49 protein-coding genes and 1 pseudogene (1 of these 50 running past the window's edge) are annotated in these 57,299 nt (G+C 73.6%); 20 read left to right on the forward strand and 30 right to left on the reverse strand.

The window, feature by feature from the left end; all coding sequences use genetic code 11:
* Nucleotides 1-234: 234 nt before the first annotated feature.
* Nucleotides 235-1,242, forward strand: a complete 1,008-nt coding sequence (locus ACH4F6_RS05280) for a LacI family DNA-binding transcriptional regulator (protein ID WP_397958524.1) — start codon at nt 235-237, stop codon at nt 1,240-1,242.
* Between the two features lie 137 nt (nt 1,243-1,379).
* Here ACH4F6_RS05280 and ACH4F6_RS05285 read toward each other — a convergent pair whose 3' ends face one another.
* The 9 genes from ACH4F6_RS05285 to ACH4F6_RS05325 form a co-directional block, all read right to left on the reverse strand.
* A complete protein-coding gene (locus ACH4F6_RS05285) occupies nt 1,380-2,213 on the reverse strand; it encodes a hypothetical protein (RefSeq protein WP_397958525.1) in 834 nt (277 codons plus the stop codon).
* Nucleotides 2,214-2,678: 465 nt separating this feature from the next.
* On the reverse strand, nt 2,679-3,491 hold the full coding sequence (locus ACH4F6_RS05290; protein ID WP_397958526.1) for a carbohydrate ABC transporter permease: 813 nt from the start codon (nt 3,489-3,491) through the stop codon (nt 2,679-2,681).
* Nucleotides 3,488-4,384, reverse strand: a complete 897-nt coding sequence (locus ACH4F6_RS05295) for a carbohydrate ABC transporter permease (RefSeq protein WP_397958527.1) — start codon at nt 4,382-4,384, stop codon at nt 3,488-3,490. The genes ACH4F6_RS05290 and ACH4F6_RS05295 overlap by 4 nt, the downstream gene beginning before the upstream one ends.
* Nucleotides 4,359-5,660, reverse strand: coding sequence for an ABC transporter substrate-binding protein (locus tag ACH4F6_RS05300; protein ID WP_397958528.1), 1,302 nt, complete (start codon nt 5,658-5,660; stop codon nt 4,359-4,361). Before ACH4F6_RS05300 ends, ACH4F6_RS05295 begins: the two co-directional genes overlap by 26 nt.
* Nucleotides 5,661-5,722: 62 nt before the next feature.
* Nucleotides 5,723-6,814: an LLM class flavin-dependent oxidoreductase gene (locus tag ACH4F6_RS05305; protein ID WP_397958529.1), complete on the reverse strand. Its 1,092-nt coding sequence runs from the start codon at nt 6,812-6,814 to the stop codon at nt 5,723-5,725.
* Nucleotides 6,815-7,121: 307 nt separating this feature from the next.
* Nucleotides 7,122-7,196, reverse strand: coding sequence for a putative leader peptide (locus ACH4F6_RS05310; protein WP_350328511.1), 75 nt, complete (start codon nt 7,194-7,196; stop codon nt 7,122-7,124).
* A 292-nt stretch (nt 7,197-7,488) separates the two neighbouring features.
* Entirely contained in the window at nt 7,489-8,076 is a 588-nt protein-coding gene (locus tag ACH4F6_RS05315) for a hypothetical protein (RefSeq protein ID WP_397958530.1), read from the reverse strand.
* 3 nt (nt 8,077-8,079) lie between these two features.
* Nucleotides 8,080-9,858 (reverse strand): cytochrome c oxidase subunit I, encoded by a 1,779-nt coding sequence (gene ctaD / locus ACH4F6_RS05320; RefSeq protein WP_397958531.1) that lies wholly within the window; start codon nt 9,856-9,858, stop codon nt 8,080-8,082.
* A 302-nt stretch (nt 9,859-10,160) separates the two neighbouring features.
* Nucleotides 10,161-10,442 (reverse strand): GlsB/YeaQ/YmgE family stress response membrane protein, encoded by a 282-nt coding sequence (locus ACH4F6_RS05325; protein ID WP_397958532.1) that lies wholly within the window; start codon nt 10,440-10,442, stop codon nt 10,161-10,163.
* Between the two features lie 572 nt (nt 10,443-11,014).
* Between ACH4F6_RS05325 and ACH4F6_RS05330 the strand changes: the two genes are divergently transcribed.
* Both ACH4F6_RS05330 and ACH4F6_RS05335 read left to right on the forward strand, forming a co-directional pair.
* Nucleotides 11,015-11,986 carry an ABC transporter ATP-binding protein gene (locus ACH4F6_RS05330; protein ID WP_397958533.1) on the forward strand — a complete coding sequence of 324 codons (972 nt, stop codon included), beginning with the start codon at nt 11,015-11,017 and terminating at the stop codon, nt 11,984-11,986.
* The gene (locus tag ACH4F6_RS05335; protein WP_397958534.1) at nt 11,983-12,834 is read left to right on the forward strand and encodes an ABC transporter permease; all 852 of its coding nucleotides are present in this window, start codon (nt 11,983-11,985) and stop codon (nt 12,832-12,834) included. The genes ACH4F6_RS05330 and ACH4F6_RS05335 overlap by 4 nt, the downstream gene beginning before the upstream one ends.
* A gap of 505 nt (nt 12,835-13,339) precedes the next feature.
* Here ACH4F6_RS05335 and ACH4F6_RS05340 read toward each other — a convergent pair.
* Genes ACH4F6_RS05340 through ACH4F6_RS05360 form a run of 5 tightly spaced genes read right to left on the reverse strand, consistent with a single transcriptional unit; the run spans nt 13,340 to nt 20,736 of the window.
* Nucleotides 13,340-16,240 carry a hypothetical protein gene (locus ACH4F6_RS05340; protein WP_397958535.1) on the reverse strand — a complete coding sequence of 967 codons (2,901 nt, stop codon included), beginning with the start codon at nt 16,238-16,240 and terminating at the stop codon, nt 13,340-13,342.
* Nucleotides 16,237-17,361, reverse strand: a complete 1,125-nt coding sequence (locus ACH4F6_RS05345) for an AAA family ATPase (protein ID WP_397958536.1) — start codon at nt 17,359-17,361, stop codon at nt 16,237-16,239. Before ACH4F6_RS05345 ends, ACH4F6_RS05340 begins: the two co-directional genes overlap by 4 nt.
* Nucleotides 17,362-17,414: 53 nt before the next feature.
* Nucleotides 17,415-18,827, reverse strand: a complete 1,413-nt coding sequence (locus ACH4F6_RS05350) for a VWA domain-containing protein (protein WP_397958537.1) — start codon at nt 18,825-18,827, stop codon at nt 17,415-17,417.
* The gene (locus ACH4F6_RS05355; RefSeq protein ID WP_397958538.1) at nt 18,824-20,248 is read right to left on the reverse strand and encodes a hypothetical protein; all 1,425 of its coding nucleotides are present in this window, start codon (nt 20,246-20,248) and stop codon (nt 18,824-18,826) included. The genes ACH4F6_RS05350 and ACH4F6_RS05355 overlap by 4 nt, the downstream gene beginning before the upstream one ends.
* Nucleotides 20,218-20,736 carry a hypothetical protein gene (locus ACH4F6_RS05360; RefSeq protein WP_397958539.1) on the reverse strand — a complete coding sequence of 173 codons (519 nt, stop codon included), beginning with the start codon at nt 20,734-20,736 and terminating at the stop codon, nt 20,218-20,220. The genes ACH4F6_RS05355 and ACH4F6_RS05360 overlap by 31 nt, the downstream gene beginning before the upstream one ends.
* 212 nt (nt 20,737-20,948) lie before the next feature.
* On the opposite strand from ACH4F6_RS05360, the gene ACH4F6_RS05365 reads away from it, so the two are divergent.
* The 3 genes from ACH4F6_RS05365 (at nt 20,949) to ACH4F6_RS05375 (ending at nt 22,181) form a co-directional block, all read left to right on the forward strand.
* Nucleotides 20,949-21,458 carry a hypothetical protein gene (locus tag ACH4F6_RS05365; protein ID WP_397958807.1) on the forward strand — a complete coding sequence of 170 codons (510 nt, stop codon included), beginning with the start codon at nt 20,949-20,951 and terminating at the stop codon, nt 21,456-21,458.
* A 275-nt stretch (nt 21,459-21,733) separates the two neighbouring features.
* A complete protein-coding gene (locus ACH4F6_RS05370; protein ID WP_397958540.1) occupies nt 21,734-21,916 on the forward strand; it encodes a hypothetical protein in 183 nt (60 codons plus the stop codon).
* A gap of 79 nt (nt 21,917-21,995) precedes the next feature.
* Entirely contained in the window at nt 21,996-22,181 is a 186-nt protein-coding gene (locus ACH4F6_RS05375; RefSeq protein ID WP_397958541.1) for a hypothetical protein, read from the forward strand.
* 183 nt (nt 22,182-22,364) lie between these two features.
* Here ACH4F6_RS05375 and ACH4F6_RS05380 read toward each other — a convergent pair whose 3' ends face one another.
* Nucleotides 22,365-25,142 carry a glycosyl hydrolase gene (locus tag ACH4F6_RS05380; RefSeq protein WP_397958542.1) on the reverse strand — a complete coding sequence of 926 codons (2,778 nt, stop codon included), beginning with the start codon at nt 25,140-25,142 and terminating at the stop codon, nt 22,365-22,367.
* A gap of 598 nt (nt 25,143-25,740) precedes the next feature.
* Between ACH4F6_RS05380 and ACH4F6_RS05385 the strand changes: the two genes are divergently transcribed.
* From ACH4F6_RS05385 to ACH4F6_RS05400, 4 genes are all read left to right on the forward strand, one after another.
* Nucleotides 25,741-26,646 (forward strand): hypothetical protein, encoded by a 906-nt coding sequence (locus ACH4F6_RS05385; protein ID WP_397958543.1) that lies wholly within the window; start codon nt 25,741-25,743, stop codon nt 26,644-26,646.
* Nucleotides 26,647-26,772: 126 nt separating this feature from the next.
* Complete coding sequence (locus ACH4F6_RS05390) at nt 26,773-27,222, forward strand: peptidase inhibitor family I36 protein (RefSeq protein WP_397958544.1); 450 nt, start codon at nt 26,773-26,775, stop codon at nt 27,220-27,222.
* A gap of 184 nt (nt 27,223-27,406) precedes the next feature.
* Nucleotides 27,407-31,306: a helix-turn-helix domain-containing protein gene (locus ACH4F6_RS05395; protein WP_397958545.1), complete on the forward strand. Its 3,900-nt coding sequence runs from the start codon at nt 27,407-27,409 to the stop codon at nt 31,304-31,306.
* Nucleotides 31,307-31,459: 153 nt separating this feature from the next.
* The gene (locus ACH4F6_RS05400) at nt 31,460-32,347 is read left to right on the forward strand and encodes an NlpC/P60 family protein (protein WP_397958546.1); all 888 of its coding nucleotides are present in this window, start codon (nt 31,460-31,462) and stop codon (nt 32,345-32,347) included.
* A 49-nt stretch (nt 32,348-32,396) separates the two neighbouring features.
* On the opposite strand, the gene ACH4F6_RS05405 is transcribed toward ACH4F6_RS05400, so the two are convergent.
* From ACH4F6_RS05405 to ACH4F6_RS05440, 8 genes are all read right to left on the reverse strand, one after another.
* Nucleotides 32,397-33,125 carry an amino acid ABC transporter ATP-binding protein gene (locus tag ACH4F6_RS05405; protein WP_397958791.1) on the reverse strand — a complete coding sequence of 243 codons (729 nt, stop codon included), beginning with the start codon at nt 33,123-33,125 and terminating at the stop codon, nt 32,397-32,399.
* Between the two features lie 23 nt (nt 33,126-33,148).
* Nucleotides 33,149-34,087 carry an amino acid ABC transporter permease gene (locus ACH4F6_RS05410; protein WP_397958547.1) on the reverse strand — a complete coding sequence of 313 codons (939 nt, stop codon included), beginning with the start codon at nt 34,085-34,087 and terminating at the stop codon, nt 33,149-33,151.
* Nucleotides 34,084-34,968: an ABC transporter substrate-binding protein gene (locus tag ACH4F6_RS05415; protein ID WP_397958548.1), complete on the reverse strand. Its 885-nt coding sequence runs from the start codon at nt 34,966-34,968 to the stop codon at nt 34,084-34,086. The genes ACH4F6_RS05410 and ACH4F6_RS05415 overlap by 4 nt, the downstream gene beginning before the upstream one ends.
* A gap of 148 nt (nt 34,969-35,116) precedes the next feature.
* On the reverse strand, nt 35,117-35,947 hold the full coding sequence (locus ACH4F6_RS05420; RefSeq protein ID WP_397958549.1) for an SAM-dependent methyltransferase: 831 nt from the start codon (nt 35,945-35,947) through the stop codon (nt 35,117-35,119).
* 437 nt (nt 35,948-36,384) lie between these two features.
* Nucleotides 36,385-36,954: an isochorismatase family cysteine hydrolase gene (locus tag ACH4F6_RS05425; protein WP_397958792.1), complete on the reverse strand. Its 570-nt coding sequence runs from the start codon at nt 36,952-36,954 to the stop codon at nt 36,385-36,387.
* 314 nt (nt 36,955-37,268) lie between these two features.
* The gene (locus ACH4F6_RS05430; protein ID WP_397958550.1) at nt 37,269-38,183 is read right to left on the reverse strand and encodes a YceI family protein; all 915 of its coding nucleotides are present in this window, start codon (nt 38,181-38,183) and stop codon (nt 37,269-37,271) included.
* Between the two features lie 299 nt (nt 38,184-38,482).
* Nucleotides 38,483-38,878 carry a hypothetical protein gene (locus ACH4F6_RS05435; RefSeq protein WP_397958551.1) on the reverse strand — a complete coding sequence of 132 codons (396 nt, stop codon included), beginning with the start codon at nt 38,876-38,878 and terminating at the stop codon, nt 38,483-38,485.
* 382 nt (nt 38,879-39,260) lie between these two features.
* Nucleotides 39,261-40,040: a CDP-alcohol phosphatidyltransferase family protein gene (locus ACH4F6_RS05440; protein WP_397958552.1), complete on the reverse strand. Its 780-nt coding sequence runs from the start codon at nt 40,038-40,040 to the stop codon at nt 39,261-39,263.
* Between the two features lie 107 nt (nt 40,041-40,147).
* Between ACH4F6_RS05440 and ACH4F6_RS05445 the strand changes: the two genes are divergently transcribed.
* The 5 genes and pseudogenes from ACH4F6_RS05445 to ACH4F6_RS05465 all read left to right on the forward strand — a co-directional run.
* Nucleotides 40,148-41,128, forward strand: coding sequence for a zinc-binding alcohol dehydrogenase (locus ACH4F6_RS05445; RefSeq protein WP_397958553.1), 981 nt, complete (start codon nt 40,148-40,150; stop codon nt 41,126-41,128).
* A 116-nt stretch (nt 41,129-41,244) separates the two neighbouring features.
* The gene (locus ACH4F6_RS05450) at nt 41,245-41,643 is read left to right on the forward strand and encodes a 6-pyruvoyl trahydropterin synthase family protein (protein ID WP_397958554.1); all 399 of its coding nucleotides are present in this window, start codon (nt 41,245-41,247) and stop codon (nt 41,641-41,643) included.
* Nucleotides 41,640-42,833, forward strand: a complete 1,194-nt coding sequence (locus ACH4F6_RS05455; RefSeq protein ID WP_397958555.1) for a glycosyltransferase family 4 protein — start codon at nt 41,640-41,642, stop codon at nt 42,831-42,833. Before ACH4F6_RS05450 ends, ACH4F6_RS05455 begins: the two co-directional genes overlap by 4 nt.
* Nucleotides 42,830-43,879, forward strand: coding sequence for a hypothetical protein (locus ACH4F6_RS05460; protein WP_397958556.1), 1,050 nt, complete (start codon nt 42,830-42,832; stop codon nt 43,877-43,879). Before ACH4F6_RS05455 ends, ACH4F6_RS05460 begins: the two co-directional genes overlap by 4 nt.
* 668 nt (nt 43,880-44,547) lie before the next feature.
* A pseudogene (locus tag ACH4F6_RS05465) lies at nt 44,548-45,291 on the forward strand (YbhN family protein); the annotation flags it as partial.
* A 185-nt stretch (nt 45,292-45,476) separates the two neighbouring features.
* Here ACH4F6_RS05465 and ACH4F6_RS05470 read toward each other — a convergent pair.
* Entirely contained in the window at nt 45,477-46,322 is an 846-nt protein-coding gene (locus tag ACH4F6_RS05470; protein WP_397958557.1) for a creatininase family protein, read from the reverse strand.
* 38 nt (nt 46,323-46,360) lie between these two features.
* Here ACH4F6_RS05470 and ribA point away from each other — a divergent pair, with 38 nt between their 5' ends.
* Nucleotides 46,361-47,020, forward strand: coding sequence for a GTP cyclohydrolase II (gene ribA, locus ACH4F6_RS05475; RefSeq protein WP_397958558.1), 660 nt, complete (start codon nt 46,361-46,363; stop codon nt 47,018-47,020).
* 82 nt (nt 47,021-47,102) lie between these two features.
* On the opposite strand, the gene ACH4F6_RS05480 is transcribed toward ribA, so the two are convergent.
* Genes ACH4F6_RS05480 through ACH4F6_RS05490 form a run of 3 tightly spaced genes read right to left on the reverse strand, consistent with a single transcriptional unit; the run spans nt 47,103 to nt 50,584 of the window.
* Nucleotides 47,103-48,332 carry a serine hydrolase domain-containing protein gene (locus ACH4F6_RS05480; RefSeq protein ID WP_397958559.1) on the reverse strand — a complete coding sequence of 410 codons (1,230 nt, stop codon included), beginning with the start codon at nt 48,330-48,332 and terminating at the stop codon, nt 47,103-47,105.
* Between the two features lie 57 nt (nt 48,333-48,389).
* Nucleotides 48,390-49,997 (reverse strand): MFS transporter, encoded by a 1,608-nt coding sequence (locus ACH4F6_RS05485; RefSeq protein ID WP_397958560.1) that lies wholly within the window; start codon nt 49,995-49,997, stop codon nt 48,390-48,392.
* On the reverse strand, nt 49,994-50,584 hold the full coding sequence (locus tag ACH4F6_RS05490) for a TetR/AcrR family transcriptional regulator (protein WP_397958561.1): 591 nt from the start codon (nt 50,582-50,584) through the stop codon (nt 49,994-49,996). The genes ACH4F6_RS05485 and ACH4F6_RS05490 overlap by 4 nt, the downstream gene beginning before the upstream one ends.
* 113 nt (nt 50,585-50,697) lie before the next feature.
* Here ACH4F6_RS05490 and ACH4F6_RS05495 point away from each other — a divergent pair, with 113 nt between their 5' ends.
* On the forward strand, nt 50,698-51,147 hold the full coding sequence (locus tag ACH4F6_RS05495; RefSeq protein WP_397958562.1) for a TIGR03618 family F420-dependent PPOX class oxidoreductase: 450 nt from the start codon (nt 50,698-50,700) through the stop codon (nt 51,145-51,147).
* Between the two features lie 165 nt (nt 51,148-51,312).
* Entirely contained in the window at nt 51,313-51,723 is a 411-nt protein-coding gene (locus ACH4F6_RS05500; protein WP_397958563.1) for a VOC family protein, read from the forward strand.
* 121 nt (nt 51,724-51,844) lie between these two features.
* Here ACH4F6_RS05500 and ACH4F6_RS05505 read toward each other — a convergent pair whose 3' ends face one another.
* Together ACH4F6_RS05505 and ACH4F6_RS05510 are read right to left on the reverse strand one after the other, a co-directional pair.
* A complete protein-coding gene (locus tag ACH4F6_RS05505) occupies nt 51,845-53,200 on the reverse strand; it encodes an MFS transporter (RefSeq protein WP_397958564.1) in 1,356 nt (451 codons plus the stop codon).
* Between the two features lie 198 nt (nt 53,201-53,398).
* Entirely contained in the window at nt 53,399-54,064 is a 666-nt protein-coding gene (locus ACH4F6_RS05510) for a TetR/AcrR family transcriptional regulator (RefSeq protein ID WP_397958565.1), read from the reverse strand.
* 142 nt (nt 54,065-54,206) lie between these two features.
* Between ACH4F6_RS05510 and ACH4F6_RS05515 the strand changes: the two genes are divergently transcribed.
* A complete protein-coding gene (locus ACH4F6_RS05515) occupies nt 54,207-55,091 on the forward strand; it encodes a shikimate dehydrogenase (protein WP_397958566.1) in 885 nt (294 codons plus the stop codon).
* Nucleotides 55,092-55,335: 244 nt separating this feature from the next.
* Nucleotides 55,336-57,177, forward strand: coding sequence for a bifunctional sugar phosphate isomerase/epimerase/4-hydroxyphenylpyruvate dioxygenase family protein (locus ACH4F6_RS05520; RefSeq protein ID WP_397958567.1), 1,842 nt, complete (start codon nt 55,336-55,338; stop codon nt 57,175-57,177).
* Between the two features lie 117 nt (nt 57,178-57,294).
* On the opposite strand, the gene gnd is transcribed toward ACH4F6_RS05520, so the two are convergent.
* Nucleotides 57,295-57,299, reverse strand: partial view of a phosphogluconate dehydrogenase (NAD(+)-dependent, decarboxylating) gene (gene gnd, locus ACH4F6_RS05525; RefSeq protein WP_397958568.1) — the 3' end only. 877 nt of this gene lie beyond the right edge of the window; only the last 5 of its 882 coding nucleotides appear in the window; the start codon falls outside the window, past its right edge; the stop codon is at nt 57,295-57,297.

Here is a 57,299-nt window from a genome sequence, read left to right on the forward strand (position 1 = left end):
CGGGGGGGGGCCGGGGCCCCCCGGGGGGGGGGGGGGGCCCCGGGGGGGGGGGGGCCCCCCCCCCCCCCCCGGGGGGGGGCCCCCCCGCCGGCGCCGTGCGGGCGGAGTCACCCGGCGCCGCCGGACCGGGCCGGCCGCGCCCGGCCGCGCCCGGGCGTGAACAGCTCGTGACAGCCCCGCGCGCGGCCCCGCGCAGGGCTGTCCGCCCGACGGCCCCGCCTCTAACCTGACGCGATGCGCGCGGTGACAGGACTCAGGGAGGTCGCGGAGCGGGCCGGGGTGTCCATGCGGACCGTCTCCAACGTGGTCCGGGGCACCGGGCGTTTCTCGGAGGCGACGCGGGAGCGGGTGCAGCGCGCGGTCGAGGAGCTGGGCTACCGGCCCAACACCGCCGCCCGGCGGCTGCGCACCGGCCGCAGCGGGGTGCTGCTGCTGGCGGTGCCCGAACTCACCATGCCCTACTGGGCGGAACTGACCGGGCATCTGCTGCGGGAGGCGGCCGTCCACGGCTGCACGCTGCTCGTGGAGGTGACCGGCGGCCGTCCCGAGGCGGAGCTGGACCTCGTGCTCGGCCGCACGGACCCGCTCGTCGACGGGGTCATCCTCAGCCCGCTCGCGCTCGACGACCGCGCCGCCGCCCGGGCCCCGGACCCCACGCCGCTGGTGCTGCTCGGCGAACGCGTCCACGACCTGCCCTGCCCGCACGTCACCGTCGACAACACCGGCGCGGCCCGCGAGGCGACCGCTCATCTGCTGGCCCGCGGGCGGCGCCGGATCGCGGTGGTCGGCCGGCAGACCGCGCCGCACGCGGCCACGTCGGCCACCCGGCTGGCCGGTCACCGCCAGGCCCTCGAGGCGGCGGGCCTCGCCTACGACGAGACGCTCGCCCCGCCCGTCGCCGCCTACCACCGGGCCGACGGCGTCACCGCCGCCCACGCGCTGCTCGACCTGCCCGAACCGCCCGACGCGGTGTTCTGCTTCGCCGACACGCTGGCGGAGGGCGTGCTGCACGCGGCACGCGCACGCGGTCTCTCGGTCCCCGGCGACCTCGCGGTCGTCGGGTTCGACGACATCGAGGCGGCCCGCTACACGGCGCCGCCGCTGACCACCGTCGCCCCGGACAAACGGGAGCTGGCCCGCCTCGCGGTGACCGCCCTGCTGCGGACCGTCGACGGCGCCCGCCCGACCCAGCCGCGCGTGCTGCCGGCGGGGCACCGGCTGGTGGTGCGGGAGAGCGGCTGACGCCGTCCCGCCGAGAGGGCCGCCCACCGCCCCGTCGTGGGGACCGTCCGCCGATCCGCCGTGACGCAAAGGCACTGCGCGCGGTCGTGCGGAAGCACGGCGTCGGCTACGGCGTCCCGCGTTCCGCGGCGTCACGGTCACTCGGTGGCGGCCATCATCATCACGAAGACGAGTCCCGCCGTGACGGCCCACAACACCAAGGTCCCGATGGTGGCCGCCACACGGGTGAAGGGGGGATGGACGCCGACCGGATGACCGGGGCGGTCCGGGTGGTAGCTGATCTCGATCTCGTTCGCGGACGCGTTTCGGGAGTAGCTGTGGGTCTGCCCGCTCGGGTCCGTGTACTCGTACTTCCCCGACGTGCCGTACGGACTGGTGCGCACGGCCATCACCGTGATGCCGCGCCGGGGGAGAAGCCACATCCGGAGGATCTGCTCGGTCGTGGCGGCACTCGCGAAGTTGAGGAACACGATCACCAGTCCCATCGGGATCGCGAGGATGAGCATGCCCGCTTCTCCGCGCAGGACGAACAGCACGCTGGTCACGATGAGCGTCGCGAGACCGGGCCCGAGACCGACCAGGGCCCGGACCATGTCCTTCGCCTTCTCGCCGGCGCTGAAGGAGAGGCCGGGGTCATGCGGAGTGCGCAGGGAGCGGGTCGTCACGAGCGAGGCGCCGTCGAAGGAGGGGTCCGGCTCCGGCAGGGCGGCCAGGGCCGTGCCCACCGTCCTCGCGAACAGGGCTGCCGCGGCCTCGCTGACGCCGTCGATCCGGTGCGTGACGGGTGTGCCGCCGGCCGGGACCCGCAGTTCGACAGTGACGGCCCGGCGGTCCGGTACGACGTCGCGCACGGCCTGCAGGGGGATGCGTGTCTCCTCGTCCCCGTGGCGCAGCGTCAGTGCGTCGTCCTCGTGGCGGAGGGCGGCGTCGCCGCTGCCGCGCAGGACAGGGGTGGACGGTGTGGTCGACATGGACGTGATCGTAAGGGGGGGACCACTGGCCTGACACCGGGCCTCGTCCGACCGGCCGGGCCGTGAGGCCCCCTCACAGGGGGCGCCCCACAGCCGTCCCGCCACGGCGGCACCGGTCCTCGTCGGCAGGCGCCCCTGTTCCCGCTTCTCGCCGACACCGGTGGCGCCGTCCCCGCATCACCGTTCCCGGAACACCACAACGGCTGGTGCTGGTTCTCGCCCACGCGGCCGTCCCCGGTTTCGTGCCGTCGGCGCACTCGTGCGTCACCAAGACGGCCTGCACGGTGCGACCGGCGGTGACACCGCCCGCCCCGGCAGGTCGGAAGGATCTTTACCGAACACTCCTGTCGGGACGAAACGCTCTTTGGCGGTTGCGGCGCCCCGTCACGGCGAGCGGCGCCCCGTCACGGTGAGCGGCGCCCCGTCACGGCGAGCGGCGCCCCGCCACGGCGAGCGGCGCCCGCCCTACCCCCGTACCGCCCCCGTCGTCAGGCCCGCCACGAAGTGGCGCTGCAGCAGGACGTAGACGACGACCACGGGGGCCGAGGCGATGACGACGCCCGCGAACAGCAGGGGGTACTGCGTGAGGAACTCGCCCTGGAAGTCGAGCAGCGCCAGCGGCAGGGTCCGGTGCTCCTGGGAGCGGACGAACAGCAGGGGGTAGAGCAGGTCGTTCCAGTCCATCACGAACAGGAAGATGCCGGTGGTGGCGAGGGCCGGCCGGGTCAGCGGCAGCGCGATCGAGCGGAACGCCCGCAGCGGAGAGGCCCCGTCCAGCTCGGCGGCCTCGTACAGCTCCTCGGGAATGGTGCGCAGGAAGCCGCCCAGGATGAACACGGCCGTCGGCAGCGTCGTCACCGCGTCGACGAGGACCAGGCCGAGCAGGCTGTCGGTCAGCCCGAGACGGTCGAAGAGCACGTACTGCGGGACGATCGCCGCCTGCGCGGGCACCGCCAGCCCGGCGACCAGGACGCCGAAGACGGCCCAGCCCACCCGGCCGGGAATCCGGGCGCAGAAGAACGCGGCCAGGCTCGCCACCACCAGCGTCAGCGTCACCGCGCCCGCCGTGACGACGGCGCTGTTGACGAACGCGGCGCCGAGACCGCCCTCCTGAACCGCCCGCCGGTAGTTGTCCAGGGTCGGCGACGACGGCGGCGCCAGCGGCGCGTCGAACAGCTGCGGCAGCGTCTTGAACGTGCCGAACAGCACCACCAGCAGCGGCAGTACGACGACGGCGGCGCCCGCCAGCAGCGCGACCGGGCGTACGGTCCTGGTCATCGGGTCGCCCCTCCCGTCGCCCGCCGCTGCACCCAGGTGAGCAGCGCGATGAGCGCCATGAACACCACCGACTGGGCGGCCGCGTAGCCGAACTGGTTGTTGGAGAACGTCGTGTAGATGCGGGTGGACAGGATGTCGAGGGCGGGGCCCGGCGGATTGCCCGACAGGCCGAGGACGAGGTCGAACGCCTTGAACGACTGGACGGTGGTGTACGCGACGACGATCGCGGTGGCCGGGGCGACGAGCGGCCACGTCACGTACCGGAACCGGGCGAGGCGGCCGGCGCCGTCCAGCTCCGCCGCCTCGTACAGCTCCTTCGGTATCGCCTGGAGCCCGGCGATGAAGACGACCATCATCTGGCCCGCGTGGAACCACACCTGGGTCAGCGCCAGCCAGAACACGGCCGTGTCCGGGTTGCCGAGGTACACCGACTGGAAGGAGTCCAGTCCGACCGCGCGCAGCGCCGAGTTGAGCAGGCCGCCGTCGGGGTCGTAGACGAACCGCCACACGAACGCGACCGACACCGACGACAGGACCGTCGGCAGGAAGAACACGGCCCGCAGCAGCGTCGAGGCGCGGGTGGTGCGCACCAGCCACAGGGCCAGCAGCAGTGCCAGGGCGGTCTGCGCGACGACGACGGTGAGGGTGAGCTCGAGGTTGTTCTCCGCCGCGTTGCGGAACATGTCGTCGCCGGTGGCGAGTTCGGTGAAGTTGCGCAGGCCGACGTCGTGGTAGCCGGCGCTGTAGCCGTCCCAGTCGGTCAGCGCGTACTGCACGCCCTGGACGACCGGGTAGGCGAAGAAGAACAGGTAGAGGGCGAGGGCGGGCACCGGGAACAGCCACAGTGCCCGCGCCGTGCGCCGCCGCCTACGACCGCTTCTGGTCGATGACACGCTGCGCCTCCTCGGCGGCCTGCGCCGGCTTCTTGCCGCCGACGACCGCCACGGTCGCGTTCTCGACGGCCGTGCGGATGTCGAGGTTCAGGAACTGGAAGCGCGGCGCGAGCAGCGTCTTCCGGGTCAGCCAGGGGGCGACCGCCTTCAGGTCGGCGTTGGTGTACTCGACGCCCTCGACGGTGACGTGCTGGCCGGTGCCGTTGGCGTAGGCGCCGGCGTTCTCGGGGTCGCTGAGGAACTCCAGGAAGGCGTAGGCGGCGGGCTGCACCGTGGAGGCGCTGTTGACGCCGAGGACGAAGGTGGTGTTGAAGACGCCCTCGTACTTCGCCTTCTCGGCGGTGGTGGTGATGGGGGCGACGAGGTCGAAGGGGAACTTCGCGCCGAGCGCGCGCACGCCCGCCATCTGGAAGGAACCGGTGGCCAGCAGACCGGCCTTGCCCCCGGCGAACAGCTGGGTGACGGCGTCGGTGCTGGAGCCGGTGGCCCGCTCCTGGAGGTAGGGCCGCAGGGCGGCGTACTGCTCCAGCGTGCCGAGGAACCAGTCGTCGGTGACCTTCAGGGCGCCGGACTCGATCCGGGCGAGCGCGTCGTCGCTCGGCGCGTTGTTCATCACCATCACGTTCAGCAGCTGGCCGGCGTTGGCGGAGTCGCCGCCCGGCCAGGCGAGCGGGGTGTAGCCCTTGGCCTTCAGGTCGTCCAGGAGCTGCAGGAAGCCGTCCCAGTCCTTGGGCGCGGCGGTGTGGCCGGCCTTGTCGAGGGCGTCGGTGTTGGCGAGCGGCATGTTGAAGACGAGCTGGTAGGGCAGGCCGTACTGCGTGCCGTCCTGCGCGCCGGGGCCTATGAGGTTCTGCTGGTACTTGCCGACGACGCCGGTGCCGGTCAGCGGCGCGTACACCCCCGCCTTGACGATCTGCTGGAACTGGGCCCCGCGGAACGCGGTGAACACGTCGCCCGTCTTGGAGCCCTGGATGCGGCGCAGGGCGGTGGACTGGTAGTCGGCGGACGGGGCGATGTCCTGCTCGACGCCCGCGTCCGGGTGCTTCTTCACGAACGCCTTGATCAGGTCGGCGAGCACCGCCTTGTCCTCGGCCCGCCAGTGCGCGAAGGAGACGGTTCCCTTCACGGCCCCGGAGGTGGCGAGGCCGGAGGGGGAGGCGCCGCTCGAGGCGTCGGAGGAGCCGCCGCCGGGCCCGGCGCAGGCGGCGAGGCCCAGGCCGAGTCCCGCGGCGCCGAACAGACGCAGGGCGGACCTTCTGTCGAGGGAACGGGTCATGATGAAGTCCTTGTTCACGTGAGGGTGTCGGTTACGCGTGGGTGAAAGTGCGTCAGGTCGTCTCAGACAGCAGCGAGTCGGCGGGTGAGCAGCGGCCGGACGCACTCGCCGAACCGGATCGCCTCCTCCAGGTGCGGCTGCCCGGAGAGGACGAAGTGCTCGATGCCGAGGGCGGCGTACTCCTCGATCCGCTCGGCGACCTGCTCGTGGCTGCCGACGAGCGCGGTGCCCGCGCCGGGGCGGACCAGCCCGAAGCCGGCCCACAGGTTGGGGTGGATCTCCAGCCGGTCGGTGCGTCCGCCGCTCAGCGCGGCCATCGCCCGCTGCCCCGCCGACTCCGAGCGGCTGAAGCGCTCGTGGGCGGCCCGGATCGCCACCGGGTCGAGGGCGCCGAGGATGCGGTCGGCCTCCGCCCACGCCTCGGCCGCGGTGTCCCGGCTGATGACGTGCAGCCGGATGCCGTAGGACAGCTCGCGGCCCTGCGCGGCGGCCAGTTCGCGCACCCGGCCGATCTTCCGCGCGACGGCCGCCGGAGGCTCGCCCCAGGTGAGGTAGGTGTCGGCGTACCGGGCGGCGACCGGCAGGGCGGCCTCGGAGGAGCCGCCGAAGAAGACCGGCGGCCGGACCGGCGACGGCCTGCGCAGCCGCCCGCCCGCGACCCGGTAGTGGTCGCCCTCGAAGTCGTACGCCTCCCCGCTCCAGGCGGTGTGCAGCAGGTACAGGAACTCGCCGGTGCGGGCGTAGCGCTCGTCGTGGGCGAGGAAGTCGCCGTAGGAGCGCTGCTCGTCGGCGTCGGAGCCGGTGACGACGTTGAGCAGCAGGCGTCCGCCGGACAGCCGCTGGTAGGTGGCGGTCATCTGGGCGGCGAGCGGGGGCGCGATGACGCCCGGCCGGAAGGCGACCAGGAACTTCAGCCGGCTGGTCTGCGGGATCAGCGCGGCCGTGGTCAGCCAGGAGTCCTCGCAGTCGCTGCCGGTCGGGGTCAGCACCGCCTCGAACCCGGCGGACTCGGCGGCCCGCGCCACCTGGGCGAGGTAGTCCAGGGTGGGCGGGCGGGTGGTGGCGCGGGACTGGAGGGAGTCGCGGGCGGTCACGCCCACCACGTCACGGTCGTCGCCCGTGGTGGGCAGGAACCAGTGCAGGCGCACGGTCATGGGGTCTCCAAGGTGGTGCGGAATCCCGGCGGTCGGGGGGCCGGGGCGGGGCGGAGGAGCGAGCGGACCGAGAAGCCCCGGAGGTCAGGGGCGGCCGGAGGCCGGCCCCGGACGACGGGGTGGGGATGCAACGTTGAACCACGCCGGACGCAGCGGGAGTGCCTGAGGTGAGGAAGGCGGACCCTGGACGGGCGTGGAGGCCCTGCCGGGCGTGCGGCGCCTTGCCGGGCGAGGGGACTCCGCCGGGCGTGGGCGCCTTGCCGACGCGGGGCCCGCCGGGCGAGGGAGTCCCGCCGGGCGTGCGGAATCAGCTACAGAGCGCCGTGGCCACCCTGAGCAGGTCGATGTGCGCGCGCTTGACGAGCTCGACGCCGGATTCCATGGGGCGGGACTATACACACCGCACGTGACGGCCGAGACGCCGGTCTCACGGAGCGGACAACGGCGCCGCTGAGGGCGCGTGTTGGGGGCCGGCGGAGGGCGGGGCCGGCCAGTGACGACTGCTCACCGGCGGGGTGACGCCGAGCGGCGACAGGACCCGCCGGAAGCCCCGGGACCCGCCGGAAGCCCCGGGACCGGCCGGAAGGACGGTCCCGGCCCTTCCCGGCCGCTCCCGGTGTCCGGCGCCACGCAACTCGCCTGCCCGCGCCAGATGTTCAGCCGGCGCGAGCTGTTCAGCCCGTGCGCCGCTGATACCGGTGCTGGTGCCGTTCGCCGCAGGCCGCCGTCGCGGGGCGACGGGTCACCCGGGCGTACACCCCCGCGGCGGTGAGGAACACGCCCACGACGACGCCCGGAGCGGCGGCCGTCACCCAGAACGGGTCGCTCGCGCGGCCGGCGACGGCGTACGAAGCCGCGAGGACCACGGCGGCGAGCACTCCCGCACCCGCCACGGCGGCGACGACACGGCGGGCGGGACCAGGACGGCCGGCCGGGCGCGGCACGTGCCCCAGAAGCGCCCAACCGCGTGCCGTCTCCCGCACCTCCCGCCGGCGCTTCACGGCGGCGCCCAGGCGCAGGGCGGCCGTGACGACCGCGCCCACGGCGGCCGCCACGCCGGGCGCCCGCCATCCCTCGGCCACGAGCAGCAGCCCGGCGAGGGAGCCCACCCAGGCCCAGCCGGTCACGCAGGCCGCCGCCGCGACGCGCCGTGACGCGGGCCGGTCGGCGCCGGCCCGCAGGTCGGCGAGGGCGGGCAGGTACCAGACGCACCCGGCGGCGGTGAGGGCCGCGGCTCCCAGCGCGGCGACGGCGTGCGACACGGCCTACCGCACCGCTTCCCGGCCGGCGGGCCCGACGGCTCCCGCGGTCCCGCCGGCCTCGGACACGGCGGCGATCTCCGGGTGGTGCAGGTCGAACGCGGGGGACTCGCTGCGGATCCGGGGGAGCGAGAGGAAGTTGTGCCGCGGCGGCGGGCAGGAGGTGGCCCACTCCAGCGAACGGCCGTACCCCCACGGGTCGTCGACGCCGACCGGCTCGCCGTACCGGGCCGTCTTCCACACGTTGTAGAAGAACGGCAGGATCGACAGGCCGAGCACGAACGACCCGATCGTGGACAGGGTGTTCAGCGCGGTGAAGCCGTCGGCCGCCAGGTAGTCGGCGTACCGGCGCGGCATGCCCTCGGCTCCCAGCCAGTGCTGCACCAGGAACGTCAGGTGGAAGCCGACGGTCAGCGTCCAGAAGGTGATCTTCCCGAGCCTCTCGTCGAGCATCTTGCCGGTGAACTTCGGCCACCAGAAGTGGAACCCGGCGAACATCGCGTACACGACCGTGCCGAACACCGTGTAGTGGAAGTGCGCCACCACGAAGTACGAGTCCGACAGATGGAAGTCCATCGGCGGCGAGGCCAGGATGACGCCGGTCAGACCACCGAAGAGGAAGGTGACGAGGAAGCCGGTCGTCCACAGCATCGGGGTCTCGAAGGACAGGCTGCCCTTCCACATCGTGCCGATCCAGTTGAAGAACTTCACCCCGGTCGGCACCGCGATCAGGAAGGTCATGAAGGAGAAGAACGGCAGCAGCACACCGCCGGTGACGTACATGTGGTGCGCCCACACGGTCACCGACAGACCGGCGATGGCGATCGTCGCACCGATCAGACCCGCGTAACCGAACATCGGCTTGCGCGCGAACACGGGGATCACCTCGGAGACGATCCCGAAGAACGGCAACGCCAGGATGTACACCTCGGGATGACCGAAGAACCAGAACAGGTGCTGCCACAGCAGCGCCCCGCCGTTGGCCGGGTCGAAGACGTGGCTGCCGAACTTGCGGTCCATTTCCAGGGCGAACAGCGCCGCCGCCAGCACGGGGAAGACGATCAGGACGAGGAGCGCGGTCAGCAGCACGTTCCAGGTGAAGATCGGCATGCGGAACATGGTCATGCCGGGCGCGCGCATGCAGATGATCGTGGTGATGAAGTTGACGGCGCCCAGGATGCTGCCGAAGCCGGACAGCGCCACACCCATGATCCACAGGTCGGCGCCGAGCCCCGGCGAATGCACGGCGTCCGACAACGGCGCGTACAGGAACCACCCGAAGTCGGCGGCCCCGCCCGGGGTGAGGAACCCGAACGCGGCGATCGCCGACCCGAACAGGAACAGCCAGTAGGCGAGCATGTTCAGCCGGGGGAACGCCACGTCGGGCGCGCCGATCTGCAGCGGCATGATCCAGTTCGCGAAGCCGGTGAACAGCGGCATCGCGAACATCAGCAGCATGATCGAGCCGTGCATCGTGAACGCCTGGTTGAACTGCTCGTTCGACATGATCTGCAGTCCCGGCCGGGCGAGTTCGGCCCGCATCAGCAGCGCCAGCACGCCGCCGACGACGAAGAAGGCGAAGGCGGTGACGAGGTAGAGCGTCCCGATCTTCTTGTGGTCCGTGGTCGTCAGCCACTCCACCCACGTCGGCCGCCCGGCCCGGGGCTCGCCCCGCCCGGCCGCCTCGCCGGCCGTGACCGCGGTCCCGCCTCCCGGCAGTCCTGCCGCCACCCGCTGTATCCGCACCTCGTCCACCGGACGGTGCCTCCCCATCTGCTCGTTCATCGACTCGTCGACTCATCGACACCACGACGAGCCCGGAAGCGCGCAGGTGGGAACACGGACCCGGCCCCTCCCGGCCGCCGCCCCAAGATCACCGCACGGGCAGGGGGTCCCCATAGGGCCGAACGGTCCCCGCTCGGCGCGGCCGGTGGGGCCCATCGGACCGGGACCTTTCCCGGTGGACGGGTGCCCGGGGTCCCTTCCGCGCCCGCCGACGGGACCGTTCGGACGCCGGTCGGCGGGCAAAGGGAACGGCTCCTCGTCCCGGGGGACGAGGAGCCGTTGCGTGTGGTGTGAGCGCCGGATCAGGCGTGGCGGTGGTGGGCGTGACGGTTGCCGGTGATCAGGCGGTAGAGGGCGAGGAGGATGACGGAGCCGATGATGGCGGCGATCCAGGTGGACAGGTCGAAGAAGCCGTCGATGGAGTCGACACCGAAGATCACCTTGCCGAGCCAGCCGCCGAGGAGGCCGCCCGCGATGCCGATGAGCATGGTGATGATGACGCCGCCGGGGTCCTTGCCCGGCATCAGCGCCTTGGCGATGAAGCCCGCGAGCAGCCCGATGAGGATCCAAGCGATGATTCCCATGACACGTCTCCTACCTCGTCGTATAAAGTTTCTGTTAGGACACCGTGTTTACTGTCGGGCCACTTCCAAACACCTCGCACGGTCATTTGTCGGCCCGGGTTTCGCATCGTCCTGTTATGCCCTTGGCTGTCCGGCAGGAGAACCACCGGCCTCCGGCCCGGCATGACTTCTGCCCCCTGCCGGCCGGATGATCCCGGACGGCTGTTCGCCGCGATGCTGCTGCCGCTCCTCGTCGGCACCGTTCCGACGGTCGCCGCGGCTCTGGGGGACCGGAAGCGGTGAAGTTCCCCCGGCCTCGTCCTTCTCTCGACGCGCGGAGTGTCCGGTGGACCGTCTGCCGGGGCGGGAACTCGAACCAGGGCTGTGACCGGGAGGGTTCGCCGGGCCGGTGGAACAGCGTGAGGAATGCGGGCCGTTCGGTAATGTGTTCGTCAAGGGAAGGCCGGAAGGGTCGCCGCCGGGCGGTGACGGCCGGCCACAGCCGTGGGCACGTCCCATGACCGGGGGACGCCGGCAGGGCCTTCGCTCCCCGATCCCGGGGGACGACTCATGAGACGGACGGGGGAACACGGGTGACGACCGATCACGTCGCGTCCGGGACGGGGACCAGCCCGCCGCCGGAGAGCGACACGGTCATCGACGTACGGGGTCTGCGGATGCGTTACCGCGACCAAGAGGTGCTGAAGGGCGTGGACTTCACGGCCCGGCGGGGCGAAGTCCTCGTGCTGCTGGGCCCGAACGGGGCGGGCAAGACGACCACGATCGAGGTCCTGGAAGGCTTCCGCATGCGATCGGCCGGTGACGTGACCGTCCTCGGCGTCGATCCGGCCCGCGGGGACGAGCGGTGGCGTGCGCGCCTGGGCATCGTGCTGCAGTCCTGGCGCGACCACGGCAAGTGGCGGGTACGGGAATTGCTGGCCCACCTCGGCTCGTACTACGCGCCGTACTCCACCGCCCTCGTCCGGAGGCCGTGGGACACCGACGAGCTCATCGCCGCGGTGGGGCTGACCGCGCAGGCGGACAAGCGGGTCGGCACCCTGTCGGGCGGCCAGCGCAGGCGTCTCGACGTGGCCGTCGGCATCGTGGGCAAGCCCGAGACGCTGTTCCTGGACGAGCCGACCGCCGGTCTGGACCCGGAGGCCAGGAACGAGTTCCACGGCCTGGTGCGCGGGCTCGCGGACGAGAGGACCACCGTTCTGCTGACCACGCACGACCTCGCCGAGGCGGAGAAGCTCGCCGACCGGATCCTCATCCTGGCCGGTGGCCGGATCGTGGCCGACGGCTCGGCCGAGGAGCTGTCCCGGCAGGTGTCGGGGGAAGCCACCGTGCGCTGGACCCGGGACGGGCGGGCCTTCGAGCAGGCGACGACCGAACCCACCCGGTTCGTCCGCCGGCTGTTCGAGGAGCACGGTGAGGCGATCGGCGGTCTCGAGGTGCGCCGGGCGAGCCTGGAGGACACCTACCTGACGATGGTGCGGGAGCTGGAGACGGAAAGCGGCCCCGGCGAGCGGGCGGCGCGCGCTTTCGGGGAGGGACCGCGATGAGTCCGGTGTGGTACGCGGCGAGGTTGGGGGTGCGGCGCGGCCGGACGGAACTCCGGCAGACCTTCACCTCGGGCCAGGACGTGTTCGGATACGTCCTCTGGACGGTCCTGCTCATGGTGCCGCTGTTCCTGGTCAGGGACGAGCGGCTGAAGGACGCGGGCATCTCGGCCGGCGCGTTCATGCTGCCGAGCATGGTGGGCATGACGCTCGCCTTCACCGGGATGATGACCACGGCGCAACTGCTCGCGACCGAGCGCGAGGACGGCACGCTGCTGCGGGCCAAGGCCGTGCCCCACGGCATGGTCGGCCACCTGGTCGGCAAGATCGTCATGGTGTCGGGCACGGCTCTCGTCTCCATGGCGCTCCCCTTCGTCGTCGGCGTGTTCCTGGTGGACGGGGTGGCCCGGCAGGGCGGCGGAGCGCTGCTGACACTGGTGTGGGTGGTGCCGCTGGGCCTCCTGGCGACCCTGCCCATGGGCGCCGTCATCGGCTCGCTCGTCGACAGCCCGCGCACCGTCGGCCTGCTGATGCTTCCGGTGATGGGGCTGATCGTGATCTCCGGCATCTACTTCCCGCTGTCGAAGCTGCCCGAATGGCTGCAGATCGTGGGGCAGGTCTTCCCCGTGTACTGGCTCGGCCTCGGCCTGCGGGCCGCACTGCTGCCGGCCGGGGCGGTCGCCGCCGAGATCGACGAATCCTGGCGGTACCTGGAGACGGTGGGCGTGCTGGGCGCCTGGGCGGTCGCCGGGCTGCTCCTCGCACCGTCCGTCCTGCGCAGGATGGCCCGCCGGGAGTCCGGGGCCACGATGGCGGAACGGCACCGGAAGGCGATGCAGCGGGTCGGTTAGCGCCGCGCCGGGATGACGGTGCGGTCGTGCACCGCGTGCGGCTTCCCCGGCCCTCGCATCCCGGAGGACCGGAAAGCGATGGCGTGGGACTGCTCCGTGAGGTGGTGAGATGGTGAGGCGGGGGCGAGGACAGGATCCGGTGCTCCGCCGCAGTCGCCGCGGTACCGCACGCGTCGGATCTCTGCCGCCCGCTGTGCGGCGCGATGCCCTCGCCCGTCGACGGCGGGCACGATAAGGGATGCGCTGGACGCTTGACATTGCCTTTCTGGCCCGGAGCCTGTTCGCCTTCCCTTGGTTCGACAAGGGCTGCGACATCGCGGAGGCGTACGCGGCAGTCATCGAGTACGGAGTGCCGGAGGGCTTGGAGCCCTTGCCCGCTTGTTACGGCTGAGGACTTGTCCAGTGGGTTGCCGACTGCCGACTGCCGACTGCCGACTGCCGACTGCCGCCGGCTCCGGTGCGGGCGCGGCCGGGGCCCGGTGGACCCGGGACCCGGCCGTGGCTGTCATCGGGCTGCGAGCAGGTGCTCCAGGGCCCTGGCCGTTTCCGGATGGCGAGCCGTGAGCGCGGCACCTCCCGACGAGGCCGGACCGGCCACCGCCGCCCAGCCGCCGTCGCAGCCCAGCAGCCCCGCCACCGCGTCGCACGTCGCCGGATGCGCGGCCAGCAACGCCGTGCCCGACGGAGCCGGGGCGTCGGGCTGCGTCCACCCGTCGTCGCAGCCGAGCAGATCCGCGACCGCGTCGCACGTCGCCGGGTGCGCCGTGAGCAGTGCAGCGCCCCGGCGGACATCGGCCACGGGCCTGGCGGCGAACGGATTCGTCTCCGGCATCCGCCACGGCGGCACCCACGCGTCCAGTTCCGCCAGCCGGCCCGGGAAGATCCGGCCGGCCTCGCGGACCATCAGCGGGGCGAGGTCCGCCGCGCCGGAGCGCAGGGTGGTGATCAACAGCGGCAGCCACGGCAGCAGCACCGTGTCCGGGAGCCGCCCGAACGCGTTCGACACCGCCTCCACGACCACGTCCGCCAGTCCCGGCACGGGCTCCAACGCGTGCACGAAACCGCTGAGGTAGCGCGGGTAGGAGGGCACCACCAGCGGGTTGTCCAGCAGTTCGTCGCACCGCGCCCGCAGTTCGGCCCGGGGCAGGGTGCCGAGCTGCACCTGCGCCGCCCACAGCAGTGCCGTCTTCGCCGGGTCGTCGGGGTGCGACTGGGCGACCGCGAGCTCCAGCTGGGTCCGGTCGCAGCCCAGTGACAGCGCCAGGCTCTCCATGGAGAACAGGAAGCCGAGCATCGCCGCGACCTGCCCCACCGTCGCGTCCTCGTCCCGGAACGCCGTCGGCAGCAGCGTGCAGTAGTGGGCGTAACCGGTCTTGACGAACGACTCGATCCACGCCGGCAGCACCGGCTCACCGGTGCGGTAGTACGCCAGCAGCGCCCGCACCCGGCGCAGCACCTCCGGCGCCCCGTCGACGCTCCGCTCGGCGGCGAGCACCTTCAGCGCGTGCGTGCCGAGCTCGTCGGCGAGCCGGCGGCCGCCCAGGTACAGGAGCGTGTCCTCGACCGCCGCCAGCACCGTCGCCGTGGTCGCCCGCGGCCCGTACGCGTCGCGCCGCAGCCGCTGCTCCAGGACCTGCTCGAGGCTGACGCCCTCGTAGCCCAGCTCGATCAACGCCCGCTGGTGCGTGCCGAGCGCCAGGTCCCACGACTCCTGGATCGACCGCTCACCCAGCCGCCGCTCACCCATGATCGGCCGGGCCGCGCCCTGCGGCAGCAGGCGCCGCAGCATCCACAGCACGTCCGAGCACGCCCGCAGTTCCGGCCGGGAGGCCATGTCCAGCAGCGCCCGGCGCACCCCGCGCTGCTCGAGCCTCAGCTCCAGCGGCGCGAGCCGGTCGTACACGTCGCGGGCGAGCGGCGGCAGCGAGTCGTACCCGACCTGCCCGATCCGGTCGCCGCCCATCATGATCTCGACGAGGCGCCGCACGTCCCGCCGTCCGGGCACGCTGTCCTTCTCGATGCAGGTGACCGCCGCGTCCTGGAAGTCGTACGGCGTCGGCTTGGCCCGGTCCCGCATACCGGCGAGCAGGATCGACGTCTCGAAGACGGCGATGGCGTCGGCGGTGGAGGCGAGGTAGCCGTTGCGCCGGGCCGCGCGCACGATGTCCACCGACCAGCCGAGCAGCTCGGCCTCGTCGAGCCCGTCGAGCACGGGCGGCCTGCGCAGGAAGCCGGACAGCTTGTCCGCGGCTGCCCCGGACGGCGGAGCCGGGACGACGGCCGCCTTCTTGCCGGCGGACTTCCGCTTGCCGGCCTGCCCCTCCAGCACGTACGGCTTCACCCGGGTCCGCTTCAGGCCCTTCGTCCACTCCGTCGCCGCGATCGACACCGAGCCCGCGGCGAGGCCGAACTGCGCCTCGATCGCCGCGTGGCTGGACGGGATCAGCCCGTACTGCCAGGTGGTGGCGGTGCGCGGGGAGATCGTGAAGGTGTCCGAGGCGCCGTGCACGCCGAACTCCTCGACGCGGCTGGCCGCGTGGAACGCCCCGCACACGTACAGGCAGTCCTCCGGGTCCGTGCCGCTCGCCGCCAGGTGCTCGCGCATCCGGGTCCACATGTACCGCTCGCGGTCCTCGTCCACCCGGAGCCGGGCCCCCTCGCCGGGGGCGAGCCGCCGGAACAGGCTGCCGATGAGGAACATGACCTGGCGGTAGGTGTCGTGGTCGCTGTCCCCGAGCGGGACCTCGACGTACTGGTGCCACCACTCCGACCAGTGCCGCACCTTGCCGTGGCGCAGCAGGTGCTCCTCCAGCTGGGCGAAACGCGGCCGCAGGTCGCCGATCCCGACGCCGACGGCCTCACCGTGCAGCGCGGCCTCCGCCTCCTGCGGAGTCCCGGTCTCCTCCTCGGCCGGATCGTCCCTCCTGTCCCACTGGAACACGTGGTCCGAGGACCGGTCGACGAGGACCAGCTCGACGCCCGGGGTGTCCAGGGCGTACGCGATCGCCTGGTACTCGGCGGACGCCTCCGTGATCGGCGCCACCACCGACAGCGGGGCCCAGTCGGCGGGGAAGCCGTCGACCTCGCCGGCGAAGGCCTGCACCGCCACCGGCAGCCGGCAGTTGCGCAGCTCGGTCAACAGCGGCGCCATGTCCTCGCACAGCTCCAGGTACACCACCTTGGGCTGCTTCTCGCGCAGCCGGCGGGCCATGGCGAGCGCCGAGGCGGGGGAGTGGTGACAGACGGGGAAGATCTCCAGCGGCTCGCGCACCGCCCGGTCGACGTCGTCGACCATGCCGAGCAGGATGCCCTCCAGGGCGTCCGGTCCGCCCGCGAACTCAGCTGCCGCTTCCTGGAGTTGCCCGCGCAGCGCGGCGAACGACGTGCTCTCCCGGGGCCCGCTCATGACAGGGTGGCGATCGCGTCGCGGCCGCCCTCGAGGAACTCGGGCCAGGAGCCGCCCTCCTCCTTGCTGCGCGGCTCGACGACACCGTGCAGGTACTTGTTGAGGATGGCCAGGTCCTCGGGCTCGCGCCGGGTGAGCGAGCCGACCAGCGAGGAGGCGAGGGCGCGGGCGGTCAGGGTGCGCTCACCGAAGAAGTTGCTGTGCAGCACGGCGTCCTCCAGCACACCGATCTGCTCGGCCGTCGACAGCGCGGACTCCAGCTTCTCGTCGTCGCTGCCGGCCGCCGCGGCGGACGCCCGCAGGTCGGCGAAGCTCTGCAGCAGCACGTCCAGCAGGGTCGGCGGCACGTCCAGGTCGATCGAGTGCCGGCGCAGCAGCTCCTCGGTGCGGAAGCGGACGATCTCCGCCTCGCTCTTCTTGTTCGTCACCACCGGGATGCGCACGAAGTTGAAGCGCCGCTTGAGCGCGGAGGAGAGGTCGTTGACGCCCCGGTCGCGGCTGTTGGCCGTGGCGATGATCGAGAAGCCGGGCCTGGCGAAGACGATGTTGTCGTCACCGCCGCCGCTCTCCAGCTCGGGGACGGAGATGTACTTCTCGGACAGGATCGAGATCAGCGCGTCCTGGACGTCACTCGTGGACCGGGTCAGCTCCTCGAAACGGCCGATGGCGCCGGCCTCCATCGCGGTCATGATCGGCGAGGGGATCATCGACTCCCGCGACTGGCCCTTGGCGATGACCATCGACACGTTCCACGAGTACTTGATGTGGTCCTCGGTGGTGCCGGCCGTGCCCTGCACCACCAGCGTGGAGTTGCGGCAGATCGCCGCGGACAGCAGCTCTGCCAGCCAGCTCTTGCCCGTGCCGGGGTCACCGATGAGCAGCAGACCGCGGTCGGAGGCGAGCGTGACGATCGACCGCTCCACGAAGCTGCGGTCGCCGAACCACTTCTGCGCCACCTCCCGGTCCAGTCCGTCGGCCCGCTCGGAACCGAGGATGAACAGCCGGACCATCTTCGGGGACAGCCGCCACGAGAACGGCTTGGGGTTGTCGTCGATCGACTCCAGCCAGTCGAGCTCCTCGGCGTACTTGATCTCGGCGGGGGCGCGCAGCAGGTCGGACATGAGGGGAAGGCCTTTCCGTACGGTGGTGATCACGGCGGGGGTGCGTCCGGTGATCAGGTGAGGAACGTCTTGAGCTCGTGCACGAGCTTCTTGATGTGGCCGGAGATCACCGGCGTGCCGAGGTCCTTGAACTTCTCCCGGAACCACGGGTTGACGCTGCCGCGCCCGGAGCTGGTCACCGAACCCACCGGGATGAACTTCGCCCCCGAACGGTGGATGGCGGCCATGCTCTCGAACAGCTCGTCCGTGCGCCATTCGTAGAAGTCGGAGATCCACACCACGACGGTGTTGCGCGGCTCGGCGATCTTCGGCTGGGCGAGCGCCATGGCGACCGTGCCGTCGGTGCCGCCGCCGAGCTTGGTCCGCAGCAGCGTCTCGAACGGGTCGTGCGCCCAGGGAGTGAGGTCCAACGCCTGCGTGTCGTACGCGATCAGGTGGACGTCCACCTTCGGTAGCCCGGCGAAGATGGACGCCAGGATGGTGCAGTTGACCATCGAGTCGACCATCGAGCCCGACTGGTCCACGACCACGATCAGCCGCTGCGGTGTCGTCCTACGGCTGGTGTGCCGGTAGTAGAGCCGGTCGACGTAGAGCCGCTCCTCCTCCGGGTCCCAGTTGGTGAGGTTCTTCCAGATGGTGCGGTCGAGGTCGAGGTTGCGGTAGACGCGCTTGGGCGGGACGGACCGGTCGAGCTCGCCGACCGTGGCCTTCTCCACCTGCGTGCGCAGCACTTCGGTGACCTCGTCGACGTAACGCCGGATCAGCGCCTTGGCGTTGGCGAGGGCGACACCGGAGAGGTTGTTCTTGTCGCGCAGCAACTGCTCGATCAGCGACATGCTCGGCGTCAGCCGGGAGGCCAGCGCGGGATCGGCCAGCACCTCACGCAGACGCATGCGCTGGACGAGACCGGCCTCGATGGAGCCCAGTTCCGGCCCGATCCCGGGGATCAGGCGGCTGAGGTCGGGCGTGGGGCCGCCAGGACCGGTGCCGGTCGGGCTGACGCCCCGTCCGGCTCCCGCGGGGCGCCCGCCGCGCAGCTCGCCGGGCCGGCAGCCCAGCGCCCGCTCCAGCCAGCCCGCGTCCGCCTGCCAGCGCGCCAGCTGCTCGGCGGTGACCGCACCGGAGCCGGACGCGAAGACGTTCAGCAGCACCTTCGACGCGAGCGCCGCGCGCCGCACCTCGGCGGCCCGGTCACGCGCCCCGTCCTCGTCCGGCTCGGGCGTCATCAGCCCGTCGAACTCGGCGGCCAGCTCCGGGTGCCGCTGTACCACGGAGTCGACGGACGCTCCCGGATCCAGCAGCGCGGCCGGCAGACCGACGTCCTCGACCACGGCCAGGCTCGCCGATTCCAGGCCGGCCTGCTCCTCGGGGTCGAAGAGCCGGGCCAGCAGGCGCCAGTACAGCACCTGCCGCCGGTTCTCGTCCGGATCGGGCGCCGGAGCGCCCGCAAGGGTCGGTCCGCTCATTTCCGCAGCAGCTTTCCGGCGCGCTCACGCAGTACCTTCACGGCGTCGGTGGCGGCCTTCTCGGCGCGCACGCCGGCCTTGTCGGTCGTCCCCCCGGCCCAGGCCCCGGCGTGGACGGCGACGCTCTTCTTGCGCACCGTCCTCTCCACGGCGAGCGGCTGGAGCAGGAACTCCCCGGCGTCCCAGCGCAGCAGCCCGACACACGCACCGGACGAGGCGACGACCTCGGGGGTGAGCGGACCGGCGACCGGAACGCGGTCGGTGTCGACGGCGAGACGCTGCCCGGCCACCTGGAACGCCACTCCGTTCCCGTCCTCCTCCACGGCGTACCCCTCCAGCAGGACGGGCACGGCGATCCGGGCCGGATGCCGGTCGAGCGGAGCGGTCGCGAAGGCGGAGGCGGCGGGCAGCGCCACCCGCGCGGTGGTGAAGACCTCGGCGGGCTCGCCCGTACGGGCCCGCGCGTCGTCCCAGATCAGATCGCCCTCACCGGTGACGGGCATCGCGTCGAGGTCCATGGCACGCCCCTCGCTCACGGCGGTCAGCAGGGACAGGTGCGGCCGGAGCAGCTGCCACAGCCCCGCCCCGACGACGGTGTCGGGCTTCGGAGCGGACACCGAGGCCCGCACCAGCCTCGGCGTGCCGCCGTCCGCCGGCTCGAACACCGCGTGCACCTGCGCCTGTACGGCGGTGGCGTGCTCCTGCAGGTCGACACCGAGGGGCAGCAGACGCCCGGTCGCCTCGGCGACCACCGGAGCGGACGCCGCGCCGGGCAGGGTCAGCAGCACGGCGCGCGACCACAGGTCGGCCCACCGGCGTACGGGAACGTCCTCCAGGGTCGCGCCGGGGCAGGAGGCGGCGAGTTCGGCGGCGAAGCCGTCGAGCAGCGCGGCCAGGCGGCGCAGCCCCGGGTCCGGCAGCATCGCGGACACGACGGGCGCGGCGCCGGAGACCAGCTCGTGGTCGATGCCCTGCCACCCGGCCCGGGCCAGATCGCACAGCCAACTCCGGGCGGCAGCATGAAGGTTGACCGCACGGTCCGACCCGTCGGCCGCAGCGGTGCCGCTCTCCCCGGCGCCCGGCCGCCCGACGGCCTCCTCGACCCGCGCGACGAGCGCGTCGTGCACGGAACCGAGCAGCGCGGTGCGCGCGGCGGCGAGCGCCACGAAGTGGTCCTCGCCGGCCGCCCCGGCCGCCGTCTTCTCGGCCGCCTCGGCGACCCGCCCGGCCAGCGGTGACCCGGCGACGGCATCGGCGAGCCCGGCCAGTCCGACGGCCTGAGCGGGCTGCGGACGGAGCAGGCCGCCCACGAGAACCCCGTCGAACCCGTCCACGGCCGCGAGGACCTCGTCGAGTCCGTCGACGGTGTCGTTCAGCAGGTCGGCGCGCATCACGCCACCGCCCTCGTCGTCGGGAACCACTGCATCTCGGGCAACGGGGCGGTGGTCGGGGCGAATTCGAGATAGGCCAGGTGCCGCAGGAACCGGCTGAACACCTGCGCAGCCGCCGAACTGTCGCCGTTCACGGGCCGCGTGGCGGTCATCGCGTGGGTGACGTCGTCCCCGTCGGGCGCCTCCCCGCCGACCTCGACCTTCAGGTACCGGGTCACCCGCTCGACGCCGTACTGCAGCACGGCCTCGAAGACGAGCGCCCGTATGTGGTTGCAGAACCATCCCCGCGCCCCGCCGCAGGGCCGGTTGTTGTTGGTGCTGCACGCGAACGCGTACGTGCCCGCCTCGACGGACGACACGTACACCCGCCCGATGTCCGACCCGCTGGACACCACACCCTGCAACCGCCCGTCGGCCAGCTCCACGAACGGCACCTTCGCGAGTTTCCGCGGCCGTGCGGACGGCACCACCCGTGCCGTGCTCGACTTCTCCCGGACCGACAACGCACCATCTCCCATGCATGCGAAAGGGGACGTCAACGCCAGAGCGGCGCAACGAGATCAAGCTATCGGCAGCCACTGACAACGCCCTCGGCGCGGGACGAGAGCGGAGACGCCGGGCAGGACGGCCGTCGTTGACGCCGTCAGCGGCCGTCTTCCACCGGTGTGCGGCCGGGGCGCTGTGTGCCGTGGTCGGTGTGCCACGGACTCCGGCCGCGCCGACGAACCCGTTGGCAACCGGTTCCGAGATCGCCCGTATCGCGGGTGTCACCCGTGCCGCCGTGTCGAACTGGAGGCGGCGGCGCGAAGACTTCCCGGCGCCGGTCGGCGGCCGCGCCGACAGCCCGCTCTTCGGCCTGGCCGAGGCCCGGGCCTGGTACGGGCGGAACCCCTACCTCTACGCCGAGGGCGATCCCGTCAACCGCATCGACCCCGATGGACTTGTGTCGACCGGCTTCTCTGGTGAGGCGTGCTCCTACCTCTGCATCGGCGGTGGCCTGTCATTCAACGACGACGGATCGATTCACCCCAGCTTGTCCGTCGGAGCGGGAACCTCGGGGGCCAGCGGAGGGGTCGAAGCGAGCGCGGGTGACGCCAACAGCGGTGCGACCGGCGAATGGGAGTGCTCCGCCGGTTACTACTGGGCATGGGTGAGCAGCCAGGGGGACACCGCAGCAGGCGCGGGTACGGGATATGTCAGCAATCCCATGTGCTCGGCCAAGGTCAAATACACCTGGTGATCCTTCTCGCCAAGAAGTCGGAATGCAGACAATCCCCGTGAAGTGGCTCGCTGCACCGGGTGGCGGACCTGATCTGCCCGCCTGGGGACAAGTGCTCTTCGTGATCGTGTTCGTGATGGTGGCGGTGTTCGTCGTGGCCAACCTCATCGGAGCGAAGAAGAAGCGTTGGTTCAGCTGCCCGCTGAGCATCCCCGGCCGAATCGGCACACGGGGCCGGGGTGCGGCCCGACAGGTCGCACCCCACCGTGTTCGGAGAGGCGCCCAGTGGCACTCCCTTGGCGGACTGCCTGCAATCGTCAGCCACCGGGGGCAAGACGCACTTCTGCCTCACCGACGCCATCGGCGGCGTGATCGGCCCGGTGGACGTGGACAACAACAAGGTCGACAGCTACGCCTGCGGAGCGGACATCCTCACCTACGGACAACGCGTGAAGAACGGCCTGTGCGGGGGACGGTGACCTTTGCGGGTCGCCGTCGGGCCGGGAGTTCCTTCTCGGTCCGACGGTTTCCTCGTGAGTGCGACGGAGGAGTCCACCGGTGGATGACGCGACAAGAGGAGTGCGGATCTTTTCTGCGGTCCTGATCGTAGGGGGGACGGGTGCGTGCGTCGCGGGAACGGTCACCGGCGATGCCGTGCCGCTCGCGCTCGGAGTGATCGCCGCGGTCAGCGGAGTGGTTCTGGCCCTGCTGGCGTTCCTGGCTCGTCGGAGGAACCGTCCCTGATGTGGTGAGGTGGACGGGGACGTCCCGGCGGGGCGCCCGTCCGTGCCGTACCGCGCCGGCGCGGTACGGCGGTGACGAGGTCCGGGCGCCTTGGGCGGGCGGGGCCCGGGCGCGGACGCCGGTGAGTTCTCCCCCGACCGCGTCGGCTCGTGCCCGGTGCACCCGCCGCCCGCCTCCGCCGGCTCAGCCGTAGGGGATCACCAGCACGGACTTGTCCGTGCCCGTCTGGAGCTTCGAGGTGCCGTTGCCGATGGCGCTCCACACCTCGAGGCGCACGGTGCCGCCCTTGAGGTCACCCGGTGTGCCGGTGGACGCCTTGATGCCGCGTGCCTGCGTGTACTCCTCCCATCCGGTGACCGGGTCGGTCGCGAAGTAGTGGTACGTCTCGGTCCGGTCGAAGCTGCCGTCACCGGTGAAGTCGTAGCTGATCCGGGCCTGCTGGCCCAGTCCGACCGCGGTGCCCGCGTCCACCTGGAGCCGGAAGGCGGTCTGCGCGCCCGGGGTGAGCGTGCCGTTCACGCCGCGGACCTCGTAGACGAGGGGCTGGTACGGGGTGCCGTCGTGGTTGGCGCCGCCGGCGGAGGCGAGGGTGTCGCTGCCCGCCGTGCCGCCGGTCGCCGTGGTCAGGGCGCCACCGCTGCGCAGCTGGAAGGTGTTGCCGGTCGACGGCTCCGGATCGGGGTCGGGGTCCGTGGACCCGGTTCCGGTGCCGGTCACGGTGGAACGGGCCGGTACGGAGAGGGTCCTGCCGTCGGAGAAGGTCACGGTGCGGGCCGTCGATCCGTGGTTGTGGGCCGCGTACGTCCGGGTCGTCCCCTTGGTGAAGACGGCGGAGGTGGGGATGTCACCGGTCACGCCGGCGTCGGGCGCGCCGAGGGCGTCGAGGGTGGTGAGCCAGTGGTAGGTGTGCGCCCTCGACTCCCCTTCCTCCGGGGTGTAGCCGGCGTTGCCCGCGTCCCACTTCGCCTTGGCCGTACCCGGGTCGGCGAGGGACTGGAACTCCCAGAGGATGTCGCGCCATTCGACGGCCGGGCCGCCGTTCTCCCGTTCCATCTCGGCGATGTTGCGCCGGATCGCCGCCTTCTCGCCGCCGAGGTGGAGCGAACCGCCGGTCACGGGCAGGACGTTGATGCCGTGGATCTCCTCGGGGTTGGCGGTCCACCAGGTGGAGTAGGCGGCGCCGCTGCCCCACACCATGCCGGCCGTGTCGTGGCCGAACGAGGACGGGAAGACCTGCTCGTCGGCGTCGAACCAGTACTGGGCGATCGACTCCGACTCGGTGGTCAGCAGGAAGGTGCCGAGGTCGCGCAGCGAGGTGTCGCCGGTGGCGGAGCCCCACAGGACGAGGGCCGCGCTGAGGTTGGTGGACTCGGAGGAGGACTCCTGGTTGTTGCCGGCGGCGAAGCCCTGGTGCCCGGAGGCCCAGCCGTGGCCCGCGTAGACGTCGAAGCCGCGCAGGAAGGGGAAGGCGGTGTCGGTGCGGCTGGGGTTGGCGGTGTCCCGTACGAGGGTCTTGACCATGCCGCCCCAGGCGGAGTCGGCGGCCCAGGCCGGGTCGTACTGGGCGACGATCGCCGCCGCGTAGACGTAGTAGCCGTAGTGGAAGTGGTGGTCGTTGAGTTCGGTGTCGCTGCCGTAGGAGGCGGGGTAGCCGGTGAGCGTCTTCCAGTCCTTGTCGTAGCTGAACCCGTTCGCGCCTCCCGCCGTGAACCAGTCCTGGAGCCTGCCCTTCATCAGGCCGAGCATCCGGTCGCGGACGGCGGTCTCACCGATCTGGTCGGCCACCGGGACGAGCTGGGCGAGGCGGCCGAGGGCCTTGCCGGTCCAGTAGGTGTCGGTGGCGCCGGAGAAGGGGTCGGAGGCGTTCACGACCTCGTTCAGGTATCCGCGCAGCCGGGCGGCGTCCACGCCGTTCGACGCGGGCAGCGCGGGCAGCACCGCCGAGGCCTTCTGGCGCGTGGTGAAGGAGGCCGACTCGCGGACCTTCATGGTGCCGCGCGGGGAGACGTAGGTGGAGGAGGTCAGGGGGTCGGTGGTGTTCAGCCACTGGTGGCGGTAGAGGGCCTGGAGCGTGCCGCGCTCGGTGCCTTCCTTCGCCTCGGTGGTGAGCGTGTAGGTGGCCTCGACGGTGCCCCCGGTGTAGCTCCAGGTCACCTTGGAGCCGGTGACGAAGCTGTAGGCGTACTTCCTGAACGTCGCCAGCGCGCCGGTGGACGGCAGCACGGCGACGGAGAAGTAGTCCTTGGAGCCGAGACCCGCGGTGACGGTGGAGCCGGCGACGTTCCAGTCGCTGCCGGTGGGCGCGAACAGGGCGTAGTGGTGCCCGGCGACGGTGATGCCGAGGACGTTGCCCTGGTCGGCGAAGACGGTGGGCGCGCCGGCGGTGGTGATCTGGGCGTTGCCGCCGGAGCCCTCGGCGTAGACGAACGGGGAGCCGTGGCCGATGGTGGTGCGCAGGGTGCGGGCGCCGTCGGACCAGTAGGGGGTGACCGTCCAGTCGGACCAGTCGTCGGCCTTGGTGTCGGGGGAGTCGAGGCCGGTCAGTCCGATGGTGAGGTCGCGCTTGTGGGCGTACTCGTACTGGCGGCCGTCACCGGTGATCGTGGGGGTCGTCGGGTAGCCGACGTCGAGCCCGCCGGCCGTGGCCTGGTAGGTGAGGGGGTGCCCGTACATGGGGGTCGAGTACGGGTTGTCACCGTAGCGCTGGAAGGCGAGGGAGGACCACCAGTCGTTGGTGGGCACGGGCCGGTCCTTGGCGGCGGCGGTCACCTTGGGCGTGACCGGCGTCCCCGTGTTGGTGGTGGGGCCCGACGTGCCGGAGGGCCGGGTGTCGGAGTAACTGCCGGAGCCTACGGGGACGGTGGCGGCGGCCGCCGGTACGGCGGCCGGGCCCAGGCCGACGGCGGCGAGGGCCGAGGCCAGCAGCAGAACGGTTGCGGATCTGGTGCGTGGGGATGGCATGCGTCACCTCGGGTCGTGACAGGAAGAGGTTCTGAGAGCGCTCTCAGATGACCGGAAGGTAAAGCCCATGTAATGCACGCGTCAATGCATTGAACGCAGCGGGCGGGTGCCGGGCCGGAAATCCGTCATGTCTTCGAGTCCCGCCCGGGCCGGCGCCCGCCCGAAGGCGCCCGCGCCGTCCTGCCGGGGCGGTGAGGGGGAGCGGGTCTCGGCCGGACTCGGCGTCGGCGTCCGCCGCGGCAGGCGTTCGTCCGCCCGGCGCTCACCCTCCGCCTGGACGGCGCGGCCGACACCGTCCTGGCGGTGCGCGTCGACCACGGTCTCGTCACCGGGCTCCACGCCGTGCGCACCCCCGAGAGGCTGTCCCGCACGGGCCGCGGGACCACGGTGAGCCGCTGAGTCCGGAAGGCTCGCCGGCCGCTCTGCCGGGCGGGTCCTCGACCGGCCCTACCGCGTTGCCTCCCTCCCCGTGTTTCCCCTGCTCACGCCCTGTTTCCCGGCCGGCCGCCCCGGCGGGCGACAGGAAACCCGTCGACCTCCGCCGGCAGCGGGGCAACTCTGGGTCCGTCAGCGAGCGGCAGCGAAGGGGGTCGGGTTCATGAGACGTGCACTCGTGTCCTTGTGCGTGGTCGTGGCGGCGGTCACGACCGGATGCGCCGACGGCGGCGACGGCCGGGCGCAGCAGGATCCGCGTCCCCGGGCACTGACCTGGCGACAGGAACTGCGCGTCGCCGACGCGCAGCAACGGCTGACCAGGCAGTGCATGAACCGCCGGGGCTTCGCCTACTGGGAGGACCGCAGTCTGACGCTCCGGGAGAGCCGCCCGGTGCGCTACGTGCAGGACGACGTGGCCTGGGCCCGTACGCACGGGTACGGCGGCCGGATCGAGGCGAAGAGCCTGCGCGTCCACGAACGCAACCCCAACGGAACCTACCGCCGGAGCCTCTCCCCGTCCCGGCGCGCCGCCTTCGACACCGCGCTCGACGGCGGCGACGGCGCCCGCATGCTCACGGCACCGCTGCCGGGCGGCGGGGAGACGCGCAAACGCGTCGGCGGCTGCACGGAGGAGGCCGAGCACGCACTCTACGGCGACCCGGCCGCGTGGTACCGCACCGGCAGGATCGCCACCGGCCTCGGCGCCCTCTACGGCGACGAGCTGATGAGGGACCGCCGCCTGACCGCGGCGGTACGGGCCTGGTCCCGGTGCATGAGGAAGGCGGGCCGGCCCTACGAGGATCCCCGGGCGGCCCGCGAAGCCGTCCGGGTCAACACCGGCCGGCTGGGTGCGGCCCGTGCCGACGAGGCGTTCGCCGCCGAGCGGAAGACCGCCGTCGCCGACGCGACCTGTGCCCGCGAGACCTCCCTGCGCGCCGTGGCCACGGCGCGGGAGACGTACTACCTGGACCGCCTGCGCGACCGGTTCGGCAAGGACATCGACACCTACCGGCACCTCGGTCAGCGGTCCTACGACCGGGCGGTGCGCATCGTCCCGGAGCGAGGCTGACCACCTCCCGCTCCTGGGCGGGCCCCCGCCCCCGGTGAGGGCACGCCGGGCCACCGGCCCGGCGCGCCGGCGCCGACGCACCACCGCCAACGCACCACACCAGCAAAGGAAACGAGGGGAAACAGCATGCGCAAGTTCACCGTCACGGCCGCCCTCCTCGGGCTCACCGCCCTGGGCGTCGTCGTACCCGCCGCCACCTCGCAGGCGTCCGGGAGCACCGTCGCCGGACCGGGCTGCGACAGCAAGTGGGGGCCGCGCAACGGCTACGTGTACGCCTGGGAGAACCTGGACTGCTCGGGCGCCCAGCTGATCGGCACCGCGGGCAACAGCGACTGGTGGGTCGGCTCGCAGGACAGGGCGACGTCCGTCATGAACCGCGGCTTCACCGGCGGCCTCGACCACGTCGCGTTCTACGAGAACGCCGGCTTCGGCGGCGGCCACGCCTGCCTCGCGCCGGGCGAGCTCTACGCCGACAACCTGACCGACAACCGGTTCACCAACGGGGTCGGCGCGAACGACACCATTTCCTCGCACCGTTGGGTGACCCGCAGCGCCTGCGGGGCCTTCCTGACCTGACCCGGCTCACCTGCCCGTCCGTGCGCGCGTGCGCGCACGCGGCGGGAAACGAACGCCCGGAACCGCCCCATGGGTCCGGGCGTCCGTGTTTTCGTCACAACGGGTGAAAGGTCCGGCTGTCCTCACCACCCCGGCATTAACCTGGGCTTCCACCGTCTCACGGCCGCACCGCATGGGGGACTCCGTGGGAGATCCGCAGCACGGGCATGAAGCCGCCCACGGGAACGAGCGGGACCGGAACGCGCCGGCCACGCCTTCCTTCCCCGCGCAACTGAGACGACTCAGACAGGCACGCGGCCTGTCGCTGACCGACCTGGCGCGGCAGACGCATTACAGCAAGGGCTACCTCAGCAAGATCGAGACCGGCGCGAAACGGGCGACCGCCGACGTCGCCCGTATCTGTGACCGAGTACTGGGCGCCGAGGGGGAACTGCTCAGGCTCCTGCACGAGGGACCGCCCGCCGGCAGCGGCGCCGGGGCCGCCGCTGCCGGGCGGCAGTCCGACGGGGCGTGTCCGTACCGCGGCCTGTCGGCGTTCACCCCGCAGGACGCGGACTGGTTCTTCGGCCGGGAGCGCGCGACGGCCGCACTGGTGGAACGGATCTTCGAACGGGTGGGAAGCGGCCCGCTGATGCTCGTCGCCCCCTCGGGCGCGGGCAAGTCTTCCCTGCTCAACGCCGGACTGGTGCCCGCCCTGCGGCGCGGCGACCTCCCCATGCGGGGCGCCGACCGGTGGCCGGTGGTGACGTTCACCCCCACCTCACGGCCCCTGGAAGAGCTCCTGGAACGCACCGCGAAAGCGGTGGGCGGGGACCTCGCCGTCACCGTCGAGGAGGTGCGCGAGAATCCCGACGCGGTGCTGGACGCCGTGCGCGCGGTGGCGGACGATCCGCCGGCGCCGCCCGGGGAACGCCCGCCCCCGCCCTGCCGGCCGGTGCTGATCGTCGACCAGTTCGAGGAGCTCTTCACCCTCTGCATGGACGAGGACGAGCGGCGCTCCTTCGTCCGGGTGCTCTGCGGGCTGGCGGCCCCCCGGCCGGAGGAGAGCGCCCACGGTCCCGCCGTCGTGGTGCTCGGCGTGCGGGCCGACTTCACCGGCGACTGCCTGGACCTCCCCGAACTGGCCCCGGTCCTCACCGACGGGCTGTTCGTGCTGCCGCCCATGTCCGTGGAGGAACTGCGGGAGTCCATCACCCGGCCGGCGCAGCTCGCCGGACTGACCCTCCAACCGGGCCTGGTGCCCCTGCTCCTGCGCGACGCGGGGCTGCGCGACGAGCAGGGCGGCCCACCGCGGGGCAGCGGGACGGACACCGGTTCCGGAGCCGACGTGACGCCCTCCGGCGTCCTCCCGCTCGTCTCCCACGCCCTGCTGGCCACCTGGCAGCGGCGCGAGGGGTCCGCGCTGACCGTCGCCGGGTACGAGCGGGCCGGCGGGATCCGGGGTGCGATCGCGCGGACCGCCGAGAACGTCTTCGGCCGGCTGTACCCGGCCGAACAGAAGACGATCCGCCGCGTCCTGTCCCGTCTGGTGTACGTCGCGGACGGCGGCGGGGCGACCCGCCGCCGGATGAGCGGGGCCGCCCTGATGGGGCAGTTCACCGACGCGGACGGCGCGGCCGCCGCGCTCGACGCCTTCGTACGGGCCCGGCTCGTCACCATGGACAGCGACACGGTCGAGATCACCCACGAGGCCCTGCTGCACGCCTGGCCACGGCTGAGGGACTGGATCCACGCCGACCGCGCCGGCCTCCTCCTCCACCAGCAACTCGCGCACGCCGCCGCCGAATGGGAGCGCGAGGGCCGCGATCCGTCCGCGCTGTACCGCGGCACCCGGCTGAGCACCGTGCGCTCCTGGGCCGACGAACTGGACGGCCGGCGCCGGCTCGGCCCCGGCGAGGAAGCGTTCCTCCGGGCGAGCCTGGCCGAGCAAGAAGGCCATGAGCGGCAGGCCAGGCGCCAGGTCCGGCTCCGGCAGTCGATGCTCACCACGCTCGTCGTCCTGCTGGGGCTCGCCCTGACCGCCGGAGGCCTCGCCTACCGGCAGCGCGAGAACGCCCTCGACCAGGAACGCGTCGCGCGTTCCCAGGCACTCGCCGTGCGGTCCGCGTCGCTCGCCGGAGGCCAGCCGGAGGCGTCGATGCTGCTGGCCGGGGAGGCCTACCGCACCCACGCCACCGCCGAGGCGCGCGGCGCGCTGCTGAGCACGCAGTCCCAGCCCTTCTCCGGCCGGCTGAGCGGTCACCGGGGGCCGGTCAACGCGGTGGTCTTCGCGCCGGACGACCGGTCCCTGGCGACGGCCAGTTCCGACGGGACGGTGACCCTGCGCCGGGTGTCGGACCGCCGCACGACCGCCGTGTTCGCCGTGTCCGGGCCCGTCCGCTCGATCGCCTTCAGCCCCGACGGCCGCACCCTCGCGGCGACGTCGACGCGCGGGCCCGTGAGCCTCTGGGACGTCGCCGGACACCACAGGAAGGCCGTGCTCGCCGACAGCACCGAGGGCGTCCGGGCGCTGTCCTTCGACCCCCGCGGGCACCGGCTCGCCGTCGCGACCGTGCGGGGGCCGGTCCAGTTGTGGGACACCGCGCGCACGCCCCGCCTCATCGCCACCCTCGTCGGGCACGAGGGAACGGTCAACGCCCTGGACCACGCCCACGACGGCCGGACCCTGGTCTCCGCCGGAGCCGACCGGACCGTGCGGCTGTGGGACACCGGCCGGGCCCGGCCCCTCGCCGTGCTCAGGGGGCACACCGACGAAGTGCTGGGCGCGGCGTTCTCCCCGGACGGCCGGGAGGTGGCCTCCGCGGGCGTCGACCGGACCGTGCGGCTGTGGGACGTGCGCGGCGGCCGGCCCGGCGCGACGCTGTCCGGCAGCAGCGACGACATCAACGCCGTCGCGTACACGCACGACGGCGCCACGGTCGTCGGCGCGGTCGGCGACGGGACGGCCAGGCTGTGGGACGTCCGCAGCGGCCGGCAGACCGCCGTGCTCGCCGGTCACACCGACTACGTGATGGGGGCGGCCGTGACCTCCGACGGCACCCTGCTCGCCACGGCCGGTTTCGACCGGTCCGTGGTCCTGTGGGACCTGGGCGGCCCGGTGCTGACGACCCGTCCGTTCACGGAGGTCTGGCAGGCCCGGTACAGCCCCGACGGACGGCTGCTGGCCACCGCCGACGCCGACCACACGGTGCGCCTGTGGGAGGTGGGCGGGCGCAGGCTCCTGGCGACGCTCCGGGGACACACCGAGGCGGTCCTCTCGGTGTCCTTCGCACCCGACGGGCGGACCCTGGCCTCGGCGGGCTCCGACGGCACGATCCGGCTGTGGGACGTGGCCGCGCACGGACCGCCGGCGATCCTGACCGGCCACACCGGGCAGGTCTTCTCCCTCGCCTTCGCCCCCGACGGCCGCAGTCTCGCCTCGGCCGGCGCCGACCGTACGGTGCGCCTGTGGGACGTGGCGAGGCGCGCGCCGCTGGCGACGCTGACCGGCCACCGGGACTTCGCCAACGGCGTCGCCTTCAGCCCCGACGGCCGGGTCCTGGCGAGCGCCGCCGACGACCTGACCGTACGGCTCTGGGACGTCTCCTCGCACCGCCCGCTCGGCACGCTGACGGGCCACACCGGCGCGGTGCGCGGCGTGGCCTTCGCCCCCGACGGGCGGACGCTGGCCAGCAGCGGCAACGACGGCACCGTACGGCTGTGGGACGTCCGCGAACGCCGCCCGGAGGCCGTCCTGACCGGTCACACCGGCTCCACCCGGGGCATCGCCTTCGCTCCCGACGGCCGCACGCTCGCCAGCAGCGGCAACGACCGCACGGTGCGCCTGTGGGACGTCGCCGGACGGCGCCCGTGGGCGACGCTGACGGGCCACACCGACGCGGTGTGGAGCGTGACCTTCGCCCCCGGCGGGCGCACGGTGGCCAGCGCCGGCACCGACGGCACCGTACGGCTGTGGGACCTCGATCCCGGGGCCCGGCTGGAGCGGATCTGCCGGCTGCGCGCGAGCGTCGACGCGGACGCGCGCGCGAAGCTCCTGCCCGGCGTCCGCCTCTCCGACGGGACGCCCTGCGACGGCCGGGGGTGACGGCGACTCACCTGCTCGGCGGGGGTTTCCCGGGTGTTTCCCGTTGCCCGTCGACGGGAGGCGACACCTGGTTCCTCGACAAGCGCGCGGCGCGGCCAGCAGGCTCCTGAGCGACCACCTCTCTCACCAGCTACAGGAAACGGGGGTCCTGACATGGTCCGCCGGACCGATCTCCTCCGCACACTGATCGTGTTGCTCGCCTTCCTCTTCTGGGCGCCGGTGACCGCCGCCGCGAACACCCAGGCGCCCGCGCAGCGCACGGCCGCCGACGCGTGCGGCGCCCTCGCCCCCGGAGCCTCCGCGGCGGCCGAACGCGCGATCGCCGCCGCCTGCGCCGAGGTCGCGGCCGGCACCTGGTACACGTGGGGCGGCGGGCACGGCGCCCGGCCGGGTCCCACGTACGGCCAGGTCGACCCGACCGACCCGGACAGCGAACACGACCCCGAACGCCTCGGCTTCGACTGCTCGGGCCTGGTCCGCCACGCGTACGCCGAGGCGGCGGGCTCCGACATCCTCGACGGCGTCGCCGGTCAGCAGTACTACACGCACCGCGCCGCCGCCCGCTTCACCGCCGCCCGGGGCCTGGCCCCGCTGGTCCCGGGCGACCTGCTCGCCTGGGGCACCTCGTGGGACCTGCACCACATCGCCCTCTATCTCGGCGCGGGCAAGATGGTCGAGGCCAAGGAGTCCGGCACCAGGCTCATGGTCAGCGACGTCCGCCTGAACGGCGACTACTTCGGCGCCGTCCGCGTCGACACCGGTCCCGTCACCGGTCACATCCACCAGACGTGGGGCACCGACGTGTGGACCAAGGCCGAACCCTCCCTCGGGGCCGCCCGCGTCTACGCCTTCCCGTACTCCACCACCATCCGCGTCCGGTGCCAGAAGCACGCCGAACCGGTCACCTCCGAGGGCTACACCAACGACGTGTGGTCGTACCTGCCGGACTACAAGGCGTGGATGACCAACATCTACATCAAGGGACCGGCGTGGCTCGACGGCGTGCCCGACTGCGGGACGACGACACCACCGACGCCGTGACGCACCGGCGCCGGCGCCGAGGACGGCGGACCCGGCCCGCCGCGGCCCCTCACAGGCGGCCCGCCTCCACGATCCGCCGCAGGAAGCGCCGCGTGCGGTCCTGCCGCGGGTCGCCGAAGACCTGCTCGGCGGTGCCGCGCTCCAGCACCACGCCCCCGTCGAGGAAACAGACCTGGTCGGCGACCTCGCGGGCGAAGCCCATCTCGTGCGTGGCCAGCACCATGGTCATGCCGTCGCCCTTGAGGTCGCGCACGACGTCCAGCACCTCGCCGACCAGCTCCGGGTCGAGGGCCGCGGTGATCTCGTCGAGCAGCAGCAGCCGGGGCCGTACGGCGAGGGCGCGCGCGATCGCCACGCGCTGCTGCTGGCCGCCGCTGAGCCGGTCCGGGTACTCGCCCGCCCTGCCGCCCAGCCCGAGCCGCTCCAGCAGCGCCCGGGCCTCTTCCTCGGCCCGGGCGCGGGGGACGCGGTGCACCCGGCGCGGGGCGAGCGTGATGTTCTCCAGCACCGTCATGTGCGGGAACAGGTTGTACGCCTGGAAGACCACGCCGATGCGGCGCCGCACCGCGTCCCGGTCGGCGCGCGGGTCGGTGATCTCCTCGCCGTCCAGGTGGATCGCGCCGTCGTCGACGTCCTCCAGGAGGCCGGCGCACCGCAGCAGCGTCGACTTGCCGGAGCCGGAGGCGCCGATCAGCGCGGTCACCGTGTGCGGGGCGACCTCCAGGTCGACGTCCCGCAGGACGACCGAGCCGCCGAAGGTCTTGCGCACGGACTCCATCCGCAGCACCGGCACGTTCTCGCTCACGTCGTTCCTCCTTGCGCCCGCCGGCGGTCCGTGCGGGCCGCCACCCAGTCCGTGAGGCGGGTCATCGGGATGGTCAGGGCGACGAACACCAGCCCGGCCACGACGTACGGCGTGTAGTTGAGGCTGCGGCCCACGATGATGTCCGCCGCGCGGACGGCGTCGACGGCGCCGCCGATCGACACCAGACCGGTGTCCTTCTGCAGGGACACCAGGTCGTTCAGCAGCGGCGGCACCTGGCGGCGCACCGCCTGCGGCAGCACCACGAACCGCAGCGCCTGACGGTTCGTCAGGCCCAGGGAGCGGGCCGCCGCGCGCTGCGAGGGGTGCACCGACTCGATGCCCGCGCGGAACACCTCCGCCACGTACGCCGAGTACGTCAGCGTCAGCGCCGTACCGCCGAGCAGCACCGGGTCGACGGTGACGCCCTGGAGCCGCAGCGCGGGGACGCCCAGGACCACGATCATCAGGTTGATGATCAGCGGCAGCCCGCGGAAGAAGTCCGTGTACGCGGCCGCGAGCACCCGCAGCGGGAAGAACACCGGGCCGCGCAGGGTGCGGGCCACGGCGACGAGCATGCCGAGGACCAGCACGGCGGCGCCGCACACCAGCAGCAGCCGCAGGTTCAGCCAGAGCCCTTCCAGGACCTTGGGGAACGCCTCGCGTGCGTACCGGCCGTCGAAGAAGGTCTCCTCGGTGCGCGGCCAGCCGGGCGCGCTGACGACCAGCAGGGAGAGGGCGGCCCCGGTGACCAGGGTGGAGAGGGCGGCGATCGCCGTGGCGCGGCGGGCCCGGGCACGCCGGTACCGCTCGCGCTCCAGCCGGCGCGGCGACGGGACGTACGGGTCCGCGACGCCGCGCGGGCCGGCCGCACCGTCCTGCCCTTCGTGCTCGTCGTCCGCGCCGTCGCGGCCGGACTCGTCCTCGACGACGGTCACTTGAGGACCGGGGCGTCGACCGCGTCGGCCAGCCACCGCTGCTCGATCTTCGCCAGGGTGCCGTCCTCGCGGAGCGCGTCCACGGCGTCCGTCACGCAGCGGGTGAGCGCGCTGCCCTTGTCCAGCACCAGGCCGAACTGCTCCGGGGCGCCGCCCTGGTTCTCGAACTGGCCGACGATCTCGGCGTCGGTCACCTCGGCGGCGGTGATGTAGAACGCGGTCGGCAGGTCGACCACGATCGCGTCGACCTGGCCGTTCTTCAGCGCGGACTTGGCCTGGTCGTTCTTGCCGTAGACGGCGGCGTCCCGGGTCGGCTTCACGACGTCCTCGATGGAGGCGAGGCTGGTCGTGCCCACCTGGGCGCCCAGCCGGAGGCCCTTGAGGTCCGCGAGGCCCGTCGCCTTCGCGGCCGGGGAGTCCTTCAGCGCGACGACGGCCTGGCGCACGTCGTAGTAGCCGGACGAGAAGTCCACGGCCTTCTTGCGTTCGTCGCTGACCGAGACCTGGTTGATGTCGAAGTCGAAGGTCTTCTCGCCCGGCGCGAAGGCCTTGTTGAACGGCACGCTCTGCCAGACCACGGCGTCCTTCCCGTACCCGAGCCGTTCCGCCACGGCGTACGCGACGGCCGACTCGAAGCCCTCGCCGTTGGAGGGGGCGTCGTCCTTGAACCACGGCTCGTAGGCGGGCCGGTCGGTGGCGACCGTCAGCTTGCCCGAGGTCTCCGTGGCGAGCTCGCCCTTGACGCACGAAGGGCCGGTCGGACCGGAGGGCTCGGCGGACGCGTCGTCCTCCGGCTGCGGGGCGCAGCCGGCGGCGGTCGCGAGGAGGGCGACGGTGGCGCCGGCGAGGACGCGGCGCAGGACACGAGGGGCGAGAGGCATGGCGGGAGAGTGTCAGCGGCCTCCCCGGTTTGTCGAGGGCGCCCCGCGATAATCCGCATGGTGGGAACGGGTGTTGCAGTCTCGTGAACGGGTGGGTGAAGGCGGGGTGCCGGAGCGCGTGGTGCGGGCGGACGCCGCCCGCCGGGGGCTATGCCTTCCGGGCCAGTCCGGCGACGATGAGGCGTTCCCAGACGGTGAGCTCCCGTTCCTCGCCGCGGGCGCTCCACGGGTTGTCGGCCGTGTCAGGACGCCACAGGGGCGCGGGAACGATCCCGGGTTCGAGGATCTCCAGACCGTCCAGCAGGAAGGCGATCTCCTCGTCGGTGCGCCACCGGCCGCGGCCGAAGGTCTGCTGGAGGACCCGCTCGGCCTCCGCGGTCTCCGGGTTGTCGCCGGAACGGAAGTGGCTGACGAAGAAGTGGCTCCCGGAGGACACGTGGTCGCGCCAGTGGCGGACGATTCCGGCCGGGTCCTCGTCGTCGTTGACGTGGTGGAGGACGGCGCTGAGGATGACGGCGACGGGGCGGTCGAAGTCGATCAGTTCCCGGGTGTCCGGGTGGGTGCGGACGCCTTCGGGGTCGCGTATGTCGGCCCGGACGACCCGGGTCCGGTCGTTCTGCTCCAGCAGCGCGCAGCCGTGGACCAGCACCTGGGGGTCGTTGTCGACGTACACGATCCGGGACTCCGGGGCGTGCCGCTGCGCGACCTGGTGGACGTTGTCGGCGGTCGGCAGACCACTGCCCAGGTCGATGAACTGCCGCACGTCGGTGGTCTTCACGATCTGCGCGATCGCCCGTGTCAGGGCCGCGCGGTTGGCGAAGGCGATGGCCACCGAACCGGGGAGGTCGCGGAAGAACACGTCGCCGACCTCCCGGTCCACGGCGTAGTTGTCCTTGCCGCCGAGCAGGTAGTCGTAGACGCGGGCGATGCTGGGCCTGGTGGAGTCGATGGAGGAGCCTTCAGCCGTCATGACGGCCATCCTCCCCCGAGACGTCGCCTGTCCACCGGCGTTCCGGAATTCCCGGCGGACGGATCCCGAGGCCGCGTCGGCCCCGGTCCGCGGCCGTGCGAGGGCCGCATGAGCGGAGGGGAGGCGATCGCGCCGTGGGGACAGGCGGGCGAGCGGGAGACCGAGGGGCACTGCACCGACGTCCACCCGGAGGAGCGAGGCGCACCGAATCGTCACCGGCACTCCCGTGCGGGGCACGGTGCGAGGTGGCAGGGCTCCTCAGCCGTGAGCACCGGCCCGAAGGACCGTGCCGTCGACGTGCAGGGGGGCGCTCCCGCGCAGCGGCCCGCCACCGGGTCCTTTCGGTCCGCCGCGCGACCGGGCGGAACGGACCGCGCGGCGCACGCGGTCCGCCCGGGCCGGGCAGCAGGCTGTTCGCGGGGGTGAAGCCGCCGTCGCAGGGCTCCTCAGTCCTCCCGGGGCTCGAACTCGGTCTCCTTGGCCGTGGTGATCCGGGCGCCCATGTTGCGCTCCATCATTTCCAGGGCCGCGGACGCCAGATGGGGGTGGATGGAGGCGACGGCGTCCCTCGGCACCGTCACCTCCAGGTGGCGGATGTGCGCGTCCAGGGCGGAGTAGAGGACGCACTGCTCGGTGACCTGACCGGTCAGTACCACGTGCCCGACGTCCAGGCTCCACAGGAGGTAGGACAGGGGCGTCTCGAAGAAGACCGAATGGCGGGCCTTCAGCACGAAGAGCGACCGTTCGTCGGGCCGGATCGGCTCGATCAGGTGGGCGTGCTGCCGGGACAGGGCCGCGTCCAGCAACTCCCCGTGGTGCGAGCGCCACAGTCCGAAGTTGTCGTTCACGTAGATCACGGGTGCGTTCGCCTCGCGGGCCCGGCCGAGCAGCTCCGTCAGCACGGGCACGACCTGTTCCACGGACGGCACGAGGAGCTCGGCGTCCTCGTGGTCGTAGGTGTTGATCATGTCGATCACGATCAGGGCCGACCGGGTCGGATCCCCTTGTCGTTCCATGGCCTGTGCCGCCCGTCCGGTGCCGTCACTCATCGGGTGCGGTGGGATCCGGTCGCGGAGGATGATCGGAGCATGGGATCTCCCGTGTGGTGCGTGTGGTGCGTGTGGAGCGGGGTCCGGGGACGTACTGCTGAGTACCCGGCGGCGCGGCGGGCCTAACAACCCGCATCGGCGGACGCTCACCCGGGAGGTGGCCGCCCTCGGCGCGGCCCCCCACGAAGACGCGTCCCCGCGCAGCCCCCGACGGGTGTCGTCGGGCTTCGCCGGGCCGACGGGAGGCGCCGCCCGCCGGGCGGCGAGCGGCCGGGGCGGGTCTATTCCGGGGGCGTGGGGGTCTCGGCGGTGCGGTACATCGCCTGGACGTCCAGCTCCAGTTGCACGGTGGGGCCGACGACCGCGATGCCGCGGGCCAGCATCGAGCGCCAGTTGAGGGTGAAGTCCTCGCGGTGCAGCTCCGCCTTCGCCAGTGCCGCGCAGCGCAGCTCCTGTTCGTAACCGCCGTTCACCGTGCCGAGGTACGTCGTGTCCAGGCCCACGGAGCGGCTGGTGCCGTGCATGGTGAGCGTGCCGTTCAGCGTCCACCGGGAGCCGCCCCGGTAGACGAACCGGGTGCTGGTGAAGTCGATGTACGGGTAGCGCTCGACGTCGAGGAAGTCGGCGGAGCGCAGGTGGTTGTCACGGGTCCTGTTGCCCGTGGCGATGCTGGCGGCGTCGATGCGCACCGAGACCTGGGAGTCGCCCATGTCCGGCGCGATGCGGATGCCGCCGGTGAAGCGGGTGAAACGGCCGTGCACGTGGGCCATGCCCACGTGCTTGGCGATGAAGCGGATCGCGGTGTGCGGCGGGTCGAACAACCAGGTGCCGGGCGGCGGCAGTTCCAGCCGGCGCGCGGGCAGCAGCGCGATGCGCGCCGGGGGGAGGACGGCACCGGCGGCTATGTCGACGTTGCTGCGGGCCGGGGTGAGGCCCTCCGCCGCGGCCATCACGCTGTAGGAGCCGGGCGGGAGCGTCGCCATGAACAGGCCGTACGGATCGGTGGTGCCGTGGGCGACGACCCGGTGGCTGTCCAGCGCGGTCACCGTGATCTCGGTGCCGCCCAGGGGCTGCCCCAGGGGGTCGACGACCTCGCAGCCGTAGGCGCCGGCGCCGGCCGGCAGGGGGAGCGAGAGGTCCGGCGCGGCGTCGGGGGCGCTGCGGGAACGCCGACGCCGGAGCAGTCCGAGGGCCATGCGGTTCACCTTTCCTCGTACGTGTCGCCACCGCGAGACCCGCACCGACGGACGTGTTCGCGGTCGCCGAGGACCGCCGGAGAGGGGTTGCAGACGCGATGAAGTCAATTGTTAAACGATCATAGGGCAGGGGGTGCGGGGTGGTTCGCCGCCGAGAACGGCGTGCGACAAGGCTTGCCCGCGTGTCGAATTGCCGTGAACAGCCGTCGTCCCGGTCGTCTCGCGGGTCGTGCCGCGCCCGCCGACGGCGATGCTTTGCGCCGGTGCTGTGGTGAACGCCACCTGAAACCGCGAAGGATTCACACGCGGCCCGCGGTCTCGTCACGCGGTCCCCACATCGTGCGGGCCGCACCGCCGCGCCGGTCGGGTCCGTCCGTCCACGCAGAAGGAGAAAGCCCGTACGCTGCGTGAGCGTACGGGCGAGGGCGATGCCGGTGGGCGGTGCGGGACGGCTGATCGTCGAAGGTGACGGTCGGCGTCCCGGTGGTGAAGTCGACGGAACCCGTGAAGCAGTGGGTGTCCGTGTACGTCTGCTCCTCCTGCGCGGAGTCGCCGGACTCCGCGTCGTCGACCGGGTTCGCGAGGCCGTGCGTGACCGCCGCGCCGAAGGAGCCCTCCACGGTGATGTCGCCGGTGTAGTCGTCCACCTGGACGTCGGTCTCCGGCTCCGAGGCGAGGGACCACTTCACGTCCACACGTCGTCCCGGCTGCAGTGGCTCACGGGGCAGTCCGTGGGCTCCCGCTCCGTCGCCGCGGACAGGCACGACGTGAGGGCGTCCCGCGTGGCCTGCTCCACGGACTCCTCGCCGGCGCCGGCGAGCGTGAGCGGCCGCGCCGGCGGTGGACGGTCCGGCGTCCGACGGGGTGCGCGGGGACGGGATGCCGGGCAGGGGCGGTACGTCCGGCAGGGCGCGCAACGCGCGGGTCCGGACGCGGTGGACCCGGCGGCCCGCGCCGCCGTACCGGTCGGTGTGGGCCGACAGCTGGGCCTGGAGGCCGAGCGGCCGCTCGGCCGAGGGCGAGGGAGCAGCACCGGGCGGGACGGCGACGCCGGGGGCGCCGGGCGCCCCCTCGTCCTCAGCGCGCCGCCAGCTCCAGCACCAGCGGCTCGGGCACCACCTGTCCGGTCACGGTCCTCCCGGCGGTCGTACGGGAGTTGCGCCACAGCCACAGCACATCGCGGCCGAAGGACCACACCAGCGAGCCCAGCGCGGCCAGCACGACCGCGAGGTTCGCCAGGTGCGGCAGCAGCTCGGAGCCCGCCAGCAGCAGGAAGACGCCCTGGACCGCGGCGACGGTCTTGCGGGCGAAGGACGGGGGCAGCGGGGCGTTCAGCCACGGGGCGACCCGGGCCGCGGCGACGAACGCGTACCGCATGCCGCCGATCAGCAGCACCCAGGGGCCGAACTGCGTGGACACGTACACGCTCAGCACCAGGATGAGGAACGCGTCGACCTCCATGTCGAAGCGCGCGCCCAGCGCGGTCGAGGTCCCCGTGCGGCGGGCCACCTTGCCGTCCACGCCGTCCAGCAGGAGGGCCACCGCGGTCAGGCCGACCAGCAGCGTCACCGGCGGCGCGCTGCGGAAGGAGTCCGCGACCAGCGCGGTCACCCCGCCGACCAGGACGGACCGGCCCAGGGTGACCCGGTTCGCGGGCCCGAAGGAGCTCAGCCGCGAACGGTGCAGGGCGCGCGAGAGGACCCCCCAGGTGGCCAACGCGAAGGCCAGTCCCGTCAGCCAGCCCGCCGGCCCCAGGCCGATCACCGAGCCGAGCAGGGCGAGCAGCAGGATCTGTACGCCCGCTCCCACGGCGGTCTCCTGCTGGAGCCTCGCGTCAAAGGTGTTGTTCAGGGCCACCGCACATCCTCCGGCCAGGTGACAGAGTCGATCAGCGCCGCGTACTGTGCGCGGCCTGTGCACACCTCGGTACGTGAACAACTTCCCGATCGTTCAGGAGGAGGCCGATGAACCGCACCGCACGCGCGTTCTGGATCGGTGCGCCCGGCCACGGCGAGATCCGCGACGCCGTCCTGCCGGACCCGGCCGAGGGCGAGGTCGTCGTCCGCTCGCTGTACTCCGGCGTCAGCCGCGGCACGGAGACGCTCGTCTTCCGCGGCCGGGTTCCGCGGAGTCAGCACGCGGTGATGCGGGCGCCGTTCCAGGAGGGCGACTTCCCGGCGCCCGTGAAGTACGGCTACCTCAACGTCGGGCAGGTGGAGGAGGGGCCCGAGGCGCTGGCCGGCCGGACCGTGTTCTCCCTCCACCCGCACCAGACCCGCTTCGTCGTCCCGGCGTCCGCGGTGACCGTCGTCCCGGACACCGTGCCCGCCCCACGGGCGGTGCTGGCCGGCACCGTGGAGACCGCCGTGAACGCCCTGTGGGACGCGGCGCCCCTGGTCGGCGACCGGATCGCGGTGGTCGGCGGCGGCATGGTCGGCTGCTCCGTGGCCGCGCTGCTGGCCCGCTTCCCGGGTGTGCGCGTGCAGTTGGTCGACGCCGACCCGGCGCGGGCGAAGGTCGCCGAGGCGCTCGGCGTCGGCTTCGCGTCCCCCGAGGACGCCCTCGGCGGCTGCGACCTCGTCGTCCACGCCAGCGCCACCGAGCAGGGCCTCGCCCGCTCCCTCGAACTCCTCACGGCCGAGGGCACCGTCCTCGAACTGAGCTGGTACGGCGACCGGCGGGTCTCCCTCCCGCTCGGCGAGGCCTTCCACTCCCGGCGGCTGGTCATCCGCAGCAGCCAGGTCGGCACCGTCTCCCCGGCCCGCGCGCACCGCACCTACGCCGACCGGCTCGCCCTCGCGCTCGACCTGCTCGCCGACCCGGCGCTCGACGCCCTCATCACCGGCGAGAGCGCGTTCGAGGAGCTGCCCGAGGTGATGCCGGCGCTCGCCGACGGCCGGATTCCGGCGCTGTGCCACCGCATCAGGTACGACGCGAGCGCCTGACCTGAGAAAAGAGTGGGATCCGGCTGAACACGGGGAAGCGAAGAGCCGTACTACACGGCATCCCCCGGCGGAAGACGGCCGGGGGACCAGACGCGCCGCACCTGGAGGGTCGTCCGTTGTTCAGTGTCACCGTCCGCGATCACATCATGATCGCCCACAGCTTCCGCGGCGAGGTCTTCGGGCCCGCGCAGCGCCTGCACGGAGCGACGTTCCTGGTGGACGCCACGTTCCGCCGCGAGCAGCTGGACGACGACAACATCGTCGTCGACATCGGACTGGCCACGCAGGAACTCGCCGCCGTCACCGGCGAGCTGAACTACAGAAACCTCGACAACGAGCCCGACTTCGCCGGCGTCAACACCTCCACCGAGTTCCTCGCCAAGGTGATCGCCGACCGGCTCGCCGACCGGATCCACCGGGGCGCGCTCGGCGAGGGAGCGCGGGGCATCGCCGCCGTCTCCGTCACCCTGCACGAGTCGCACGTCGCCTGGGCGAGTTACGAGCGTGCCCTGTGACCGACGTGACCCTGGAGAAGGCCGTGCAGCAGGCCCCGCTCGCCTACGTGCCCGCGCAGGCCGCGCTGCCCAAGACCGGCGGGATCATCCCCATGTCCCTGCGTTCCGTGCACTTCGTCATGCCGGGCGGCGTCGACGACCCGTCGAACCCCAGCGGCGGCAACGCCTACGACCGGCGCCTCTGCCTGGACCTGCCCGGCTTCGGCTGGCAGGTCCACAAGCACCTGGCGACCGGCGAGTGGCCCCGGCCCGCGGCGCCCGCCCGCGCGGAACTCGCCCGCGTCCTGCGGGAGCTGCCCGACGGTACGGCCGTGCTGATGGACGGACTCGTCGCCTGCGGCGTCCCCGAGGTCGTCGTGCCCGAGGCGCGGCGGCTGCGGCTCGCCGTCCTCGTGCACCTCCCGCTCGGCGACGAACGCGGCCTCGCCCCCGAGGTGGCGGCCGAACTCGACGCGCGGGAACGCGAGGTGCTGCGCGCCGTCCCCGCGGTGATCGCCACCAGCGACTGGGCGGTCCGCCGTCTCGTCTCCCACCACGGCCTGGCCCCCGAGAAGGTCCACGTCGCCGCCCCCGGCGCCGACATCGCCCCCCTCGCCTCCGGCACCGACGGGGTCTCCCGCCTGCTGTGCGTGGCCTCCGTCACCCCGCGCAAGGGCCAGCACCGGCTGGTGGAGGCCCTGGCCGCGGTGACCGACCTGCCGTGGAGCTGCGTGTGCGTGGGCGGCCTCGGCCAGGACCCCGAGTACGTCGCGCACCTGCGCGGCCTCATCCGGACGTACGGCCTCGAGGACCGGCTCGAACTCGCGGGCCCGAAGACCGGCGCCGCGCTCGACGCCGCCTACGCCTCCGCGGACCTGATGGTCCTCACCTCCTACGCCGAGACGTACGGCATGGCCGTCACCGAGGCGCTCGCCCGCGGCATCCCCGTCCTCGCGACGGACGTCGGCGGGCTGCCCGAGGCGGTCGGCCGCGCCCCCGACGGCGGTGTCCCCGGCATCCTCGTCCCGCCGGAGGACCCGGCCGCCCTCGCGGCCGAACTGCGCGGCTGGTTCGGCGAGGCGGACGTGCGCCGCCGGCTGAAGGCCGCCGCGCGCGGCCGCCGCGCGGCCCTGAACGGCTGGGCGTCCACCGCCCAGAGCCTCGCCGGCGTCCTGGGCCGGCTGCCGGGCGAACCCCGGAGGGCGGCATGAGGAAGACGACGGCCACCCCGGCGGACCTGGCCCGGCGCGTGGGACACATACCGGCTCAACCCGGGCCCCGGGAGGCCTCCTTGAACACGGACACCGGCACCGGCACGGACGCGGCCACGGGGACGGACGCGTCGGCCGTCATCGCGGGCGCCGGGCCCGTGACCCGCCCCGGCGAGCGGCCCACCGTGCGGCTGCGCGAGGACGCCGGCCCGGAGGAGCCGCCCCGCTACGCCCCCGAGTGGCTCCAGTTGCGCGAGCCCGCCGACGCGGCGGCGCGGGCGACGGACCTGCTGGACCCGCTGCGGATCCGGCTCGCCAACCTGCCCGGCCGCTGCGGCGGGCTGGCCGTCCACGACCTGGGCTGCGGCACCGGGTCGATGGGGCGCTGGCTCGCGCCCCGCCTCGACGGGGCCCAGCACTGGATCCTGCACGACCGCGACCCCTACCTGCTGCACTTCGCGGCCGTCGCCTCCCCGCGCGCCGCCGCCGACGGCAGCCGGGTCACCGTCGAGACCCGGCGCGGCGACGTCGCCCGGCTGACCCCGGACGCCCTGGTCGGCGCCTCGCTGGTCACCGCCTCCGCGCTGCTGGACGTCCTCACCCGCGAGGAGGTCGAGACCCTCGCCGAGGCCTGCGCGGGCGCCGGCTGCCCCGCCCTGCTGACCCTCTCGGTCGCCGGACGCGTCGAACTCACCCCGCACGACCCGCTGGACGAGGAGATCGCCGCGGCCTTCAACGACCACCAGCGGCGCGACGGCCTCCTCGGCCCCGACGCGGTGACCGTCGCCTGCGAGGCCTTCGCCGCGCACGGCGCCACGGTCAAGGTGCACCCCAGCCCCTGGCGGCTCGGCCCCGAGGAGGCGGCCCTGACCGAGCAGTGGCTGCGGGGCTGGGTCGGCGCGGCCGTCGAGCAGCGGCCCGCACTCGCCGCCCGCGCCGAGACCTACCTCGCGGCCCGGCTCGCCGCCTGCGCGGCCGGCGAGCTGCGCGTCACCGTCCACCACAGCGACCTGCTGGCCCTGGCCCGGCCGACGGGCGGCGCGTGATGAGCGCGGACGCGGCGGGGGCGCGCGTGCGGACCGTGCGGCCCGCGGTCCGCGCCGCCGGCGCGGCACCGGCCCCACGACGCCGCCGGACCGGCACACCGGCCCGGCGCCACGGACACGGCAGGGGCACGGGCGGCACGCACACCGCAGCCGCCGCCCGCCCGGCCGGCACCGGGACGGCCGGGCGGGCGGCGGGCGCGGCCCCGGCGGGTTCCGGCCGCGGCGCGGTCGTGGTCCGTGCGGGCGTTCCCACGCAGGGCGCGGGCGCGGAGGTCGGGGCGGCGGTGGGCGTGGTCCCGGCGGGTTCCGGCCGCGGCACGGTCGTGGTCCGCGCGGGCGTTCCCACGCAGGGCGCGGGCGCGGAGGTCGGGGCGGCGGCGGGCGTGGTCCCGGCGGGTTCCGGCCGCGGCGCGGTCGTGGTCCGCGCGGGCGTTCCCACGCAGGGCGCGGGCGCGGAGGCCGGGGCGGCGGTGGGCGTGGTCCCGGCGGGTTCCGGTCACGGCGCGGGCGTGGCTTCGGAGCGCGTCGGTGGTGTCGGGGCGGTGTCCCGGTCCGGGGCCGGTGCTCCGGCCGCGGAGCGGCGGCGCGCGCCGCGCGTCCTGCGTGCCGTGCGCCCCCACCTCGGCACCCTCGTCGGCGTCGCCGTCCTCGCCGTGCTGCTGTGGCGGATGGGCACCGGAGTCTTCCTGGACGGACTGCGCCGCATCGACGTCCCGACCCTCCTGGTGGCGCTCGGGATCGGCGCCGTCACCACCGTGTGCAGCGCGTGGCGGTGGGCGCTGGTGGCGCGCGGGCTGCGCATCCGGCTGCCGCTCGGCACCGCCGTCGCCGACTACTACCGCTCGCTGTTCCTGAACGCGGCCCTGCCCGGCGGCATCCTCGGCGACGTCCACCGCGCGGTGCGGCACGGGCAGAGCGCCGGCGACGTCGGCCGCGGTGTGCGGGCCGTGGTGCTGGAACGCACCGCGGGGCAGCTCGCGCTGGCCCTCGCCGGGGCGACGGTCCTGTTCGCGCTGCCGTCGCCGGTCATGGCGGACGTACGGCACTTCGCCCCGCCGGCCGCCCTCGGGGCGGTGGGCGCGCTCGCCGTCGTCCTCGCCGTACGGCTGAACTCCCCGGCGCGGCGCGGGGGCGGCCGGGTGCGGGCGACGCTGTCCGAGGCGCGCGAGGGGCTGCTGTCCCGGCGCAACGGGCCCGGCGTCGCCCTGTCGTCGGTCGTCGTCCTGGCCGGGCACGTCGCGACGTTCGTCGTCGCCGCCCGGGCCGTCGGATCCACCGCCTCGGTCCGCACGCTGCTGCCGCTCGCCGTCCTCGCCCTGCTCGCGATGAGCGTGCCGCTGAACGTCGGCGGCTGGGGCCCCCGCGAGGGCGCCACCGCCTGGGCGTTCGGCGCGGCCGGCCTCGGCGCGCACACCGGGCTGGCGGTCTCCGTCGTGTACGGGGTGCTGAGCTTCGTGGCCGCGCTGCCGGGCGCCGTGGTCCTCGTCGCCCGCTGGTGGGCGGGGCTGCGGGAGGGGACGGCGGCCGGCTCGCCGGCGGACGCGGCCGGGAGCGCCGTCGCGGCGGACGCCGAGCCCGGCCGCGCGTCCGGACGGCACTACCCGCGCTCGCCCTCCCCGGCCCCGGTCCCGGCGGACTCCCCGGCCCCGGCGCCGGGGGAATCCACGGCCCCGCCCCCGGAGGAATCCGCGGCCGTCGCCGTAAGGAGCGAGAAATACGCGCCGAAGGAATCCACCAGGCTCGCCAGGATTTCCTCGCCCTTTTCCGCGGACCCCAGGGAAGGACGGCCGATGACGCCTGAATCGGTATAGGCCGACATTCCCAGGGTGAGCAGATGGCGACGGTCGTCCGCGGTGAAATCGGCGGACTCGTAACCGGGCCGGACGAGTTCCGGATGGGCGTGCAGCAGGATCGAGGTCTCGATCTCCCCGGCGTGCATGTCGGTGAGGAGCGAGGTCGCGACCCCGGCCCGCTCCCGCGCCGCCTCCCAGTCCTCCGGGGCCGGGAAGAGCGCCATCCGCCCGCCGCGGGCGGACGACTCCTGGACCACGTTGCCCAGGACGTAGTTCCCGCCGTGCCCGTTGACCAGTACCAGGGCCTCGACGCCCGAGCGGCGCAGCGACGCCGCGATGTCCCGTACCACCGAGTGAAGGGTCACGGAGGAGATGCTGACCGTCCCCGGCCAGGCCGCGTGCTCGTGCGAGCAGGCGATGGTCACCGGCGGGAGCAGGTGCACCGGATACGCCGCGGCGATCTCCCGGGCCATGGCGCACGCCACCAGCGTGTCCGTGGCCAACGGCAGGTACGGCCCGTGCTGTTCGAAGCTCCCGACGGGAAGGACCGCCACCTGGACCGCCCGGTCCGCGCCACGCGTGCGCACGTCCTCGGTGGTGTCGGCCGGCAAAAGCCCGTGCACAGCCGTCCGTTCTCCCGAACCACTCATCGTTTCCCGGCCTTTCGTCTCTGCTTAGGAACCAGATCATGACAGAAAAAATGGGCGTGCTCGGCAAGAAGTCCCCGCAGCGCACCGGTGTCGAACGCGTCGTGAATGCGCCGCTGCCCACGGTGTACGGGAAATTCCAGGCGATCGGTTACCTCGACCACGACCGCGGTGACGAACAAGTGGCGCTGGTGTACGGAGAGATCGGCACCGAGGACGTGCTGACCCGGCTGCACTCGGAGTGCCTGACCGGCGACGCGTTCGGTTCCCAGCACTGCGAGTGCGGCGACCAGTTGGAGTCCGCGCTGCGGGCCGTCGTCGCCGAGGGCCGGGGCGTCGTCGTCTACCTGCGCGGCCACGAGGGGCGGGGCATCGGGCTGCTCGGCAAGCTGCGGGCGATGGCCCTGCAGGCGGAGGGCCTGGACACCGTCGAGGCGAACGTCGCGCTCGGCTTCCCGGTGGACGCCCGCGACTACAAGGCGGCCGCCGACATCCTGCGCGACCTGGGCGTGCGCTCGGTCCGCCTGATGTCGAACAACCCGCGCAAGCGGGAGGCGCTGGTGGACAACGGCATCCAGGTCGCGGAGGAGGTGCCGCTGCTGATCGAGCCGTGCGAGAACAACATCACGTACCTGCGCACCAAGCGCGAGCGGATGGACCACCGGCTGCCCCACCTGGACGCGGTGGCGCACTGGTCCTGAGCGCCCTCCGGGCCGTCGCGGCGGCGGCCCGGCCGCCGCTCGAGCACCCGCGGCCGGGCCGGGGACCTGAGCGGCGGCCCGGTCAGTCCGTGACGGCCTCGTGGACCAGGCGCTTGAGGTCGGGGTAGAGCTTCAGCGACCTCCGCGGCCTGACCTGCGTCAGGAACTGCACCGTCAGGTCGCGGCCGGGATCGACCCAGAACGTCGTCGTGGCCACCCCGCTCCAGCCGTAGGTGCCGAGACCGGAGGGGGCCTGGGTGCGCTCCGGGTCGATCACCACGGAGACGCCGAGGCCGAAGCCGACGCCGTCGTTGCCGGGCTCGTCGTGCGCGGGGCGGCTGCCGACCGTGCGCAGGTCGGCGCCGCCGGGCAGGTGGTTGCGGGTCATCAGGTCCACCGTCCCCGGCGAGAGCAGACGGGTGCCGTCGAGTTCGCCGCGCCGCCGCAGCAGCTCCATGAAGCGGTGGATGTCGTAGGCGGTCGCCACCATGCCGCCGCTGCCCGACAGGAACCGGGGGCGGCCGGACAGCGGCAGCCCGGGGATCGGCTCGAGCCGGCCGTCCTCGGTGTCGCCGTACAGCTCGGCCAGCCGGCCCGCCTGGTCGTCGTCGACCTGGAAACCGGCGTCCGGCATGCCGAGGGGGCGGAAGATCCGCTCGGCCAGGAACGTGTCCAGGGGCTGCCCGGAGACGACCTCGATGATCCGGCCGAGGACGTTGGTGGCCACCGAGTAGTTCCACTGGGTGCCCGGCTCGAACTGGAGGGGCAGGCGGGCGTACGCCTCGACGGTCCCGGCGAGGTCCGAGCCGGGCAGCACCGCCGACTCCAGCCCCGCCTCGCGGTAGAGGGCGTCCACGGGGTGGCAGTGGTAGAAGGCGAAGGTCAGCCCGGCGGTGTGCGTCATCAGGTGCCGCACCAGGACGGGCTGCTCCACCGGGCGCGTCGTCAGGCCTTCGCCCAGGCCGCCGGCGTACACCCGCTGCCCGGCGAAGGCGGGCAGGTGGTCGGCGACCGGGTCGTCGAGGGAGAGCCGGCCCTCCTCCACCAGCATCAGCGCGGCGACCGACGTCACCGGTTTCGTCATCGAGTAGATCCGCCACAGGGTGTCCGGCTCGACGGGGAGCGCGGCGGCGATGTCGCGGCGGCCGTACGTGGTGAGGTGCGCGACGCGGCCGCCGCGGGAGACGGCCAGGAGGAAGCCGGGCAGGCGTCCCTCGTCGACCAGGCGGGCGACGTGCCGGTCGACGCGGTCCAGTGCCTTCGCGTCCAGTCCCGCCTCGCTCGGGTCGACCTCTTGTCGCAGCAGTGCCATCGCTCTCCTCCGGTGCGCTCGTGCGAGGTGCGGCCCGGCGTGCCCGCCGGGACGGCCTCAGCTCTCATGGTCGCGCGGGGACGGCGGGAAGGCGCCCCCCTCGACCTCGTGACCGGTGTGTTCTGCTCCGCTCCGAGCTGCGGAAACCCCCTCGGGCAGGGGCGCCGGGAGACCGTCGGGGCCGGGGTGCGGCGGGCCGGTGTCGGGCGGGGCGGGGTGCGCACGGCCGGGGAGCGCCCGGCAGACGGGCACCGCCGCCGCGGCCGCCAGGGCCAGGACGACGAGCGGCGACCGGCTGCCGGCGTGCCCCATGAGCACGGTCGCCGACGCCACGCCGAGCACCGGCCCGACGTTCATCGCCGTCTGCTGCAACCCGCCCGCCACCCCGGCCGCCCGCACGGGAACCTGCCGCACGACGACATGGGTGGCCGCGACCATCACCGTGCCGAAACCGGCGCCCAGCAGGGCGAAGCCGAGGCACAGGGCGGTCGGGCCGGACGCCCGCGCCAGCACGAGCAGGCCGGTCGCGAGGACGGCCGTCGCCCCGGCGACCGTGGGGCGGGCGCCGGCCCGGCGCAGCAGGACGGCGGACACGGGCGCCGCCGCGATCAGCAGCACGGCCAGCGGAAGGCTCAGCAGGGCGGTGCGCAGCGGGGTGAACCCCAGGCCGTCCTGGAGCAGCAGGACACAGGCGAACAGCGCGCCGTTGAGGGCGGCCGACGCGACGACCAGCAGGGCGAGCGCCGCGCCCACCGCCGGGGAGCCGACGACGTCCGGGGGCAGCAGCGGGAACGGCGCGCGGCGCTCGTGCCGGACGAACGCGGCGCCGGCGACGAGGGCGACGACGGCCACCACGGCGCCGGCCGTGCCGGTCGTCCCGGGCGGCGCGACCAGGGTGTGCACCAGGCCGGCCAGCGTCACCGCGAGCAGCAGCGCACCGGGCACGTCCAGGGCCGCGGCGATCCGGGGGCGCCGCGGACCGCCGGGCCGCTCCCGCCGGTCCCGTCCCTCGTCCGTCCCCCGCTCTCCCGGCCGTTCCCCCCGCTCCCCCCGCTCCTCCCGCTCCTCCCGCACGTCCCGCTCGTCCCGCTCGTCCGGGGAGGCGAGGGCGAGCAGGCCGAACGCCAGCGCGGGCACGACGTTCAGCAGGAACACCGCCCGCCATCCGAACGCGGTCGACAGCGCCCCGCCCGCCACCGGCCCGGCCGCGGCCGCGAGCCCGATCGCGGCCGTGCGCACCGCGATCGGCCGCCGCAGCCGGTCCGGCGGGTACGCGACCCTCAGCATCCCGAGCGTCGCCGGCTGCAGCAGCGCCCCGAACACGCCCTGCACGACCCGCAGTGCGATCACCCAGCCCACGCCCGGCGCCACCGCGATGCCCGCGGAGGCGGCCCCGAAGCCGAGCATCCCGAGGGCGAACAGGCGCCGGTGCCCGAGGGGGGCGCCCCCGCGCCGCAATCCGTGGGGGAGGTCGCCGAGCCGCCCGGCGAACACCAACAGGCTCGCCACGGCGACGAGATAGCCGGTGCTGGTCCACTGGACCTGCGTGACGGAGGCGTCCAGGTCGCGCCGGAGCACGGGCTGGGCGACGGTGAGGACGGTGCCGTCCAGGGCGACGACGACGGCGCCGGCCACACTGCTCGCGAGGACGATCGGACGGTTCACCGGCCGGCCTCCGGTCCCAGGTGCGCGTCGAGGGCCGTCCGCAGCAGGGGCGCGAAGTCGTCGGTGCCGGTGGCGAGTTGGAGGCTGCCCCAGCGCCACAGCTGGGCGATGCCGTGCAGGTTCGCCCACAGCGCGCCCGCGACCGCCCGGGCGTCGGCGGCGGGGCGCACGCGTCCGACCAGTTCCACCAGCACCCCGAACAGCGGCAGGCTGGTCTCCCGGAGCCCCAGACGGCCGCTCTCCAGCAGGTCGTGACGGAACATCAGCTCGTACATGCCGGGGTTGTCCAGGGCGAACCGCAGGTAGGCGTGCGCCAGTTCGTCCAGCTGCGTGCGGGCCGGAGCGGTGCCGTCGCCGAGTGCCGCGGTCACCCGGCCGGCCAGCTCGGTGAAGCCACGGCGGGCGATGGCCGACAGCAGTTCCAGGTGGGTGGGGAAGTAGCGGCGCGGCGCCCCGTGCGAGACGCCCGCCCGCCGGGCGATCTCCCGCAGCGTCAGCGCCCCCGCGCCCTCCCGGGCCACCAGCTCCACGCCCACGTCCACCAGCCGGACCCGCAGATCGGTCCCGGACTTCTCCTCATCGCTCATGGACAGTGTCTACCAGCTCTCCGTAGACACTGTCTACCCGCCGGGCGGGGGCGGCGCGGGCCGGGGGAGCGGAACGGGGAATGCGGGCGGGCCTCCCGCCGGTTGTGCCGGACATGACTCAGGACACGACGCGGCACGCCCTGCTGGCCCTGCTCTCCGACGGGCGCGACGGGGTGCTGGTCACCCTCAAGCGCGACGGCCGTCCCCAGGTGTCGAACGTCAGCCACCACTACTACCCGGACGAGGGCGTCATCCGGATCTCCGTCACGGACGGCCGCGCCAAGACCCGCAACCTGCGCCGCGATCCACGGGCCTCGTACCACGTGTCCAGCACCGACCACCGCGCCTACACGGTCGTCGAGGCCACCGCCGAGCTGTCGCCGGTCGCCGGGCACCCCTACGACGAGACCGTCGAGGAACTCGTCCGCCTCTACCGCGACGTCCTCGGCGAACACCCGGACTGGGAGGACTACCGCGCGGCCATGGTCCGCGACCGCCGCCTGGTGCTGCGCCTGCGGGTCGAGCGGGCGTACGGCATCCCCAGGGTCGCCGACGAGGGCTAGCGCGCACCGGCGTGCGCCGGCGGTGAGGGCCGGTGAACGCGCGACGGCGTGCGCGGGCGCGCCGAGGCCTACGCCCCGGGACGCAGGCCGTCCGCCCGATGTCCCGGCGGGGGCCGCCCTCCTAGGCTGCCCGGCAGTGCACCGCGAAGCCGAGGAGAGACCACGATGCCCGTCGACGGCCGCAGCCACATCCGTCTCGCCCGCCCGTCCCGCGACTTCGGCGCGGCCGAGCGCTTCTGGGCCGGGGGACTGGGACTGAGCGTCCTGTGGCGCGCCGAGGGCGGCGGCGAACCCGGCGCCCACCGCCTGCTGATGCTCGGCTGGCCCGACGCCGGCTGGCACCTGGAACTGGTCCACGACCCCGCCCACCCCGTGGAGCCGCGGCCCACCGAGGAGGACCTGCTGGTGGTCTACGTCGACGGCCCCGTGCCGGAGGACCTGGTGGGCCGGCTGGAGGCGCACGGGGGGAAGCGGGTGCGGTCGCCCAACCCGTACTGGAACGAGTGGGGGGTGACCCTCGAGGACCCGGACGGGTACCGGCTGGTCCTGTGCCGGCGCGGGTGGTCCGACCGGTGAGGCCCGGGCCCCCGGACGACGCCCCGCCCGCCCGGCCCGGCCCCCCGCCCTCGTCCCGGAGCCCCCGGCGCCGTGAAGGCGTCCGGGGGCTCCGGGACGGGAAGCCGGCCGGGCGGCGCGGTCAGACGGGCACCGTCTCCGGCTCGGGCGTCCCCCGCGGGGCGCGCTCGCCCAGCTGCCCGGTCGGGACCTTCGCGGTCTCCCGCGCCGACAGGGCCGCGATCACCGGCGGCACGCACAGCGCCGCGGTGAACAGCGCCACCGGGAGCCAGTCGTCCCCGTCGGGGCCCGCGATCCGCGCGGCGAACGTGACGGCGAAACCGGCCACGGCGAAGCCGATCTGTGTGCCGATCGCCATCCCGGACAGGCGGACCCGGGTGGAGAACATCTCGCCGTAGAAGGCGGGCCACACCCCGTTCGCGGCGCTGTAGACGACACCGAAGGCGACGACGCCGAGCACGAGGGTCAGCGGGTAGGAGCCGCTGGAGATCGCCCACAGGTACAGGAACATCGTCGCCGCGCTGCCCGCCGCGCCGATCAGGAACACCGGGCGGCGGCCGATGCGGTCGGACAGGGAGGCCCACAGCGGGATCGCGGCGAGCGCGACCAGGTTGGCGAGCGCGCCCACCCACAGCATCGAGGAGCGGCTCATCCCGACCGAGTCGCCGGTGGCGTACGACAGCGCCCACACGGTGAAGATCGTGGAGACCGAGGCGACGAGCGCGCCCGCGATCACCCGCAGCACGTCCGCCCAGTGCTCGCGCAGCAGCACCGCCAGCGGCAGCTTGACGACGCCCTCGCCGTCGGCCTGTTGGGCGAACGCCGGCGTCTCCTCCAGCTTGCGGCGGATGACGTAGCCGACGACGGCGACCCCGATGCTCAGCCAGAACGGCACCCGCCAGCCCCACGACAGCAGGTGCTCCTCGGGCAGGGCGGCGACCGGGAGGAAGACCAGCGTGGCGAGCAGCTGCCCGCCCTGCGTGCCGCTCAGGGTGAAGCTGGTGAAGAAGCCGCGCCGGTGCGGTGGGGCGTGTTCCAGCGTCATGGAGTTGGCGCTGGCCTGCTCACCGGCCGCGGAGACGCCCTGGAGGACGCGGCAGAGCACCAGCAGGACCGGGGCGAGCGTGCCGACCTGCGCGCGGGTGGGCAGGCAGCCGATGAGGAACGTGGACACGCCCATGAGGACGAGCGTGAAGACCATGATCTTCTTCCGGCCCAGGCGGTCGCCGAAGTGGCCGAGGAAGAGCGCGCCGACCGGACGGGCCGCGTAGGCGACGCCGAAGGTGGCCAGCGACAGCAGGGTCGCGGTGGCCGGGTCGGACTCGTCGAAGAAGACCTCCGGGAAGATCAGCGCCGCCGCGCTGCCGTAGATGAAGAAGTCGTAGTACTCCAGCGCGCTGCCGATCCAGGCGGCCGCCGCCGCCTTCTTCGGCTGGCCGGGCGGGGAGGCGTCGTGGGGTGCTGCGGGGACGGACACGGCGGGCTCCTTCGAGGGGACTCCGGCGGATGCGGAGTGCGGGACGACACGAAGCGGGGAAGGGGCCGGATCCCTGGGGTGACGGGGCGGCTGCGCCGGGTGCTACCCGGCTAATTAACGCACTGGATAGTTAGTAGCGGTTGGGTAGGGATGTTGCGCCCGCGTTTCGCCGGTGTCAAGGGGGGCCGCGCGACGGCTTCAGCCGGCCGTCCGCTCCGCCGTCAGATAGGCGATGACCATGTCGCCGAGCATGGTGCGGTAGTGCTCGCGCTGCGCCGGGTCGACCAGGTCCCGCCCGAACAGGGCCCCGAACGTGTGCCGGTTGGCCACCCGGAAGAAACAGAACGAGCTGATCATCGCGTGCAGGTCGACGGCGTCGACGTCGGCCGTGAACAGGCCGGACTCCTGACCGGCCGCCAGGATCCGGCGGATCACGTCGAGCGCGGGCGAGCCGATCCGGCCGAGCTTCTCCGAGGCGGCGATGTGCTCGGCCTCGTGGATGTTCTCGATACTGACCAGGCGGATGAAGTCGGGGTGCTGCTCGTGGTGGTCGAAGGTGAGCTCCGCCAGCCGGCGGATGGCCGCGACCGGGTCCAGGTGCTCGACGTCCAACTGCTGTTCGACGTCGCGGATCACGCCGTACGCCCGCTCCAGGACGGCGGTGAACAGCTGCTCCTTGCCGCCGAAGTAGTAGTAGATCATCCGCTTCGTGGTGCGGGTGCGGGCGGCGATGTCGTCCACGCGGGCGCCGGCGTAGCCGACCCGGGCGAACTCCTGGGTGGCCACGTCGAGGATCTCGGCCTGGGTGCGGGCGGCGTCACGGGTCCGCCCGTTCGGTCGTGCCGGTTCGTCGACGCTGGTCATCGGATTCCTTCAGGTGTGGGGCCGGTGCCGGTGATTGTAGAAGCAGCACCGGGCGGCGCCTTCGGGGTCTTCCGGGGGAACCCGTTCGGCTGATATAGCTAACGTACTGGTTCGTACATTAGGGCTTGCTCAGGAGGTCCGCGTGACCAAGGACTCGTATCTCGTCGGACTGATCGGTTCCGGCATCGGCCCGTCCCTCAGCCCGGCGCTGCACGAGCGGGAGGCCGACCGCCAGGGGCTGCGCTACCTGTACCGGCTGATCGACATCGATGTCCTCGGGGTGCCGCCGGAGGCGGTCGGCGACCTGGTGCGGTCCGCGCGCGACCTCGGCTTCGACGGGCTGAACATCACCCACCCGTGCAAGCAGCTCGTCATCCCCCACCTGGACGGCCTCGCGCCGCAGGCGCGGGCGCTCGGCGCGGTCAACACCGTGGTCTTCGACGGCGGCCGGGCGATCGGCCACAACACGGACGTCACCGGCTTCGCCGCCTCCTTCGCGCGCGGTCTGCCCGACGCCCCGCTGGAGCGGGTGGTGCAGCTCGGCGCGGGCGGCGCCGGCGCCGCCGTCGCGCACGCCCTCCTCACCCTCGGCGCCGGGTGCGTGACCGTGGTGGACGCGCTGCCCGAGCGGGCCGCCGCCCTCGCCGACGCGCTCGACGGACACTTCGGCGAGGGCCGGGCCGCGGCCGCCCCGCCCGACCGCCTCCCCGGACTGCTCGCCGGAGCCGACGGCGTCGGCGGCCTCGTCCACGCCACCCCCACCGGCATGGCCGCCCATCCGGGGCTGCCCCTGGCCGCCGAACTGCTCACCCCCGGACTGTGGGTGGCCGAGGTCGTCTACCGGCCGCTGGAGACCGCACTGCTGCGCACCGCGCGCGAGCGGGGCTGCGCGACCCTCGACGGCGGCGGCATGGCCGTCTTCCAGGCGGTGGACGCCTTCCGCCTGTTCACCGGCCGGGAACCCGACAGCGGGCGGATGCTCGCGGACATCGCCGCACTCGCCGACGCGGTCCCGGCCGCCCGGTAGCGTCCACGGCCGCCACGGCCGCCACGGCTCCCGAGCCGTCCCGGCCCTCGCGGCGGCCCCGGCTCCCGCGCCGCCCAGCGGACCCCGCGGCCTCCCCGGCTCCCGCGCCGCCCCCGGATCCCGCGGCCGCCCCCGGATCCCGCGGCCGCCCCGGTTCCCCGGCCGCGGCAGCCCCCTGACGTCCGCGGGCTCCGCGCAGGCCGGGCACGCACGGCACGACAGCACGAGAAGAAGAGGTACCCAGGTGCGTACGTCCATCGCCACCGTCTCCCTGAGCGGTTCCCTCACGGAGAAGCTCACCGCGGCCGCCCGGGCCGGCTTCGACGGCGTCGAGATCTTCGAGAACGACCTGCTCGCCAGCCCGCTCACCCCCGAGGAGATCCGCGCCCGCTGCGCCGACCTGGGGCTGAGCATCGACCTCTACCAGCCGATGCGGGACGTGGAGGCCGTGCCCGAGGAGGAGTTCGCCCGCACCCTGCGCCGCGCCCGCGCCAAGTTCGCGCTGATGAACCGGCTCGGCGCCGACACCGTCCTGGTCTGCTCCAGCGTCTCCCCGCTCGCCGTGGACGACGACGCGCTCGCCGCCGGGCAGCTGCACCGGCTCGCCGGCCTGGCGGAGGACTTCGGGATCCGCGTCGCCTACGAGGCGCTCGCCTGGGGACGGCACGTCAGCACCTACGACCACGCCTGGCGCATCGTGGAGGCCGCCGGCCACCCGGCGCTCGGCACCTGCCTGGACAGCTTCCACATCCTGTCCCGCAGCTCGGGCCCCGAGGACCTGAAAGCCGTCGCGGACATCCCCGGCGAGAAGATCTTCTTCCTCCAGCTGGCCGACGCGCCGCTGCTCGGCATGGACGTCCTGCAGTGGAGCCGCCACCACCGCTGCTTCCCCGGACAGGGCGGATTCGACGTCCCGGACCTCGTCCGCCGCGTCCTGCGCACGGGCTACGACGGCCCGCTCTCCCTGGAGGTCTTCAACGACGTCTTCCGGCAGGCCGACGCCGGCCCGACCGCCGTCGACGCCCGCCGCTCCCTGCTGATGCTCCAGGAGGAGGCCGGCCTCGGCACCCTTCCCGAACGGGTCGTGCCCACCGGGATCGCCTTCGCCGAACTGGTCACCCCGGACGCCGAACCCGTCACCGCCCTCCTCGGCACCCTGGGCTTCGCCCGCACCGCCCGCCACCGGGGGAAGCCCGTCGAGCTGTGGGAACAGGGCGAGGCGCGCGTCCTGGTCAACACCGGCCCGGCCGACCTGCCGCACTCCCGGCGCCGCTCGAGCGGGGGGACCGCCACCGACGGGACCCGTCTGGCCGCGGTCGGCCTGGAGTCCCCCGACCCGGCCGGCGCCGCCCGCCGCGCCGAGGCGCTGCTGGCCCCGGTCCTGCCGCGCCGCCGTGCCGTCGGGGACGCCCCGCTCGACGCGGTGGCCGCGCCGGACGGCACGGAACTCTTCCTGTGCGCGACGCACCGCCCCGGACTGCCCGACTGGCGCGCCGACTTCGAGGACCTCCCGCACCCTCCCGCCGCCGCGCCGGGCGACCGGGGCGGTCCGGTCCGCATCGACCACCTGTCCCTCACCCAGCCCTGGCACCACTTCGACGAGGCCGTCCTCTTCCACCGCGGCGTCCTCGGCCTGGAGGCCCGGGAGAGCGTCGACGTCGCCGACCCCTACGGGCTGCTGCGCAGCCGTGCCGTCACCACCGCCGACGGCGCCGTCCGCATCCCCCTGACCGTGGGCGCGGCGCCCGGCGACGACACCGCCCACGCCCGGCACCTCGCGCTGGCCACCGGCGACGTCGTCGCGGCGGCGCGCCGCTTCACCGAGGCCGGCGGCCGGCTGCTGCCGATCCCCGCGAACTACTACGACGACCTCGCGGCCCGCTTCGAGTTCGCCGACGGCGAGCTGGAGACGTACCGCGAACTCGGCATCCTCTACGACCGGGACGCGTACGGCGAGTTCCGGCACTGCTACACCCGCACCGTCGGCCGCGTCTTCTTCGAACTCGTCCAGCGCGACGGCGGCTACCAGGGGTACGGCGCCCTGAACGCGCCGGTGCGGCTGGCCGCCCAGCACGCGGCGAGGTGACGCACCGTCGGCCCACGGCCCCGCCCGGCGCGCCGCGCGAGGTCCCCGGGCGGCCCGGCCCGGCGGGGCCGCCCGGGGCCGGGCCGCGTCCCGCCGGGGCCGGGCGAGCAGGACGCCCTACT

It is taken from the genome of Streptomyces sp. NPDC017936 (genome assembly GCF_044328485.1).
Classification (GTDB): Bacteria; Actinomycetota; Actinomycetes; order Streptomycetales; family Streptomycetaceae; genus Streptomyces.

Coding starts and splice junctions, on each gene's coding strand:
- ACH4F6_RS05280 (WP_397958524.1), top strand. CDS start 235: ATGCGCGCGGTGACAGGACTCAGGGAGGTCGCGGAGCGGGCCGGGGTG.
- ACH4F6_RS05285 (WP_397958525.1), bottom strand. CDS start 2,213: ATGTCGACCACACCGTCCACCCCTGTCCTGCGCGGCAGCGGCGACGCC.
- ACH4F6_RS05290 (WP_397958526.1), bottom strand. CDS start 3,491: ATGACCAGGACCGTACGCCCGGTCGCGCTGCTGGCGGGCGCCGCCGTC.
- ACH4F6_RS05300 (WP_397958528.1), bottom strand. CDS start 5,660: ATGACCCGTTCCCTCGACAGAAGGTCCGCCCTGCGTCTGTTCGGCGCC.
- ACH4F6_RS05305 (WP_397958529.1), bottom strand. CDS start 6,814: ATGACCGTGCGCCTGCACTGGTTCCTGCCCACCACGGGCGACGACCGT.
- ctaD (WP_397958531.1), bottom strand. CDS start 9,858: ATGAACGAGCAGATGGGGAGGCACCGTCCGGTGGACGAGGTGCGGATA.
- ACH4F6_RS05325 (WP_397958532.1), bottom strand. CDS start 10,442: ATGGGAATCATCGCTTGGATCCTCATCGGGCTGCTCGCGGGCTTCATC.
- ACH4F6_RS05335 (WP_397958534.1), top strand. CDS start 11,983: ATGAGTCCGGTGTGGTACGCGGCGAGGTTGGGGGTGCGGCGCGGCCGG.
- ACH4F6_RS05340 (WP_397958535.1), bottom strand. CDS start 16,240: ATGAGCGGGCCCCGGGAGAGCACGTCGTTCGCCGCGCTGCGCGGGCAA.
- ACH4F6_RS05345 (WP_397958536.1), bottom strand. CDS start 17,361: ATGTCCGACCTGCTGCGCGCCCCCGCCGAGATCAAGTACGCCGAGGAG.
- ACH4F6_RS05350 (WP_397958537.1), bottom strand. CDS start 18,827: ATGAGCGGACCGACCCTTGCGGGCGCTCCGGCGCCCGATCCGGACGAG.
- ACH4F6_RS05360 (WP_397958539.1), bottom strand. CDS start 20,736: ATGGGAGATGGTGCGTTGTCGGTCCGGGAGAAGTCGAGCACGGCACGG.
- ACH4F6_RS05380 (WP_397958542.1), bottom strand. CDS start 25,142: ATGCCATCCCCACGCACCAGATCCGCAACCGTTCTGCTGCTGGCCTCG.
- ACH4F6_RS05385 (WP_397958543.1), top strand. CDS start 25,741: ATGAGACGTGCACTCGTGTCCTTGTGCGTGGTCGTGGCGGCGGTCACG.
- ACH4F6_RS05390 (WP_397958544.1), top strand. CDS start 26,773: ATGCGCAAGTTCACCGTCACGGCCGCCCTCCTCGGGCTCACCGCCCTG.
- ACH4F6_RS05400 (WP_397958546.1), top strand. CDS start 31,460: ATGGTCCGCCGGACCGATCTCCTCCGCACACTGATCGTGTTGCTCGCC.
- ACH4F6_RS05405 (WP_397958791.1), bottom strand. CDS start 33,125: ATGGAGTCCGTGCGCAAGACCTTCGGCGGCTCGGTCGTCCTGCGGGAC.
- ACH4F6_RS05415 (WP_397958548.1), bottom strand. CDS start 34,968: ATGCCTCTCGCCCCTCGTGTCCTGCGCCGCGTCCTCGCCGGCGCCACC.
- ACH4F6_RS05420 (WP_397958549.1), bottom strand. CDS start 35,947: ATGGCCGTCATGACGGCTGAAGGCTCCTCCATCGACTCCACCAGGCCC.
- ACH4F6_RS05425 (WP_397958792.1), bottom strand. CDS start 36,954: ATGGAACGACAAGGGGATCCGACCCGGTCGGCCCTGATCGTGATCGAC.
- ACH4F6_RS05430 (WP_397958550.1), bottom strand. CDS start 38,183: ATGGCCCTCGGACTGCTCCGGCGTCGGCGTTCCCGCAGCGCCCCCGAC.
- ACH4F6_RS05445 (WP_397958553.1), top strand. CDS start 40,148: ATGAACCGCACCGCACGCGCGTTCTGGATCGGTGCGCCCGGCCACGGC.
- ACH4F6_RS05460 (WP_397958556.1), top strand. CDS start 42,830: ATGAGGAAGACGACGGCCACCCCGGCGGACCTGGCCCGGCGCGTGGGA.
- ACH4F6_RS05470 (WP_397958557.1), bottom strand. CDS start 46,322: ATGAGTGGTTCGGGAGAACGGACGGCTGTGCACGGGCTTTTGCCGGCC.
- ribA (WP_397958558.1), top strand. CDS start 46,361: ATGACAGAAAAAATGGGCGTGCTCGGCAAGAAGTCCCCGCAGCGCACC.
- ACH4F6_RS05480 (WP_397958559.1), bottom strand. CDS start 48,332: ATGGCACTGCTGCGACAAGAGGTCGACCCGAGCGAGGCGGGACTGGAC.
- ACH4F6_RS05490 (WP_397958561.1), bottom strand. CDS start 50,584: ATGAGCGATGAGGAGAAGTCCGGGACCGATCTGCGGGTCCGGCTGGTG.
- ACH4F6_RS05495 (WP_397958562.1), top strand. CDS start 50,698: ATGACTCAGGACACGACGCGGCACGCCCTGCTGGCCCTGCTCTCCGAC.
- ACH4F6_RS05500 (WP_397958563.1), top strand. CDS start 51,313: ATGCCCGTCGACGGCCGCAGCCACATCCGTCTCGCCCGCCCGTCCCGC.
- ACH4F6_RS05510 (WP_397958565.1), bottom strand. CDS start 54,064: ATGACCAGCGTCGACGAACCGGCACGACCGAACGGGCGGACCCGTGAC.